29 protein-coding genes and 1 other RNA gene (1 of these 30 only partly in view) are annotated in these 41,879 nt (G+C 45.4%); 10 read left to right on the top strand and 20 right to left on the bottom strand.

The genetic code is table 11. The annotated features are described in order from the left end of the window. Positions 1 to 350: 350 nt before the first annotated feature. Positions 351 to 2,258 (top strand): 1-deoxy-D-xylulose-5-phosphate synthase, encoded by a 1,908-nt coding sequence (gene dxs / locus H6F98_RS21295; RefSeq protein ID WP_192220687.1) that lies wholly within the window; start codon positions 351 to 353, stop codon positions 2,256 to 2,258. 47 nt (positions 2,259 to 2,305) lie between these two features. On the opposite strand, the gene H6F98_RS21290 is transcribed toward dxs, so the two are convergent. Next, positions 2,306 to 2,443, bottom strand: coding sequence for a hypothetical protein (locus H6F98_RS21290; protein WP_192220686.1), 138 nt, complete (start codon positions 2,441 to 2,443; stop codon positions 2,306 to 2,308). A gap of 208 nt (positions 2,444 to 2,651) precedes the next feature. Here H6F98_RS21290 and H6F98_RS21285 point away from each other — a divergent pair, with 208 nt between their 5' ends. Then, entirely contained in the window at positions 2,652 to 3,839 is a 1,188-nt protein-coding gene (locus H6F98_RS21285) for a glycosyltransferase family 4 protein (RefSeq protein ID WP_192220685.1), read from the top strand. A gap of 23 nt (positions 3,840 to 3,862) precedes the next feature. Here the strand turns inward: H6F98_RS21285 and H6F98_RS21280 are convergent, their stop codons facing one another. The 6 genes from H6F98_RS21280 to H6F98_RS21255 all read right to left on the bottom strand — a co-directional run bounded on the left by H6F98_RS21280 (position 3,863) and on the right by H6F98_RS21255 (position 8,769). After that, positions 3,863 to 4,609 carry an ABC transporter ATP-binding protein gene (locus tag H6F98_RS21280; protein ID WP_192220684.1) on the bottom strand — a complete coding sequence of 249 codons (747 nt, stop codon included), beginning with the start codon at positions 4,607 to 4,609 and terminating at the stop codon, positions 3,863 to 3,865. 11 nt (positions 4,610 to 4,620) lie between these two features. Next, positions 4,621 to 5,490, bottom strand: coding sequence for an ABC transporter permease (locus tag H6F98_RS21275; RefSeq protein ID WP_192220683.1), 870 nt, complete (start codon positions 5,488 to 5,490; stop codon positions 4,621 to 4,623). 11 nt (positions 5,491 to 5,501) lie between these two features. Continuing rightward, positions 5,502 to 6,560, bottom strand: coding sequence for an aliphatic sulfonate ABC transporter substrate-binding protein (locus H6F98_RS21270; RefSeq protein ID WP_192220682.1), 1,059 nt, complete (start codon positions 6,558 to 6,560; stop codon positions 5,502 to 5,504). A gap of 119 nt (positions 6,561 to 6,679) precedes the next feature. Further along, entirely contained in the window at positions 6,680 to 7,261 is a 582-nt protein-coding gene (locus tag H6F98_RS21265; protein WP_192220681.1) for a carbonic anhydrase, read from the bottom strand. Next, on the bottom strand, positions 7,262 to 8,086 hold the full coding sequence (locus tag H6F98_RS21260) for a DUF2182 domain-containing protein (protein WP_192220680.1): 825 nt from the start codon (positions 8,084 to 8,086) through the stop codon (positions 7,262 to 7,264). It lies immediately after the preceding gene. A gap of 5 nt (positions 8,087 to 8,091) precedes the next feature. Further along, positions 8,092 to 8,769 (bottom strand): DUF1326 domain-containing protein, encoded by a 678-nt coding sequence (locus H6F98_RS21255; RefSeq protein ID WP_313929909.1) that lies wholly within the window; start codon positions 8,767 to 8,769, stop codon positions 8,092 to 8,094. A 499-nt stretch (positions 8,770 to 9,268) separates the two neighbouring features. Here H6F98_RS21255 and H6F98_RS21250 point away from each other — a divergent pair, with 499 nt between their 5' ends. Continuing rightward, positions 9,269 to 10,318 carry a Fe(3+) ABC transporter substrate-binding protein gene (locus tag H6F98_RS21250; protein ID WP_192220679.1) on the top strand — a complete coding sequence of 350 codons (1,050 nt, stop codon included), beginning with the start codon at positions 9,269 to 9,271 and terminating at the stop codon, positions 10,316 to 10,318. Between the two features lie 109 nt (positions 10,319 to 10,427). Here H6F98_RS21250 and H6F98_RS21245 read toward each other — a convergent pair whose 3' ends face one another. Then, positions 10,428 to 10,940 (bottom strand): pentapeptide repeat-containing protein, encoded by a 513-nt coding sequence (locus H6F98_RS21245; RefSeq protein ID WP_192220678.1) that lies wholly within the window; start codon positions 10,938 to 10,940, stop codon positions 10,428 to 10,430. A gap of 3 nt (positions 10,941 to 10,943) precedes the next feature. Beyond that, positions 10,944 to 12,653 carry an iron ABC transporter permease gene (locus H6F98_RS21240; RefSeq protein ID WP_192220677.1) on the bottom strand — a complete coding sequence of 570 codons (1,710 nt, stop codon included), beginning with the start codon at positions 12,651 to 12,653 and terminating at the stop codon, positions 10,944 to 10,946. 903 nt (positions 12,654 to 13,556) lie between these two features. Between H6F98_RS21240 and H6F98_RS21235 the strand changes: the two genes are divergently transcribed. Continuing rightward, entirely contained in the window at positions 13,557 to 15,866 is a 2,310-nt protein-coding gene (locus H6F98_RS21235) for an inverse autotransporter beta domain-containing protein (RefSeq protein WP_192220676.1), read from the top strand. 178 nt (positions 15,867 to 16,044) lie between these two features. Next, positions 16,045 to 17,454: a CHAT domain-containing protein gene (locus tag H6F98_RS21230; protein ID WP_192220675.1), complete on the top strand. Its 1,410-nt coding sequence runs from the start codon at positions 16,045 to 16,047 to the stop codon at positions 17,452 to 17,454. Between the two features lie 8 nt (positions 17,455 to 17,462). Here H6F98_RS21230 and H6F98_RS21225 read toward each other — a convergent pair whose 3' ends face one another. Further along, complete coding sequence (locus tag H6F98_RS21225; RefSeq protein ID WP_192220674.1) at positions 17,463 to 18,224, bottom strand: SPOR domain-containing protein; 762 nt, start codon at positions 18,222 to 18,224, stop codon at positions 17,463 to 17,465. 98 nt (positions 18,225 to 18,322) lie between these two features. Between H6F98_RS21225 and mnmA the strand changes: the two genes are divergently transcribed. The 4 genes from mnmA to H6F98_RS21205 all read left to right on the top strand — a co-directional run bounded on the left by mnmA (position 18,323) and on the right by H6F98_RS21205 (position 24,800). Next, entirely contained in the window at positions 18,323 to 19,393 is a 1,071-nt protein-coding gene (mnmA, locus tag H6F98_RS21220) for a tRNA 2-thiouridine(34) synthase MnmA (RefSeq protein WP_313929908.1), read from the top strand. Between the two features lie 162 nt (positions 19,394 to 19,555). Continuing rightward, complete coding sequence (gene sat, locus H6F98_RS21215) at positions 19,556 to 20,737, top strand: sulfate adenylyltransferase (protein WP_192220672.1); 1,182 nt, start codon at positions 19,556 to 19,558, stop codon at positions 20,735 to 20,737. Positions 20,738 to 21,132: 395 nt separating this feature from the next. Next, positions 21,133 to 23,631, top strand: coding sequence for a caspase family protein (locus H6F98_RS21210; protein ID WP_192220671.1), 2,499 nt, complete (start codon positions 21,133 to 21,135; stop codon positions 23,629 to 23,631). 197 nt (positions 23,632 to 23,828) lie between these two features. Next, complete coding sequence (locus H6F98_RS21205; protein ID WP_192220670.1) at positions 23,829 to 24,800, top strand: polyphosphate kinase 2 family protein; 972 nt, start codon at positions 23,829 to 23,831, stop codon at positions 24,798 to 24,800. A 76-nt stretch (positions 24,801 to 24,876) separates the two neighbouring features. Here H6F98_RS21205 and H6F98_RS21200 read toward each other — a convergent pair whose 3' ends face one another. The 4 genes from H6F98_RS21200 to H6F98_RS21185 form a co-directional block, all read right to left on the bottom strand. Beyond that, positions 24,877 to 29,487: a TIR domain-containing protein gene (locus tag H6F98_RS21200; RefSeq protein WP_192220669.1), complete on the bottom strand. Its 4,611-nt coding sequence runs from the start codon at positions 29,485 to 29,487 to the stop codon at positions 24,877 to 24,879. A 713-nt stretch (positions 29,488 to 30,200) separates the two neighbouring features. Beyond that, positions 30,201 to 30,767, bottom strand: coding sequence for a Uma2 family endonuclease (locus H6F98_RS21195; RefSeq protein WP_192220668.1), 567 nt, complete (start codon positions 30,765 to 30,767; stop codon positions 30,201 to 30,203). Between the two features lie 30 nt (positions 30,768 to 30,797). Continuing rightward, complete coding sequence (locus H6F98_RS21190) at positions 30,798 to 31,994, bottom strand: GNAT family N-acetyltransferase (protein ID WP_192220667.1); 1,197 nt, start codon at positions 31,992 to 31,994, stop codon at positions 30,798 to 30,800. A 121-nt stretch (positions 31,995 to 32,115) separates the two neighbouring features. Next, positions 32,116 to 32,832 (bottom strand): RibD family protein, encoded by a 717-nt coding sequence (locus H6F98_RS21185; RefSeq protein ID WP_192220666.1) that lies wholly within the window; start codon positions 32,830 to 32,832, stop codon positions 32,116 to 32,118. 465 nt (positions 32,833 to 33,297) lie between these two features. Between H6F98_RS21185 and H6F98_RS21180 the strand changes: the two genes are divergently transcribed. Next, entirely contained in the window at positions 33,298 to 35,316 is a 2,019-nt protein-coding gene (locus tag H6F98_RS21180; protein ID WP_313929907.1) for an ATP-binding protein, read from the top strand. On the opposite strand, the gene H6F98_RS21175 is transcribed toward H6F98_RS21180, so the two are convergent. From H6F98_RS21175 to groL, 6 genes are all read right to left on the bottom strand, one after another. Further along, entirely contained in the window at positions 35,307 to 36,368 is a 1,062-nt protein-coding gene (locus H6F98_RS21175) for a Gfo/Idh/MocA family protein (RefSeq protein ID WP_192220664.1), read from the bottom strand. The genes H6F98_RS21180 and H6F98_RS21175 overlap by 10 nt on opposite strands. A gap of 184 nt (positions 36,369 to 36,552) precedes the next feature. After that, positions 36,553 to 37,266, bottom strand: coding sequence for a ribonuclease III (gene rnc / locus H6F98_RS21170; protein ID WP_192220663.1), 714 nt, complete (start codon positions 37,264 to 37,266; stop codon positions 36,553 to 36,555). A gap of 119 nt (positions 37,267 to 37,385) precedes the next feature. After that, an RNA gene (gene rnpB / locus H6F98_RS21165) (RNase P RNA component class A) lies at positions 37,386 to 37,831 on the bottom strand. A 153-nt stretch (positions 37,832 to 37,984) separates the two neighbouring features. After that, positions 37,985 to 38,614, bottom strand: a complete 630-nt coding sequence (locus H6F98_RS21160) for a hypothetical protein (RefSeq protein WP_192220662.1) — start codon at positions 38,612 to 38,614, stop codon at positions 37,985 to 37,987. Positions 38,615 to 38,681: 67 nt separating this feature from the next. Continuing rightward, on the bottom strand, positions 38,682 to 39,836 hold the full coding sequence (corA, locus tag H6F98_RS21155; RefSeq protein WP_192220661.1) for a magnesium/cobalt transporter CorA: 1,155 nt from the start codon (positions 39,834 to 39,836) through the stop codon (positions 38,682 to 38,684). A gap of 417 nt (positions 39,837 to 40,253) precedes the next feature. Next, positions 40,254 to 41,879 carry the 3' portion of a chaperonin GroEL gene (gene groL, locus H6F98_RS21150; protein WP_192220660.1) on the bottom strand. 45 nt of this gene lie beyond the right edge of the window, so the window shows 1,626 of its 1,671 coding nt (coding positions 46-1,671); its start codon lies off the right edge, out of view; the stop codon is at positions 40,254 to 40,256.

Here is a 41,879-nt window from a genome sequence, read left to right as displayed (position 1 = left end):
AAGTTGATTAAACGCTCTGCTTATGGTTTTAGACATTTTGAAAATTACCGAATTAGATGCTTGCTTAATTGGCATCTTAATTGTTGATTTAGCATACTAAGTACTGAAGAGCCGGAATTATTTGTGCCCCTACTGGCGAAAACCCAAGACTTCCTCTAGTTCTTCACTAAATCTGTCAAGTCACAGGCAGAGTGACTTTTATCAAATAGCTCAAGGGAAAGCCGCTCAAGTAAAGGACACTTGACAGTAGATCCATGGCGCTTGATTCTTAAGGGGTCAAATTATTAGATACTTTAGAGTGTGAAAGGGATACCTAAAAAATCCAGTAGCAACTCTAAAGATACGCCCGTATGCATATAAGTGAAATTACTCATCCGAATCAGCTGCACGGTCTGTCGATTCGTCAACTTGAGCAAATTGCCCGTCAAATTCGGGAGAAGCATCTCCAAACTGTCGCTACTAGTGGTGGTCACTTAGGGCCAGGGTTAGGTGTTGTGGAATTGACACTAGCTCTATATCAGACCCTCGACTTAGACCACGATAAGGTTGTCTGGGATGTCGGTCACCAAGCTTATCCCCACAAAATGCTCACAGGTCGGTATGACCAATTCCACACGCTGCGGCAAAAGGATGGTATTGCGGGTTACCTGAAACGCTGCGAGAGCAAATTTGACCATTTTGGCGCAGGTCATGCTTCTACCAGTATTTCAGCGGCGCTGGGGATGGCGTTGGCACGAGACCTTAAGGGTGAGAGCTTTAAAGTTGCGGCGGTTATTGGTGATGGGGCGCTTACAGGTGGCATGGCATTAGAAGCGATTAACCATGCTGGTCATTTACCCAATACCAAACTCCTAGTCGTTTTAAACGACAACGAGATGTCGATTTCGCCCAATGTTGGGGCAATTCCTCGCTATCTCAACAAAGTCCGGCTAAGTCCCCCGGTGCAATTTCTGGCTGATAATTTAGAAGAGCAGTTTAAGAATATTCCTTTTGTTGGCGAGTCACTAACTCCAGAAATGGAACGCATCAAGGAAGGAATGAAGCGCTTAGCTGTGCCTAAAGTAGGTGCAGTGTTTGAGGAGTTGGGCTTTACCTATATGGGGCCTGTCGATGGTCATAATCTGGGCGACTTACTTTCTACATTTAAAGCGGCACACAAGCACGATGGCCCAGTGCTGGTGCATGTGGCGACGATGAAAGGGAAAGGATATGCGATCGCCGAAAAAGACCAAGTCGGCTACCATGCTCAAAGTCCCTTCAATCTCGCTACTGGCAAAGCGATTCCTTCTAATAAGCCTAAGCCACCTGCATACTCCAAAGTCTTTGCCCACACCCTAGTCAAACTTGCTGAGAACAATCCTAAAATCGTTGGCATCACGGCAGCTATGGCAACGGGTACAGGGTTAGACAAACTCGCCAGCAAACTGCCCAACCAATACATTGACGTTGGCATTGCGGAACAGCACGCTGTTACTCTCGCCGCTGGTTTGGCTTGCGAAGGGATGCGTCCTGTTGCAGCAATTTACTCTACCTTCCTGCAACGTGCCTACGACCAGATTGTTCACGACGTTTGTATTCAAAATCTGCCAGTCTTCTTCTGTCTTGATCGTGCTGGAATTGTGGGTGATGATGGCCCAACTCACCAAGGAATGTACGACATCGCTTACCTGCGCTGCCTACCCAATATTGTTGTGATGGCTCCCAAAGATGAAGCAGAATTGCAGCAAATGGTGGTTACAGGCGTTAACCATGATGGTCCGATCGCAATGCGCTATCCTCGCGGTAATGGCTATGGTGTTCCCCTAATGGAAGAAGGCTGGGAAGCCATTCCTATTGGTAAGGGTGAACTATTGCGGAGTGGTGACGATGTGCTACTGGTTGCTTATGGTTCAATGGTACATACCGCAATGCAAGCGGCTGAAATACTCAGTGAGCATGGTGTTGAAGCAACGGTAGTTAACGCCCGTTTTGTCAAGCCCCTCGATACGGACTTGATTGTGCCGTTGGCGAAGCGAATTGGTCGTGTAGTGACGCTAGAAGAAGGTTGCATCATGGGCGGTTTCGGTTCGGCTCTGACTGAAGCTTTAATGGAGCATGATGTTGTGGTGCCAGTGAAGCGCATTGGTGTTCCTGATCAATTGGTTGAACACGCTAAGCCAGATGAGGCTAAGTCCGAATTAGGTTTAACCGGTTCGCAAATCGCTGAGCGAGTACGAGAGGCTTACTTTAGTGAGCAGCTATCGGTAGTTGGAGGTTAAGACAGGTTTTAAGACCAAGGGTGGCGCTTGCTACCGTCAGGCATTACCTACCAACTGCGCGCCTTACGCTGATGAGGCGGAATAGTTAGAGCAAGGCGATCGCTTTTTGAAGAGATAAGTAGGAAGGCGATCGCCCTTTCTTTGTGTTGGATTGGAAAGGGTGTTCCTGATATAGCTGTAGCCATAAAGGTTAGGACAAATTTAAGAACCCAAACAACCACGTACTTGTGATAAATATAAAAGCCTTCTGCCTTAGTAATGGACTATTAGCCATTAGCTAAAGAGACGCTTCTCATCCGCACCTACGAGGAGATGCGGTTTTCTCAGTAGTTTCAATAAAATTTGAAAATATATAAATTTGTAGATCTGTATAAATTCGGGGAATAGGAGATCATGAAGATTCTGGTACTTGCCTGGGAATTTCCACCCCGTATTGTTGGGGGAATTGCTCGCCATGTGGCAGAGTTGTATCCAGAGTTAGTGAAACTAGGGCACTCGATTCATTTAATTACTGTCGAGTTTGGGGCAGCGCCTCTCTATGAAATAGTGGATGGGGTCCATATTCATCGGGTATCCGTAGCCCCCAGCCATGACTTCTTCCACTGGATTGTGAACTTAAACGAGAGCATGGGGCTTCATGGCGGTAAGCTGATTTTAGAGGAAGGTCCGTTTGATTTGATTCACGCCCATGATTGGCTAGTAGGGGATGCTGCGATCGCACTTAAGCATAACTTCAAAGTCCCACTCGTTGCGACGATCCACGCTACAGAATTTGGTCGTTACAACGGCATCCACACCGATACCCAGCACTACATCTGCGGTAAAGAAAAGCTTCTTGCCTTCGATGCTTGGCGAGTGATTGTTTGTACCGACTACATGCGACGGGAAGTCGAACGGGCATTAGAAACTCCTTGGGACAAAATTGATGTTGTCTACAACGGTATTCGACCGGAAAAGAAACACCGCGTTCCCAACTTTGATCACGGGAACTTCCGCCGTCGCTTTGCTGAAGATAGCGAGAAAATTGTCTATTATGTCGGTCGCATGACTTATGAAAAAGGTGTCTCTGTCCTGCTGAAGGCTGCCCCAAAAGTACTGCAAGAAATGGGAGGCGCCAAGTTTGTCATTATTGGTGGCGGTAACACTGACCACCTCAAGCGTCAAGCTTGGGATTTAGGCATTAGCCATAAATGCTATTTCACTGGCTTTATGTCTGATCTAGATCTAGATAGATTTCAGACTGTTGCCGATTGTGCGGTTTTCCCTAGTCTTTATGAACCCTTTGGAATCGTTGCTCTAGAAAGCTTCGCTGCCCGTGTCCCCGTCGTTGTCTCCGATACAGGTGGCTTGCCAGAAGTGGTACGACACACCAAAACTGGTATTGTTACCTCGACAAATAACCCTGACTCCCTTGCCTGGGGCATTCTACAAGTGCTGAAAAATCCTGGTTATGCCCAATGGCTGATTGACAATGCCTATGAAGATTTAGATCGCCGCTTTAGTTGGGCTAAGCTTGCCAAGCAAACCGAGGGAATTTATGGTCGAGTCTTGCATGAGCGATCGCAAGTCACTTGGTTGTAAGTTTGAATCGCCCTCTAGCTGCATTAAACCAAGGATTGTTGAGTCGGTGACAAATCTAATTCAGCCAATAACTGCTCTTTCCAATACTGAAAACGAATATCCGTTCTCTTACGGGGACGGGGCAAATCTAGCTGAAATTCCCGATGAATGTGACCTGGATTACCTCGCATGACAATGACGCGATCGCTTAATACTAGAGCCTCTTCAATATCATGAGTAACCAGAATCAGCGTTGGTCGATCATACTCCCAAATCTGCAGCAGATGCTCCTGTAACTTCATGCGTGTAAAGGCATCTAAGGCACTGAAGGGTTCATCCAGTAATAAGAGCGAGGGTTTTGTGACTAAGGCGCGTGCGATCGCAACCCGTTGTGCCATCCCGCCCGAAAGTTCACGAGGTAGTAGCTGTGAAGATTCCGTCAATCCCACTTTTTCAAGAACATCACCCGTCAATTTTTCTTGCTCAGATTTGGGTAGATGACACAATCCAAACTTCACATTTTCTTGCACACTTAACCAAGGCATCAATCTCGCTTCTTGAAAAATGATGCCAATTGCTGGATGGGGTGCTGTTATCAGTTGATTATGAATAAACACCGTTCCTGATGTCGGAAAATCTAAGCCTGAGATTATCCGAAGTAACGTACTTTTCCCACACCCACTGGTCCCAACTAAGCTAATAATTTCACCATAATCTACAGCTAGATTAATAGAATCTAAAGCCGTAAATCCATTATCAAATTCTTTGTTTATCCCTTCTATCTGTAGCATCCTCTTCCCTTTCATAATCGTGAGGCGTAGGCATCCTGCCAGTGTAGTAAGCGTTTCCCCACTACCGCCAAGACAGTATCGGTTAATTTGCCAAAAATCGCAAAAAGCAGAATGCTAGCAATAATAACGGAAGGTCGCCCTGTTGCTTCGCCATCTACCAACAAAAACCCTAGTCCTTTACTTGCTCCCATAATTTCAGCCGCAACCACAAACATCCAACCCAGCCCCAAACCATTACGCAAACCAACAATGTAAGACGGTAGAGTTGCTGGTAAAAACACTCGTCGAATTAATTGAAAACCGTTAAGCCGATAAACTCGACCCACTTCAACTAACTTGCGATCGACACCTTGAACTCCACTCATTAAATTCAGATAGACAGGAAAGAAAACACCTACGGCAATCAGCATTATCTTGGAAGTTTCATAAATTCCCAACCACAAGATAAACAAAGGAACCCAAGCTAGTGAGGGAATATTCCGCAAAGCTTGGAGTAAGGGATCTAAAAGTTGGTGAATTAGCCGCGAATATCCTGTCAAAGCCCCCAAAATGGTCGCAAAAGCACTACCAATCAAAAATCCTAATAAAACTCGATAAAGGGTAATGCTAATATGCTCGAATAGTTCTCCACTCAATGCCAAATCTCCAATAGTTGCAATTACCGTTGAAGGCGCTGGCAGTAAATTAGGAGGGAAAAAATTTACTTGGGCTAAAAATTCCCACAGTATTACTAATACAGTTGGTAGAATTAGCCCCTTTGTCCAGTTTACTTTAGAACGTTTTTTCCGCTTCTGCTTATTGCGGTATTGCGGTAGCTCTGTGGTTGAAATAGAAGTAGTCTTAACTAAATGACCATTAGAGTGATTCAAAGGCTTGCTCATCTAAATTCTCTCTACTTCTTAGAAACCTTTTCAACAAACTGAGGGTCAATCAAGTCACCTAAAACTTGCCCAACATTCACGGAGTTCTTGATGACACCACTTTTGAGCAACACATCGCCTGCTGCATTAATTGCTGTCTCTTGTTCCTTACCAATTACTGAGTTAGAGAGGTCAGTACGTTCGAGTTGCTTAGCCGCAACCGCATCCGTCAATTTGGATTCTTTCACCAAGGTTTGCTTCAATTCATCTGGATTATCGACAGACCACTTCCGGGCTTTTTCATAAATGGCTAATACCCGCTCCACGTAGCTAGGATACTCCTTAGCAAACTCTTCCCTTACATTCAAAACTCCATACGTGTTTAGATTAGCGTCACGGAAGAAGAGGCGCGAACCTTTTTCAAGTTCTGTTTGAGCCATTAAAGGGTCTAAGCCTCCCCAAGCATCAACATCTCCTTTCTCTAAAGCGGCTTTACCATCTTTGTGTTGCAGTGGAATTAGCTCAATATCTTTGACACTTAACCCAGCTTGATCCAATGCTCTTAGTAAGAAAACATGAGGGTCAGTTCCTTGTGTTACAGCAACCCGCTTACCTTTCAAATCTTCAACTTTATTGATACTAGAATTAGCGGTAGTCACTAATGCTGTCCACTCTGGTTTGGAGTAAACATAAATAGATTTGATTGGGTTACCATTAGCTTTACCAATTAAAGCAGCAGCACCTGCTGTCGAACCAAAATCAATACTACGGCTATTGAGAAGTTGTAAAGCTTTATTACTACCTAAACTTAGAACCCATTCGACTTTTACTTGGTCTTTGGAAAATTCTTCTTCTAACCAACCTTTCTCTTTTAAGACAAGACTCACTGGGTTGTAATAGGCATAGTCAATCTTAATAGTGGCTGGCTTATTGGCTGTTTGATTAGAATCTTGTGTTTGATTTGAACTTGAACCGCTACAGCTACTTACAACCACTACCAGAGCCATTGCCAGGGCAGTAAGAATAAACCAAACTGGAATGCGAAGGCTTCCAAAAAAGCTAAAACTTCTTTTTTTAAGTTGTTTGATCATAACTTTTGTAGTTTCCTTAAAGTAGAAAGCTTATTGAAGAGAAGAAGCAACGTGATTAGCGTTACTTAAAAGCTCAGTAATCAGACTTAGAGTGGAGTGGCTTTTAAAAGTATTACCGCTTACAATGCCTTGCCAATTTCTGTAGCTTCTGGAACCTCAATTAATCGTCCAGTTTTAACGTCATAGAGGTAGCCATAAATAGGAATTGAACTAGGAACTAAGGGATGGGAGCGAATACGCTCTACATCTGCACAAACGCTTTTGGCTTGGTCACCAATCGTCAACCAATCAATAAATTCACCCTCAGTTGATCCTGAACCATCACCGGAGTCACGCCAACCGTTCTTATCGATTGATGCTGTCTTTAAGCTGCTTGCCAGCAAACCCCGCATAATCTGGTCTGTGAAGGTTTCCATCCCACAATCGGTGTGATGAATGACAAACCATTCTTTGGTACCGAGCAACTTGTAGGAAATGACTAACGAGCGAATTGCATCATCGCTAGCACGTCCACCCGCATTACGAATCACATGAGCATCCCCTTCAGCGAGTCCCGCAAACTTAGCAGGGTCAAGACGGGCATCCATACAGGTGAGAATCGTAAAGTGTCGTCCGGGTGGCATTGGTAACTGTGCTTTTTCACCAAAGCTTTCAGCGTAAGCTTGATTTGCCGCTAAGACTTCTTCGTGAACTGCGCTCATCTAAGCATGACCTCCTAACAAATCTGGCAACCAATTGGGATGAAGCAATACCAGCACTCCCCATACCAGGAAGGCAACACCAATCACTGGGACAAGTTCACGTCCACGCTTCCAAGTCCGCTCTAGTGTCATCACGGCTGTCAGGACAACCATCCAAGTGAAATGCCCCACTCCAACCGCGAACATCACCAGCATTAATGCCCAACAACAACCCAAGCAATACAAACCGTGACGAGTGCCTAAGTTCCAGGCGGCTTGTAACCCTCGCTGATAGTGGTGGGTGAGAAAACTTAAAGGGTGGCGACAGGCTTTTAAACATTGCTCTTTCAAGCCACTAAACTGAAAGCCCCCAGCTAGCAGTAGGGTAAAACCCGCAATAATCCAAGGATGCTGATGTAGCCAAAACCAGTGATACAGCAGCCAATGCAATCCCATATCTCCAACAAAGGCAACAATGGCAAATCCTGTCCAAACGGCGATATAGGCACCCAAAAATGTCAGCAACACTAAGCGAGGCTGAGGTTGTTCGCGACTCGCTCTAACAAATAAACGCACGAGTGGTAAGGTACTTGGCAACATCATTGCAGTTGTCATGACCTGCCAAGTTGCTAGAAAAAGTAGTAACTTCAGTGGGAACGGTAAGGGATGATGTTTAATCAGTGCATTGTGGTGCAGAAGATGCTCTTGTCCTGTGGCAGCCGCTAGAAGTGTAAGAACCCAAGCCACGAGGATTACTCCGCAAAGGATTGCTACGTCATTGTTGAAAACATTGCTCAATGCTGGCAACCTTGAAGCAGGTTCCACCTCTGATGGTTTTCCTAACATGGTGCCTATTCCTCAAACTGGAATAGACCTTGGATTGCATTTCGACCGTTGTATTCCCAGGTGAGATTAAATTCTGGTATGTTTACCCGATGTACTGAGGCTTTTGCAATGTAAGCGGGAGAACCGGGAATCGTACTGAAGATGCTATCAATCATTTTGGTTGGCTTGCCGTCTGGTCCCCGATAAGGTTCCATTTCGCTGACTAAGACATCGCCAATTTTGATTGTCCCTCGTCCTTCTTGAATGTTGTACTCAATCGGGGCAATTCGCACATCTAGCACATCACTCACCAATTTTGCGACATCTGCGATCGCACCCCCTAATTCCCCATTGAAAACCTTTATCAACGCCTGTTGCTGTTCTGGTGTTCCCTTGCCATCCACATAAACAACAGCACGCCAGTTCCCCGCCAAGACATTCCCTGGAATGTAGACAATCTTGACCAAGGTTAACCCCGACACATCAATTCCCAAAATCTCGCCTTTCTCAACGTGGTAGGCGACGAAGCTATCACAAGCGCCTCCATCTGGATCATCCCCAATCCAACAGGGACAGGGAGCATTACAAGAGCAAGCTTCCAGAATTTGCCCTTCTAACTTATAAGTTTTGGTTGCCGTTGCCATTTTTGCTACTCCCTCAGTGAGCAATACAAGTGTGCAGGGAAAACCCTTGGGTACCGCCACAGCAGACCCCTTAGACCAATAAAACTGGAATTTATCCACAAACCCCAGTAATTCGATCGAATTAGCGTATTTTAAATTGGTTAAAGGAGTATTGCACAACCTGCGGCTAATTCGCAAGGGGAGTTATAGCAAAAGGCAGAGGGCAGAAGGGATGCATATTGACGGGTCTTGATTTCAGTATTTGGCGAGAGTTAGGAGTCGCCAATGCAACTGCTATATTTGGATGTTTTAGCGAAAGCGAACTCGCTGCAACTCTCACTAAGGTCTTCCCAGACGTGATCGCTTTACTGGAAGTTTTATTAATTAAGCTAGAAAGATTGACAAAAAGCATCAATTAGTATCAAGGGTTAAGGTAGTGAATTTCCCTTAAGGTCGATAAGTAATTGCAGTTAACTATCAAGAATTAATCGCATTAGCAGTACAATACACCGAGGTAGATGACTGTATCAGCATCTACTCAGTAAGACAGTTAGTTAAATACGAGAAAACCTTATTGACGATGAAAATCACTAGACGCTTCTTACTAGCGACAATCACAGCGTTGATTGCCGTGGTAGTAGGGCACTTTAGTCATCCAAGTCCCGTAGTCGCTCAGCAACCTGTCATCAACCTTTATTCGGCACGTCACTACGACACGGATAATGCGTTGTACGAAAGCTTTACCCAAAAGACAGGCATTAAAGTCAATCTGGTGGAAGCGGAAGCCGATCAATTAATTGAACGGATCAAAAGCGAAGGAGCAAACAGTCCAGCGGACGTGTTCATCACGGTTGATGCGGGGCGTCTCTGGCGGGCGAAGGAAGAAGGTATCTTGCAGCCTATTTCTTCACAAGTGCTGAACTCTGCCGTTCCGGCGAACCTTCGCGACCCTGATGGCTCTTGGTATGGACTCTCGAAGCGGGCGCGTGTCATTATGTACAACAAAGACAGAGTTAACCCGTCACAGCTATCAACCTATGAGGCATTGACTGAGCCGCAGTGGAAGGGCAAAATCTTGGTGCGCTCGTCTAGCAATATTTACAACCTATCACTTGTTGGTTCGATGATTGAGTCTTTGGGTGCCCAGCCAACTGAACAGTGGGCGCGTGGTTTGGTCGCTAACTTTGCAAGACCACCGGAAGGCAATGATACGGCTCAAATTAAAGCCGTGGCGGATGGCGTTGGCGATATTGCGATCGCAAATACCTACTACCTCGCTCGTCTGATGAAATCAAACGACCCAGCAGACCAGGCAGTTGCCCAAAAAGTTGGTGTATTCTTCCCCAATCAACGCGATCGCGGCACCCACGTCAATATCAGTGGTGGTGGTGTGGTGAAGACTGCCCCTAACAAGGAAGGCGCAATTAAGTTCTTAGAACATCTAGTCAGTCCAGAAGTTCAAGAAATGTTTGCCAAAGGTAATAACGAATACCCAGTTGTAGAAGGTGTTCCTGTAGACCCTGTTATTGACGCTTTTGGTAAATTCAAATCTGATGCAACCAATGCAGCCATCTTTGGTAAAAATAATCCAGAAGCACTCCAACTAATGGATCGCGCTGGTTGGAAGTAGAGACGTTGCGGTAAAACATCTCTACTGTTTCAGGCAAATAAGGCGTACCTCTAATCGGGTGCGCCATTTTATTTATAGGCGATGAGCTTTAGCTGCGACTTGCATTGCGTTATTTTTTAACTGAGCCATCAGGCATAATTGCCCCACTAAGATTAGCGCCATCAAGCTTTGCCCCTTCGATTTTTGCCTCACTCAGGTCAGCATCCTTCAGATTGGCATTATTAAGAATAGAACCACTTAAATCAGCACCTCTTAGGTACGCCTTACTAAGATTTGCCCCAGTAAGGTTTGCCCCAGTGAGATTTGCTGATGCTAAGCCTGCGCCACTGAGGTTAGCCCCACTGAGGTCAGCGCCATCAAGCTTGGCGCTATCTAAAAAAGTACCACTGAGATTTGCGTTGTTGAGCTTTGCACTACTGAGATTGGTGTTGTTAAGCTTTGCACTGCTGAGATCAGCACTAACTAGGTCAGCACCATTAAGGTCAGCCTCATTAATTTCACAACCTGGACAACTTTTTGTTTCTTTTAATCGTGCTGTGGATTTTTCCAGTTCACTTCCTTGTCCTCCACAGCTTGCAAGAGTGAGCAACAAAAGTAATAGACAAAAGTAGTTTCGTTTCATGATTCAGCTATTGGTTTGATGAGTTCGAGATTCAGCAATTCTCAAACTTAAAAGAATGACCGGAATAATCCCGACAACAACGATCGCTAATGCTGGACCTGCCGCTTCTGTCAGTCGCTCATCGGATGCTAAATTGTAGACTCGCACAGCTAGCGTATCAAAGTTGAAGGGTCGAATAATTAAGGTTGCTGGTAATTCCTTCATCACATCCACAAAAATCAGCATTGCTGCTGTTAGCAAGCCACCCCACATCATTGGTGTATGCACTTTAACTAAGGTACTTGCAGGACTGTGACCCAGCGATCGCGCGGCATCATCCAAACTCGGCTTGATTTTCCCAAGACTTGCCTCAACGGTGCTGAAGGAGACGGCGAGGAAACGTACTAGATAAGCAAACACCAAAGCCGTAATAGTACCGCTTAGGAGTAAGCCTGTTGAGATTCCAAAATTTGCCCGCATCCAAGCGTCGATCGCATTGTCAAGTTTCCCAATTGGGATGAGGATACCAACAGCAATCACCGAACCGGGAATAGCATAACCCATTGAGGCAATCCGGGCAGCAAACCGCATCGCCATATTAGACCGCAGTCGTAACCCGTAGGCAATTACAATTGCGATCGCAACTCCTAACCCAGCAGTAATAACAGCCAGGATGAAACTATTTCGAGCAAAGCCCCAAAAACGTTCATCCAAAGTAGTCGAGGCATTCTTGAGAGTCATTTCTAGTAAGATGGCAGCGGGTAGCCCAAAGCCAAGACTCACTGGCACCAAGCAAGCAAACCCAGCGCCGATAGCCCGTATTCCCCGCAGTTGATAGCTTGGTAGTTGGCGGTAACGGCTGGTGGATTGGTAGTAGCGACGCTGACGACGTGACCAACGCTCAAGCAAAATTAGCCAGAGGATGAATAACAAGAGAAATGCTGCCAGTTGTGCAGCGGCTTCTCGTTCACCCATTCCGAACCAAGTGCGGTAGATTCCAGTGGTAAAGGTATCAACGCCAAAATACTGCACCGTCCCAAAGTCATTTAGGGTTTCCATCAGCGCCAACGCCAAACCTGCCATAATTGCCGGACGTGCCAGGGGTAAGGCAACAGTTGCAAAACTGCGCCAAGGGCCACAGCCGAGGCTTCGACTCGCTTCTAAGGTACAGACTGACTGCTCTAAAAAGGCAACACGCGCTAATAGATAGACATAGGGATACAGTACCAAGGTCAGCATCGCGATCGCACCCCCAACGGAGCGGATGTTGGGAAACCAGTAGTCTCCATAACTCCAACCGAACAAACTACGCAGTGCCGTCTGCACGGGTCCAGAGAATTCTAAAAAGTCTGTGTAGGTGTAAGCCAGAACATAGGCAGGTGCAGCGAGGGGAAGTAATAGCGCCCATTCAAATAGGCGACTTCCAGGGAATCGGCACATGGTTACCAACCAGGCTGTTCCTACACCAATGACTAAAACACCGCATCCGACACCAATCATCAACCAGAGTGAGTTGAGAATGTAACGGGCTAATACTGTCTGGGCTAAGTGCTGCCAAATCTCCCTAGAGTCAACAAAGATGTTGCTCAAGACAAATAGCACGGGCGTTGAGATGAGAAATGCGATCGCTACAACCAGAACAGTCCAACCACTGGGACGCACAAGTTGCCCCACCAACTGACGGGCGAGATTTACAGGGGCGGTAGAGGCTGGATATCGAGTGGGTTTTTCCATGACTATTCAGCCCTGTAATTGGAGATGAGGGTACTTTGACACCCACTCCATGAGCCATCTACACAATCTTTATGAGAATTTATTTCAAAAACCACTTTACTATAGAGCGAAAATTATTGCTAATTACTAACAATAGATTATTAAGTATTGCTTGTGTATTCAGGGATTTTATGAATAAATGTCCTAAAACTTCAGATTAATTCTTGACAATTACAATGGTTGATATTGCCAGATTATCCCAAAAAATGATAATTACAAAAATTTTATTTTAAGTAAATAATTCTGAATCTGTTATCAAAAAATGAGTTGACGGCTTTAAGAATTATATATTTTTGTTACTGACGCAGGATATAAATAGTCTTTAAAAGGGTTGTGCAAAGAGACAGACTTCTAGTTTTCACAGATTATTCACAATTAAGGAATAAGGTAGTTATTTCAAAAAAGCTACGAGGACTTACACAGGAATCTAGGAAATAACTTTTGAGTCCTCGTTTGAAAGAAAAACCAATACTAAAACAGGGGCATCTGATCAGATACAACTTCTCTTTGCACAAAATATATCTCAGTATCAGCAGCAAAGCATTTTTTAATTTATTTTTTGCAGAGAGCTTAATCCAGCTTATAACTTGCTGTTAAAATCAATAGTTTCTTGCATAAAAGAAGCACCAAGTGCCGATAAATACTTAGCTGATTAAGAGCTAAATATTACAAGGATTACCATCTTGGTCTGGATCATGTCAGTAATTTATTGGGTGCTTCAAAAATTATGTTGTCTAAAAATAGGATAGTTGTATGCAGCCCAAAGAGTTAAAAAAATATAGATATGAGCTAAAAATTAACCTCTGTAAAAGAGTTTCTTCTATAAAGGCTAAACAAAGACAATCAGCTAATACAGAACATCTGTTGGTTGGACTACTAATATTTTTTGCACAGGCTCAGATAGCTAATGCTCAAGCGGATTTATCTAGAGAAACTGCACCTATTTTCACTCCCCGTTTAGGAATCGGCTACACTTCTGAGGAGGCTAGCATTGAAAATTTCTTTACATTTGAAAGCTTTTTCCCATTACAGCAAACTTTAGGAGGTAACCTCACCTTCTTAGAAGGAAAGTTACTCCTATCAACGCCTAACCGTGCATTAGGTGGGAATGTAACATTAGGACACCGCTTCTTTGACCAGTCTGCAAACCGAATTTGGGGAGGCTACCTTTCATACGACTACCGCAACACGGGAAGTGCTGTTTTCAATCAACTTGGAGTGGGTATTGAATCTTTAGGTGAGGATTGGGATTTTCGGGCAAATGCTTATCTTCCCTTGAGTAACACGCGATCGCAAATCTCTCAAACATATCCTGGCACAGTTTTCTTCGAGCAGAACACTCTGCAACTAGACCGAGTAAGCCAATTTCAGTCAGCGTTAGCAGGTTTTGATATGGAAGTTGGCACACGGCTAGCATCCTTAGGAGACGGTTCTTTGCGTAACTATCTAGGCTTGTACTACTACAATGGCGAGGGAACTTCAGGATATTTAGGTATTAGAAATCGCTTGGTTGGTGAGCTTAGTAATAATCTAAGATTGGGTCTAACTGTGCAAAATGACTCCCACTTTGGTACCAACGTAGTTTTCGACATAGGGATAAACTTTGGCGGCATCCAACGTCGTAATCCTAGGGATAACCAGCACCCTTTATTAGTTCGTCTAGGTGAACCCGTTGAGCGACAAGCGAGCATTCTTGTAGACAATCAAACAGTTAGAGACTCAGAACCAGCAATCGACCCCAGTACGAATCAGCCGTTTCGATTCCAGCACGTCAACTTAGAGTTGTCAACCGTTAGTGACCTCGTTGAGAATCCCTTGGGGGGAGTAGCAATTAACACTGGTACGTTTGAGAATCCATTTAGTACAGTGGCAGGGGCACTAGCTGCATCTCAACCCAATGATCTTGTTTATGTGCAATCAAGCACAAATGCTAAAATTCCTTCTTTTGTGCTTCCAGAAAGGGTGTCAATTTTGTCAAATGGCCCCGTGCAATTGCTCGATACAAACCAGCTAGGTAGTGTGCAGTTGCCCCTTTCTGGTACAGGCATCTTGCCAAGGGTAACAGGCGCTATCACTTTAGGTGGCAATCAAACTGTTTCTGGATTCGCAATTAAGACAACTGGACGATCAGCTATCCGAGGAACTCAAATCAGCAATGTAACGATTCAAGACAACACGATTAATTCGTTATATGAAGGCATTTATTTAATCAATGCGATTAACCCAGTCATTGCTAACAATAACGTTGATGGAAGTATCTATCTTCAAAACGCTACTGGTACCGCAACTGTAGTGAATAACACGGTTAGACACACTGCTACTGCTAATCCTGTAGAATCTTATATCCATGTCCGAAACGATCAAGGAGAGCTTAATATAGCGATCGCAAGAAATACAGTTGAAGGTAATCCTAGCTTACGGAACTCCGACGGAATAAATATTAGCGTTTGTACTGAACAGATACAATGTACCAGTCCAACTCGCTTAAGTGTCCAGATTCTAAACAATACTGTCACGAATCTCGGTAATCCCGCTCTCATACCTAGAGGTAAGGCAGACGGAATTGATTTTAACCAGGGAAACTATGCTCAGGTAAATACTATTATCAGTGGCAACACGATTCAAAACATTGAGGATAGAGCGATTACGATTAGAAGTGTTGCAGAAGGAGAGGCAGTTCAGCTAACAGGCACTATTTCCTCTAATCAGATTAACAACTTCCGCCGTGACGGTATATTTCTAGATTTTGTCGGTTCTTCAACTGTAGAGATAAGTACTTCTGGAAACCATGTTTCCAACCACAATTACCCTGACAGTATAGGCATTACAGCACTAACAACTGGCACTAGCCAGCTTCAACTACTACTTGAATCAAATACCGTAGATCAAGCGGATATTAATGCAATTTACATCCACGCTACTGATAGTTCCAAAATCGATACGAGTGTTCAGCTTAACTCCTTAACGACTGACAATTTAAAAGTAGTGTCGAGTGAAAATGCCAATTTGTGCTTGCAACTAGACAGTAACATCAGCAACGCAAGTATGAATTTGACACAGAGAGATTTTTCTACCTTCCACAGGGAAAGCCATGTGTCAGAAATAAATACCCAGAGAATTAACTCTAAAGGAACCCTAACTGAGGTACCTCGAAGAACTTGTGGTTGGCCATGAAGCAAATTTAACTTGGAAAAGACAAATTACTAGCCACGCTGCACTAACGTTTGTTTTTGCTTTGCCTCAGTACAAGATCTTCACAAAGGTTGATACCTTCGGTAGTAGCTCTGGGGGAAGATAATTGTTAGATGTCACGAGCTTCATTCAGGCATTCACTTTTAAGAGTGAGGTAGCTATGAAATTAGTAGTAAGACGTATTAGCGTATTGCTAGCTGCCCTATATCTCATCGGGAGTAATAACACACAATTAGTACACGCACAAATACTTATCTCCACTCCCAATAAATCTAGCAATAGTTCTCTTGCTCAAAGTCCTGCCCTTCTTGCACAAGCGGCTCAGTCCTCCGATATACAAAGGACTCTTGACCGAGGAAAAATTGCTGAGGCGGTACTCCTCATTGAACACAACTGGGTAAAAAAATTTGAAGCTTATTTTGGGAGAAACTTTCCCAACCACCCTAGGACAGTCGAGCAAGCCGCAGATACTCTAGGCAAAATCGCCACTCAAACAGGGAAAAAGCCTGCCCTCATCTACATCGTTCCTCAACCACAACACCTAGAACTTGTATTAGTTACTCCAGAGGGCGAACCCATTCACAAGCGCATCTCGGCAGCGAACAAGGAAGCATTACTTCAGCAAGTGCAAGGGTTTACAAGCTCGATTGTAAACCCGCTTCGGAGGAACACAAACCGCTATCTTCCACCGGCCCAGCAACTTTATCAGTGGATGATTGCTCCCCTAGAGGCAGAACTCGAAGCTCAAAACATAGATACGCTACTCTTCTGCCTGGGGCCGGGATTGCGTACTATGCCAGTGGCAGCTTTGCATGATGGGCAACAGTTTCTGGTGGAGAAGTATAGCTTTGCCCGTATTCCTGCCTTTAACCTGATCGATACAAACTACGCTCATCTAGAAAATTCCCAAGTTCTAGCAATGGGTGCATCAGAATTTAGGGATGAAGCCTCCTTACCCGCTGTACCTGTAGAGTTATCGACCATCACGAACAATCTATGGCAGGGTGAATCCTTCCTCAACAAAGAATTCACGCTGGCTAATCTAAAGTCGCAACGCCAACAACAGCCGTTCAAAATTATTCATCTAGCCACTCATGCCTCTTTTGAGTCTGGAGTACCGAGTAACTCCTACGTTCAGTTTTGGGATGCCAAGCTGACACTTGAGCAGATGAAGCAGTTGCAGTGGAACAACCCATCTGTAGAGTTGTTAGTGCTGAGTGCTTGTAAAACGGCGATAGGAGATGAACAAGCTGAATTAGGCTTTGCTGGGTTAGCGGTTCAGACAAGTGTTAAATCAGCGATCGCAAGTTTGTGGAATGTCAGCGATGAAGGAACTTTAGCATTGATGACGGAATTTTATCGGGATTTGAAAACAGCACCCATTAAAGCCGAAGCCCTCCGCCAAGCTCAGCTTGCGCTTCTCAACGGGCAAGTGAGCCTAATAGATGGTCAGTTAAACACTTCTGGAGGACGTATTCCTCTGCCACCAGCACTAGCAAAAATTGAGAACCAGAACTTTTCGCACCCCTACTACTGGGCGGCTTTTACAGTAGTTGGTAGCCCTTGGTAGAGAAAAAGCTACTGTCCGAAATAGACTCGTGCATCCATTCCAACTGAGCGGAAATAACTACTCCATCGGTCAGCATCGCCCCGATTACCAAAGGGACCAACGGCAACGTGTGGTCCTCTTGGGGATTCTCGTTGTGTGACTGAACCCCGTCTAATCCCCAACTGAACAACCTGGGCAGCAATATCTGGTAATTCCCCTGCGTCTGCGGGAATGACAACGAAATAGGACTGATCTAGGCGACGTTCCCGTGTGTTGCGATCGCTAATTTGTCCTCTAGGATTAGCGGAACCACCAGCAGTAATTGCAGTGACTCGTGCCTGAAACCCTTGTGCTCTCAAGTCCCGGACAAGGGACTGAGCATTAAATTCATCAGCAAACACACCAGCTTGAATCACGCCCTCATCCTGTCGCACAAAAGCCTCTGGTTCAATTCGTTGAACTTGCGACAACAGTAAAGGACTATCCCCAAAAATATCGACTCGGTAGAGCCTTAACGCTGAGTCACGAGTGTTTCTAGGCTCAATGGGTGAGTTTGGTGCGCGAAAATCTAACTCACGTTCTGGACGTGCATCCGGAAAAGCTGGAGGGGAACTCGGCGTATTAAATGATGGAATGGGTGAAGAGCTTGGTGGCGGTAACTCGTCAAAAATTCGAGGGTCTGGCAGACGTTGCTGGGCAACTGTCGTGGATTGAAAAGCGATAAGCCAACTTCCAACCAGTAAAATCGGCAACCCTGAAACTAAAGTGTTTGTTAATGTTGAACGCCTCAATTCTGAACTCCTTTCAATACGTGACTTTTAACTTTTGACTTGCTTAACACGTCTATACTTTGTGGATGTTAGCCTAGAAGAGGCAGTATGTTTCAAGCGTGTTACGTCTAGATTTCATGAATAGAGTCGTTGTCGGCCTCTCTGGTGGCGTTGATAGTTCCGTTGCTGCCGCCACCCTGCATCATCAAGGATACGAAGTTGTTGGTCTGACCCTTTGGTTAATGAAAGGAAAGGGTCAGTGTTGCTCTGAGGGGATGGTCGATGCGGCGTTTATTTGTGAACAACTCGGCGTTCCCCATCATATTGTTGATAGTCGTGAGGTGTTTCAGCATCATATTATTGATTATTTGGTTACAGGTTATGAGGCAGGAATTACACCATTGCCCTGCTCTGCGTGCAACAAGACGGTGAAGTTTGGCCCAATGATTAAGTATGCCCGTGAGCAATTAGGGATTGACAAGATTGCTACAGGTCACTATGCCCGGATTAGTTATGATGCGGCAAGCGATCGCTATCAATTGCGTAGGGCGGTGGACTTGACAAAAGACCAGTCTTACTTCCTGTACGACTTGACGCAAGACCTACTCGCTGGCTCAATATTTCCCTTGGGAGAACTCAAGAAAACCGAAACGCGACAGCTAGCAGCCGAGTACAAGCTCAAGACAGCAGATAAGCCAGAAAGTCAAGACTTGTGCTTAGTAGAGTCGCACGGCTCAATGCGGACATTTCTGGACAAGTACATTTCCCAAACCACGGGTGATATCGTTGACGCGGACGGGAAGGTTTTGGGTCAACATCAAGGGATTCACCACTATACAATTGGGCAGCGTAAGGGCTTAGGAATTGCGGCGGCCCAAGCGTTGTATGTGATTGGGTTAGATGCAGGACGTAATCGGGTTATAGTAGGCGATCGCACTTGTGCTACTCAGTCAGAATGTACAGTAGGACGAGTCAACTGGGTATCGATTAGCGCACCGATTGCTCCCATCCGTGCCTCTGCACAAATCCGCTACCGTTCTCCGGCTGTGCCTGCCAATGTGATTCCCCTAGAAGGCGATCGCATGAAACTAGTCTTCGACGAACCACAGTTCAGCATCACTCCAGGACAAGCCGCTGTTTTATATGACGGCGATATTGTACTGGGTGGCGGAATCATTGAGCGGTTTTGAAGAGGGAATTGGGAAGAGGACATGGGAAACAAGGAGAAAAAATCTCCCTTGTCTTCCCTCTTTTAGACGATCTATGATAAATCTCTTTACACTCTTGGGATGAAAAGTTATCAAACTGAGTTAATTTCAAGGAGTTGCAGTTAACACAGAAAGAGGATTATTTTGAGTCATCATCCAGAGGGCATCGCTCCCCACGGCGGTCAATTAGTTAACCGCATTGCTACACACAATCAGCGGCATGAATTTTTAGAGAAAGCCGACTTCCTACCCAGAGTACAGCTTACTAAACGGGCAACATCTGATTTACAAATGATTGCGATCGGAGCATTAAGTCCGCTTACTGGCTTCATGGAGCAAGCTGATTATGAATCAGTCGTAAACCAGATGCGTCTAGCTAACGGTTTGCCTTGGTCAATCCCAGTAACGCTTTCGGTGGAAGAAGAAATTGCCAACCCCTTAAAAGAAGGTAGCTTGATTCGTTTGGACGACACCAACGGCCTTTTTGTGGGTGTCTTAGAACTGACTCAGAAGTATCGCTATGACAAAATTCATGAGGCGGTTAATGTTTACCGAACAGATGACGAAGCACACCCTGGTGTCAAGGTACTCTATAACTACGGAGACATTAATCTAGCAGGTTCTGTCTGGTTACTGCATCGTGACCCCCATCCCTTGTTTCCAGATTATCAAATCGACCCCGCTAAGTCCCGTGTACTGTTTCAAGAGAAGGGTTGGAAAACAATTGTTGGCTTCCAAACCCGCAATCCCATCCACCGCGCACATGAGTACATCATCAAGTGTGCGCTGGAAACTGTCGATGGTTTGTTTCTTCATCCCCTAGTTGGGGAAACGAAAAGCGATGACATCCCGGCTGAGGTACGGATGCGTTGCTACGAGATTATGCGGGAGCGATACTTCCCAGAAAGCCGAGTGATTTTGGCAATCAATCCAGCCGCGATGCGCTATGCCGGTCCTAGAGAAGCGATTTTTCACGCCCTAATTCGCAAGAATTACGGCTGTACTAACTTCATTGTCGGGCGCGACCATGCGGGTGTCGGTGACTATTACGGGACTTATGATGCTCAGCACATCTTTGATGAGTTTGAGCCAGAGGAACTGGGTATTGTGCCAATGAAGTTTGAACACGCATTCTACTGCAAGCGCACCCAGCAGATGGCAACAACGAAGACTAGTCCTAGTGTGCCAGAGGAGCGAATTCATCTGTCCGGGACAAAAGTGCGGGAGATGTTGCGTCGGGGCGAATTACCACCTGCGGAATTTTCACGACCTGAAGTGGCGGCAGAATTAGCTAGGGCTATGAATATCACGACGTATGAGATTTGAGCAAGTACTGTGCTGAAGTATGGGGGAAATAGTGGAGAAGGTAGGGCAGAAATTACTCCCTCACCTCCCTCATCTCCCTTAACTAAGTCCCATTCGGTTAAAGGGGAAAGGAGCAATTCATTCCTTTTCTCTTTCCTTAGCTGTCATCACTTTGGTACAACACAGTGCAACTTCGCACAACGGATGTGATTCAAGTTATAGTTGTGCCTTCTACCCTGGAGCCTTCTGCCTTTTGCTATATATTTTGAAGGTTGCTAAAAAGCCTGGTACTATTAGGTTTTGTAGTTTGAATTTTTGAATTTTGAATTGCTTATCAACCCCTCTAAGATAATGCAAATTACAAAATCGACATTCCTGGTAGGCTGATAGCTGATAGCTAATAGCTGATAGGTGATATGGGACTTGATCGGCGTACTTTTTTGCAACGGGCTGGATTAGCACTAGCATCACTAGGTATCAGTGAAGCGGTGCTATCACTCTTGGGTGATAAAAGCTTAGCAGTGCCTCTGTTCGATCGCTATTTTCAGGCACTGGCTCAATCAGGTGGTCGGAAGTTAGCGCTACTTGTGGGAATTAACCAATATCCTCGTGGCACAGCGTTGGGTGGTTGTGTCACAGATGTGGAGCTGCAACGGGAACTCCTGATTCATCGGTTTGGCTTTAATGCCAGCGATATCTTAACACTGACGGATAGCCAAGCAACCAGGGAGAATATTGAAACTGCCTTTATTGAGCATCTGACTGAGCAAGCCAAAGCGGGTGATGTGGTAGTCTTCCACTTCAGCGGCTATGGGAGTCGCGTCAAGATGGCTTCGCCCAGGTATGAGGTACGAGGCGAGAGGCAAGAGGAAGAATCTGGCTTACCTGTTGCTTATGAAGTAAACAGCTTAGTACCAGTCGATAGCCTCCTGGCAACCAAAGGAGTACCAACTGCTAACGATTTGCTTGAAGAAACACTGATTTTGCTGCTGCGATCGCTTGCTACCGACCACGTTACTACAGTATTGGATACCAGCCATAATGAGACTGAAAGTGTCCTTCAAGGCAATCTTCGCGTGCGCTCTTGCCCCAATCCTCCGGCAGATAGTCCCTCTCCGGCAGAACTTGCTTTTCAAGAACAACTTCTAAGCCGTCTCAATACATCCTGGGAACAACTCAAGAAGCCCAAAAGTCAAAATCAACAACCAGGGATTGTTCTCGCCGCTGCTGGTCCAAGCCAACCCGCTGCTGAGGCGCAGTGGAATGGCTTCAGTGCTGGCTTATTTACCTACGCTCTAACTCAGTATTTGTGGCAAGCTGCACCTGCAACGACGGTTCAAATTAGCCTGAGTCGTGCGGCTGGGATGGTCAATCAGCTAGTCGGTAAAGAGCAGCAGCCTCAACTTATTACTCAAGAACGTATTCATCAGCCCTTGCTGGCGTATTATCTGCCACCTGACCCTAGCATTGGCGCAGATGGTGTCGTGACGGTTGTTGAAGAGAGTGGTAGGAGCGTTCAGTTGTGGCTAGCTGGCTTACCTGCGACTGTTTTAGAGTACTACGGTGCTAATTCTTTATTTACCCTGTCTCGTCAAAACGCGATCGCATCGCTCCCTTCGGAGGCTGAAGATAACAAAGAACAGGGAAATTTCACCCCCTTAACTTCTGCTAAACCTCCACAACTCCTAGTTCGCTCAAAAGAGGGTCTCACAGCAAGAGCGCGGATTATTAGCCATAGTATTGCTGATAATTCCCAACTACAGGTTGGACAGTTGGTTCAAGAAGCTGTCCGGGTGTTACCCCGCAATCTTGGTCTTACTATCGCCCTGGATGCATCACTCGAACGAATTGAGCGGGTGGATGCAACGAGTGCTTTTGCTAACGTTCCCTCTGTCTCTTCGGTGGTAGTTGTGGGGGAACAACCTGCTGATTATTTGTTCGGAAAGGTATCGTTAACGCAAGTCACTGATTCTGACCCTACTCAGACAGATGGTGATGATTCCTCAATCAGGGCAGAGGGTTATGGTCTATTTTCCCTTGCCCATAATCCGATTCAGAATACAACTGGGGAAGCTGGAGAGGCAGTGAAGTCAGCGGTCAATCGGCTCATCCCAAAACTGAAAACATTGCTAGCGGCAAAATTGCTGCGTCTAACGGCTAATGAAGGGTCGTCCCGTTTGGGCATCCGAGCCTCAATAGAAATGATCGCCCCAGAGCAAGTTGTGGTGATGCAACAACAAACACTACGGGCGGTTTCATCACCCAAACAATGTCCTCCTTTGTGTGATTCTCCAAAAGCAGGAGGGGGAAAGGGTTTAAGGGCATTAGTGGATAAAAAGACGGCACCTGACTTAGCAACTCCTTGGGCAGAGGGAAGTGTTCCAACGTTGCCGATTGGCAGTCGCATTCAGTATCGGCTCGAAAACTATAGCGAGTACCCAGTGTATTTCATGCTAATTGGTTTGGATACTAGCAGCAGTGCGATCGCTCTTTATAAAATTCAATCCTTTCAGGAAGCACAATTCTCGGAAAATAAGCCACCCTTAAAAAATGCAGTAATCGCACCCGGAGAAACTCTCGTGTTACCCCAATCTTCGGCTGATACAGATTGGGTTGTCCCTGGCCCTGCCGGACTTGCAGAAATTCAATTGATTTGCAGTCGCGCTCCCTTCACTAAAGCGGTGGTGGCACTAGAAGCCGCAAAGCGTCCTAAAGGAGAAGGAGATCGAATTGGTGATTTATATAACCCCTTGGAAGTAGTGCAGGCAGTGCTGCAAGACTTACATAAAGCCAGTGCCATGCAGATGGCAACAACGTCGTCCTATGCGCCAGACTCTATCAGCTCAGTTTCCGACACCTATGCGCTGGATGTAAATGCTTGGGCAACGCTGAGCTTTATCTATCAAGTGGCATAAATTTCCAAAGCAAGATGTATTTGGAGTCTCGGCTCAATGAGCTTGCTTTACCATGAAAACAGAAATAGGTTCCCGGATGAAGGACGTTGAGGAAGCACGCTAACTTTTTCTAATTGTTCGTGGAAGTAGTAGTTTTGCCGCTGTTGAGGATAGCTACAGGCTTGCTCGGCTAATCATCCAAAGTATCAGGAGGTATCATGAGCAAACAAAGCAAATCATCAAACAATTGGGCAACACCAGTCGATGGAATAGCTGAAGCCGAAGCACCGAAAACGAAACAATCCGCCGAAAAAGCTGAAACTGAAGCGGCAAAAGTGACGGCACCAGAGAAAGTTGTCGTAAACAATCCGCCCCCTCAACCCAATTATCCTAGCTATCGAGTGCTACCAGGTAAGCCCATCAGCTTATCGGATTTCGATCCCAATGGCTCTGAACACTACAAGAAAAAGAAAGACGTTGAAGCGGAACTTGAAAAACACCGTAATCGTATTAGTAAGCTACAAGAGCGCTTGTATGCAGAGAACCAGCGCAGCTTACTAATTGTGCTGCAAGCCATGGATACCGGAGGGAAGGATGGCACAATTAAAAACGTTTTTAGCGGCGTAAACCCTCAAGGATGTCAGGTTTGGTCGTTTAAAAAACCTAGCGCCGAGGAGACAAGTCACGACTTTCTGTGGCGCTACCACTATCGCGCTCCACAGCGTGGCATGATTACCATCTTTAATCGCTCCCACTACGAAGATGTCCTGATTGTGCGTGTCCATAACTTAGTCTCAGAGGACGTTTGGCGGAAGCGCTATCACACCATTAATGAGTTTGAGCAAATGCTCACCTTCAACAACATTACGGTAGTCAAGTTTTATCTCCACATTTCCAAAGATGAACAAAAGCGGCGGTTGGAAAGTCGCTTAGAGAACCCAGACAAGCGCTGGAAATTCTCCAGTAGTGATATCCAGGAACGGCGCTTGTGGGCTGACTACCAGTTGGCGTTTGAGGAAGCGATTAATAATTGCTCAACTGACTATGCTCCTTGGTATGTTGTACCAGCTAACAATAAGTGGTATCGCAACTTGGTAATTGCCCGTACACTTGCTGACACTCTTGAGGCAATGAATCCACAATATCCACCTGCGGAAGAGGATTTGGAGAAGATCGTAATTTCTGATTAGAACCAGGCGAGTAGCTAATTGTTAATTGCTTCTGACATACCTACGCGATCGCATATTTAGTACGTTTTACCCAAAATCACTTCTGGCTAATGCCGTCGCAGAGAGTGCGATCGCTCTGTTCAAGCTTAGTACTGGTTTTTAGATAGTCCCTCATTCGTTGGCAACTAAGGGCTACAAGATTATTTAAGTCAGATAGACCCTCTAGGCGGCGAATCGTAATTTCCTGTTCACTGGCGGAGGTAAATACCTTACTATCCGAGCTGAAGTTCAACCATGATACCTCAGAAGTGTAGCTACTGAGGGTTGTAATCAGAGTGCTATCTCGATGCCAAAGTTTGACCGTCTTGTCAGCGCTGGTTGAGGCAAAAATTTGGCTATCCGGGCTGAAACTCGTCTGCTCAATATCAGCGCTATGGGTGAGCGTACCCAGTAGATTACCAGCAAGGTTCCAGAGCCTTGTTGTTTCCTGACTGATGAGAGCAAAAGTCTGACCGTCTGGGCTGAATATCACATAAGCCTCTCGGAAAGAAGTTGCGTTTACAAAACCCTCATTTTTTGTAATCAGGCTAGCAACCAAAGTGCCATTAGCTTTCCAGAGCTTTACTGAACTCTCATCTGTTGTCACAAGCGTTTGACCATCAGGACTGAGAGCCACTTTTACAGATCCCTCGCTTTTTGGAATTAAGGTGGTAATAAATGTGCCATCCATCTTCCAAAGCTTTACCGAATCATCTTTGACGCTTGTAACGAGAGTCTGCCCCTTTTCGCTGAAACTCACGCTTGCCGTACTGTCAATTTTTTCAACTAAGGTAGTGATAAGAGTGCCGTCAGCTTTCCAGAGCTTTATCGGACCATAAGAATCTCCATTCCTAATGTTTGTCACCAAAGTCTTCCTATCGGAGCTAAAACTCACGTCCACATAAACATATCCCTGGCTTTCACTTTTTCCTACCAGCGTGGCGATTAAAGTGCCGTCAGTTTTCCACAGTTGTACGGGACCGTAAGAAGCTTCATCACTGACTACTGTCACAAGCGCCTGACTATCGGGACTTGGATATACCTGCGTAGAACCCTTACTGTTGTTGATAAGAGTGGCAATTAAAGTCCCATCGGTTCGCCAGAGTTGAGTTGGACCGTTTTCTGTCGTTGTTACGAGAGACTGACCATTTTCGCTATAAACGGCTTGGTTAAATCCCTTACTTTTTTCTTCGAGCAAGGTAGCAATTGGTGTGCCGTCAGCCTTCCAGAGCTTTGTAGAACTATCATTGCTTGTGACCAGAGTCTGATCGTCTGGGCTGAAGTACACTCGTCCATCTCCCTCATTTTGGTTGATGAGGGTGGCGATCAAAGTGCCATCAGCACGCCACAGTTGTGTCGGACCGTTTTTATTGGCTGTGGCAAAATATTGGTTTTTAGAACTAAAATCTATGTCAGTTAAGGAATCTACTGTCAAAGTTGTCAGTAAGGGATTCTCTGGATTCCAGAGCTTGACAGTTCTATCGAAACTGGCTGTAGCAATTGTCTGACCATCAGGACTAAACCTCACGCGCACCACCAACTCATTGTGTCCTGTAAGGGTCGCGATCAAAGTACCATTGAGCCGCCAGAGTTTGGCTGTCTTGTCACTACTAGCCGTAGCAATTGTCTGACCGTTGGGACTGAACTCTATGTCGAAAACCGTTTCATCATGACCTTTGAGGGTGGTAATCAACGTGCCATCAAGTCGCCAAAGTTTAGCCGTTTTGTCAATACTAGCGGTAGCAATTGTTTGACTATCTGGGCTGAACTTTACATCTATAATCCACTCATCATGACCGTTGAGGGTGGTAATCAACGTGCCATCAAGCCGCCAAAGTTTAGCCGTTTTGTCAACACTAGCGGTAGCAATTGTTTGACTATCTGGGCTGAACTCTATGCCGGAAAGCTCTTTGTCATGACCTTTGAGCGTGGTAATCAAGGTGCCATCAAGCCGCCAAAGTTTAGCAGTCTTATCGCCACTAGCAGTAGCAATTGTCTGACCATCTGGGCTGAACTCTATGCCAGAAAGCTCTTTATCATGACCTTTGAGCGTGGTTATCAATGTTCCATCAAGCCGCCAGAGTTTAGCAGTCTTATCGCCACTAGCGGTAGCAATTGTCTGACCATCTGAGCTGAACTCTATGCCGGAAAGCTCTTCATCATGACCTTTGAGGGTAGTAATCAATGTTCCATCAAGCCGCCAGAGTTTGGCAGTGTTGTCAAAACTAGCCGTAGCAATTGTCTGACCATCTGGGCTGAATCTCACCGTGTAAACTCCTTCATCATGACCTTTGAGAGTGGTAATCAAAGTGCCATTAAGTCGCCAGAGTTTGGCAGTGTTGTCATTACTAGCAGTAGCGATTGTCTGACCATCGGGGCTGAAGTGAAGATCCCAAATCCAATTTTGATGACCCTCAAGACGGTTACGTTCTTTAATCTGGTAAAGGGATTGCTGTAGCGCCGTCACCACCTTGCCGCGAAGCTCAGTATTATTCACACCCCAGTTAACAGCTTTTAGTTTTTTCGCAGCTCTCAAACCAATCAGTAGAGCTTCAAAGTTTTCGCTCAGAGCAAATCGGGCTTCTGAAGATGCTACTAGTGACTCAATTTCACCTTTTTCAGCTCTTCGCTGACTGCTCCGTGCTTGCTTATACTGAATAACAGCAACCACGCCAACTGCAAAAGCAACCACCGCTACAGCACTTACCAAACCAAGCAGCGACCTTAAGATAATGACCTGACGTTTTTCCCGTTTTTGGGCTGCTTCAATTGCCTCCCCACTCGCTGTAATATAGTCCTTCTGTAAAGGAGTTGCGGCGGGTGGTTTCTTTTGTTGCTCAGCTTCCTGTAACCAGTTTTGGGCAATGGCAAATTCACTCCCCCTTAACAGCAAGTCAGCACTTTTATCTTTCTCGTTCCATGCGATCGCCCTCTGCGACCATTTTGTATGATGGCGTAAATGTTCCCTATCCGTATCAAGCGTTCTCACCAACTGGTTGAAATTGGCATTAAAATCCCGCTCACTGTGCTTAAAATCAATCCACTGCACCTTCCTTAACTCCGGATGCAGCTCATCTGAATTCACCTGCCGATGCAGCACCGTCACAAACCGCTTATTCAACTGCGCTGCATACTCCACCTCTTCAGCACAATAGGGCGAATTCACAGAACGAGGCGAGAGAATAAACAAAAAATTATCGCAAGCTTGAATTCCCTGCTTTATCTCCTGGGCAAAATCCGCCCCCGATGCAATACTTTCTTGGTCAAACCACGTCGTTTTCCCCTGAAGTTGCAGTTCATCATTGAGCCTCCGAGCAAAATCCGAATCTGCACGAGAATAGGAAATAAACACATCTAGTGATATTGCAGGCGGTTGCCGCAGACTTTCCTGAATAAATTTTTCCTGTAGCGGTGTCGGCAAATGCTGCTTTCTCTGCTTCGCCACCTTTAACCATGTCTCGGCACTCCGCAGGTTATACCCCCGTAGCAGAATAGTGGGATTGTAGTGCTGTCCTTCCCACTTGAGCGCTTTAACAAGCAGAACCTTATGCTCGTTGTAGTAAGGCGCATCCTGATGCAAAATCTTCAACAGTTGGCTTTCATCGAGAAGGTAGTCTTCTTCCCGAACATTATCTGCGAGGTCAATATAGTGCAAATTCCGAAGTTCACGCGGCACTAACATTAGATTAGTTTCTCGCACCCGCACAGGAATTATTCGCTTGTTCAACGACAGAGTATACTCCAGTTCTCGTTGACAAAAATCTGAAATGACTGAGTCAGGCGAAAGCAGATAGACTACATTATCCGCTTGTTCGATCCCCCGTTTAATCGCCTCCTCAAACGCTTCCCCCGTTTGAATATCCGTCTTATTCGTCCAAACTGTAATGCTTTCTCGCCTCAAGCTATTGCGAATCGGCTCCATCGTCGCCCTATCTGCATCCGCATAGGAGATAAACACCTGAGTCATCAAGTTGTTGGCATTCTTGACGCTTTCAGTGATGTACTCGCAATGCAAATCGGTAGGAGTACAAGGCGGTTGCTCATCCTTAAACCGTATCCTCAACCAAGTTTCTGCCTGTTGTTTCTCTTCTCCTATTAGCAAACAGTTTGTTTGTTTTTGATGCCGTTCCCACTCCAATGCTCTGGCTAAAAAATGGGTATGATCTTCGACATAATCAGCATTCTTGCGGAGTAAATCAATCAAGCCTATAAAAGATGTCTCAAAATCATCTATACCCTCTCGGAAATACACCCAGTTAATCTTGCCAATCGCCGGGTGCATATTCTGAAAACTCGTATGTAACCCTTTCCCTTTGTACGCTTCCCACTCCTCAGTCGTGCCATTGAGGAATCTCTGCTGCCAAGTTTCCTGACTAATTTGCTCGACGTGCAACAGTGGAATAATACGTTTATTGCGCTTAAGTGCTAGCTCAATTTCTTTGCCACAATAGGGCGAATTGATGGAATGTGGTGCAATGATAAACAGGAAATTATGCGCTTTCTCGATACCGTCATCAATTTGATTCTGAAAATCAACTCCGAGGGGAATATCATTTTGATCAAACCAAACCTTAAACCCTTGTTCTAATAATCTCGTATGAAGTTTAGTAGCAAAAGCTTTACTATCGGCTCGTCCGTATGAGATGAAGGCATCGCAAAAACTATTCATTTTGAAGCACCCGTACTTTTTTAACTGACGCAGCGTCAAAACACTGGTTAACGAAATGCGAACTTTATCCAAACAGTAGGTGGTAAAGTTAGCTCGTATTACAGCCTAGTTAGGTCTTTTTCCTTAATGGGACTTAAACAAAAATTGAGAGCTAATGAAAGTACCCCTTTTTTGTCACCCTAGGCGATCGCAAACGCTGAAAGCCTGATAGGCAGAAGTTATCCAGTCCCATAACACAGAGATTGTTTTAACAAGACATAGAAATATTGAAAACTAAATTTGCATCTGAGCTTTTACTATTACACTCAGATGCCATGCAAGAAAAGAAAAAATTTGTGAAAAATTTATGAGCTTATACCGCTGTCTCCAAACTGAAATTTTGTAGCAGTCTCAGCAAGAACAGCCCAGAGTAAAACTCCGGGCTAACAGCTCAAGTCCAATCAGTTGGGCTGAATTTTATATAGAGTCTACTTTAGTGGCTTGATATTTGAAGCAGGGACTTGAGTTTATAGCAGATAATGGGACTGATGCAAAATCTAAACCAAAGAAATTGTAAAGCTGGAGAAACAGCAACAAATCCAAACTCTCAAAAGTCAGATTGAAGACTTAAAATCTAAAAACCCCGTGCTATTCTCAACCGATGAGAATATTATATTCAGCTTATTGGTAATTTACCTAAATTGAAAATCTTAATTACTTTGATCACTACTTGTTCAAGACTTTTCAGGCAGTCTCGCTTCTCCAAAAACTTGCTGGGGAGTAAGTTCCAGTCCTTCCAAAAGCGAGTCAGTTAAAGCAGTAGCTTTTGTATAGGTTCGTGGTGGCGCATCTGGGTAGAAAACCGTGATGCTTCTCGCCTGAGGATCGACAACCCAAACCCTTAATACTCCAGCTTCCAGATAATCTGTCGCTTTCTCGGCTAATTGTCCAAATGTTTGTCCCGGTGAGATGATTTCAATTACCAACTCAGGTGGTACGGAACAAGCCTTATCCTCCATCACATCGGCTGGGAGGCGCTGATAGGAAACATAGGTCAAATCTGGCACTGGTACCCAATCTTCACCGTTACGTTTTAAAGTTATTGCCCATTCTGGATAAACTTCACCTTGCCCCCGACACCATTCGTAGATGAGCATTAACAGAGTTCTCTGCAAAGCTGAATGAAACCGTTTAGGCGACATCTTAGGTACTGCCTCACCATCGACTAATTCATACGTCACATCTGACTCTGGTATTGCCAAAAACTCTTTGAGCGTTAATCGATTTTGAATCTGTGGCATTGCTAAAAAACCTCAAATCAGTTAGCTGCATTAGTCCTGAATACAGATGTTAATTTCCCGCTTACTAAAAGGTAAATCCTGATTAATCGCGTCTATTTCCTCTTGTTCCATAGCATTTACTTCACCAATGTAGTTCCGCAAAATTTGGGTGAGTCGCCCGTTGTAGAACCGATGCAGACTATGGTTCGGTGTTGCTGGAAAGCCGCGACGCCTCTTGTGCCGCCCACCTGCACCAGGGTCAAACATCTGAATGCCATTAGCGATCGCCCATTCAATCGGCGTATAGTAGCAGGCATCAAAATGTAAGCAATCAAACTCCTCAAAACAACCCCAATAGCGCCCATAGAGTTGGTCACCCTTGGTTAAACAGAAAGATAATCCGACTGGGTGGCGGTCATCATCCTCCCGATAAGCCGCGACTAATAAAACGCGATCGCGATAGTTGGGATACAACTGCTCAAAAAACTTGCGGGTGAGATACTTACTTCCCCAATAAAACTTATCGCAGGTGCTGCTGTAGAAGCTGTAGATCGTCGGAAACAAGGATTTAGGAATCTCCTCACCCTTAAGCGTTTCGAGGCGCAGTCCCGCCGTTGTCACCGCTTTACGTTCCCGCTTGATATTGCGGCGTTGATTGGCATTAAAGACACTCAAATAGTCATCGAAGCCACCAAAGCCGTTATTCTGCCAAATATAGCTGTGGTGCAACCAGCTTGTGAAACCGTGACGTTCTAGTACAGGTCGCCACTCAGGGTCAACGAAGAGAAAGTGACAACCCAAAATGCGGTTCTTGTCACAGAAATGATCAATTGCCGCAACCATCAACTCCGTCAACTCATCCTCATCTTCTCCTGGTGCGATCAAAAATCGATAGCCTGTCGCTGGCGTAAACGGTGTCATCCCTAGCATTTTCGGGTAGTAGCGCAAGCCTAAACGCTGAGCTAAATCTGCCCACTGGTGATCAAAAACAAACTCACCGTAACTGTGACCTTTGATATATAAAGGTGCTGCGGCAATTAGCTGTCGATCTCGCCAAACGGTTAGGTGATTGGGTAACCACCCTGTCTTTGCCGTAGCACTACCCGATGTTTCGAGATTATTCAACCACTCCCATTCCAAGAACGGTGTCTTCAATGGTTGAGCAAAGGCATCCCAGTCTGTTTGGGGAATATCAGCGAATCGGTTAACCCAGGTAACGGAATACTCAGGCTGGGATTGTTGAACCATTTGGGAAATCCAGGGTAAAAACTTGTGAAAATAGCGCGTCATCAGCAGCAGCGCTTGCCTCTAATTCCAAAGATAAAAACTGCTTTTAGGTTAACTAATCTTTACCAAAAAAAGCTAGGCACTATGAACCGTGTTGCATCCGATAGTGTAAAAATACCTCTTGCTCAATCGTTTGAACGTTTAACAGCTCTAGGTGCCGAAACTGTGGTGCAGAAAATCCCTCCCCGTCTACAGGCGTTGGTGCCGCTATGCCGCCAACAATCAACGGGCAAACGGTCAGCCAAAATTCATCAATCAAATCCGCCGCCATCAAAGACGCTACTAATTCGCCGCCCCCTAGAACAGCTAAGCGTTCTAAACCAAGCTGTGTTAGTTTTTGGAAAGCATCGATCCAATCAAACCCTTGTTCAGATGTATTAGCGACAATAATTCGCTCAAAAGCTCCAACGACCACTGACTCTTGTTCCTGCCAGCGTTTAGCACCAGTTTCTGTTGTCAGTAGCCAGCGAGGTACTTCCTGGCGAAAGAAGCGTAATTGTGGGTCAAGTTCAGCCAAACGGGAGCAAACAATCTGCACTGGCTGCGGCGGTACTCCACGCTGTTTTCGGAGTTGCAGCCATTCAGGATTTGAGACACCCAGGGTCGTGCCATAGGCGCGGAGCGTCCCCGCACCGAATAAAACACCATCAGCCAGGGACACTTGTTTTTCCAGATGTACCCGATCCGCCTGGGACGAAAATCGAGTAGGCGATCGCGTTACATCTGCAATTTTGCCATCGGCACTCATGGCGAGAATTATCGTCGTATGAGGTCGATTAAGAGCAGATTGGTCAGGCATAGCTATTCAGTTAGGAGAGAAAAACCATAATGGAAGTCCGGAGATTCAGTTGGTTTATTGTATAGCTTCAAAATGAAGATTAGCTTCTGGAACCCAGAAGAATGTTGAACCGTTTTAGGATGGAGACGAGTTCTATAAAAGCAACCCTCTATAGAAATGAATACTCCTCAAGCCTGTTTTAATGGCAAGTGGCTCACTGTTTACCAAAATTTAAGATGACACTGAAGCGATTCTGTACTAATATTCGCTTCTCACGCTGCCATCAACTCAGCAGGAAACAAGTCAATCTTCATCCCCCTTCTGGGATAAGTCCCTCATCTACTGTATTTATATTGTTGCTGGGTTTTCTACTTCATTCCTCCACTCTGATGTCCTATGGCTAAGCTAGGTCAGTCCTCCTTTCGCCGCATCCTGTTGACACGCCTTTTGCTGCTGAGCGTGCCCATCTTACTTATGGGGGTATATGTGACCTACCGAAAAGCACGCTCGACGCTTCTGAAAACTGCTGGTCAAAACCTCACAGAAAGCGCTGCGAGAAAAGGCGAAAGTATTCAAGAAATAATTGCCGCTCTCCAATCAAACCTAATAAGCGCGAGTGAAAGCGTCGTCTTCAAGTCACAGTCACCAGCAGGCTATCAAAAATTTGTCGAGGAACTTGCTCAGCAACTGCCGAACCAAATCCAGTGTGTGCAGTTGAGTAATCTTCAAACTAAAGCCGTTGTTGCTAGTACCTGTGGGAATCAATTCATAGAACCCTCTTCAGAAACGTTGTGGTTCCAGGAGCGAGGGTCAACACCAATCACTCGCTCTCAGGTTGATGTGAAGGTACTATTACCTCAAGACCAGCCACCTTCTGAAACAGGAAACATCAATCAACTCAACGCAGAGAATCAACTGAAACTCGTATTCAGTGCCCCAGTCTATAATGCTGCCGATCAACTCCAATATGCCTTAAGTATCCATTCTGCTCTGCTACAACCAAAAGAAACACCACCAGGTTCATTGACTGGCTATCCAGTGGTGATTAGCCAGTCGGGTATGATTCTTGCTCATCCCTCCCTAGAGCGAGTGGGGCGCAACATCGAGCAGGAGGTAGAGGCAGAACCACTTCAGCGAGTCCTCACAAGAGCGATCGCAGGTCAGCAAGCTTTTGAGCATCTGTTTTACTTTGAACAAAATAACGTAGAATTGCTTGCTGGCTATACTTCCATTACAAGTCCAGTTACAGGGGAAGCGAACCAAAAGTGGACAATCTTAGCAGTTACTCACATAGATAGTGCCCTTGCAGGCCTCAAAGATATTCAGCAAGTTCTCTTCATCCTCACCTGCTGTCTAATTGCCGCCAGCCTGTTGGCAACTTACTATATCGCTCACGATTTAGCGATGCCATTAGAGAAACTCACAGACTATGCCTTAAATGATTCAGAGCTACATTCTACAGGCAAGATTCCTCGTAATTTTAATATTCGCGAATTTAATCAATTATCCGAAGCTCTTGAGGGGATGATTTCGCGCTTGAGACATTGGGCAGAAGAACTGGAAACAGCCTGGAAAGAAGCACAAACTGCAAATCAGCTTAAGAATGAATTTCTTGCTAATACCTCCCATGAACTGAGAACCCCACTCAATGGGATTATTGGCTGTCTGCGACTGGTACGTGATGGCTTTTGTGATGATAAAGAAGAAGAACTAGATTTTTTACAACGTGCTGATGATGCGGCAATCCACTTGTTAGGCATTATTAATGATGTTTTGGACATTGCAAAAATTGAAGCAGGTAAACTCTCGGTAGAAATGGAGCCGATTGACTTACGAAAGTTGCTCAATGAAGTGATTAATTTACAAGCCGTTCCCATTCAAGAGAAAAATCTCCAGTTCAACACGACAGACTTGCATGAGATTATTCCTGTGCGTGCCGACCCAGCGAAACTCAAGCAAGTGTTACTGAATGTGGTTAGCAATGCTGTTAAGTTTACAGATGTTGGCAGCATTACGATTAGTACACGGATTGAGCCGATCGCTGAACAACCGATGATGTCGTCAACAGGCAATCTGTCGCCAAGTTCTCGCTCCTTGTACAATCTGAGTGCGAAGAAAGCAAAAGCGACAAACACTGATCAGGGTAATGACTACGCTAATTCCCAACTTTCCTCCTCTCAAGTTTTTGTCACTGTGAAGGATACGGGAATTGGTATCGACCCAACTCAACAACAGAAACTCTTTCGTCCCTTTGTGATGGTTGATGGCTCAACAACTCGTAAATGTGGTGGCACAGGGCTTGGTCTAGCCATTTCACGAAATTTAATCGAACTGATGGGAGGTCGCATTACTCTGTCAAGTGAGGGAGATGGTCAAGGGACTACAGTTGAGATTAGCTTGCCGACCATTGAACCTTCGCTGTTGCTCACAGGCGAATCACAGGCATTAAATGGTGTTACACCGATGAGTTCAGCAGATTCCAATGGAGCTGTTACTCAATCGTGATGCTCTAGTAACTGGGGAACAACGACTGGCTGTCCTCCCTGGTGCAGGGATTGTGACAGACAGCTCAAAATTTGGACGAGTTGGGCACCAATCCAGCCAGAGGAAGCAGGTGAGGGTTGATTGGAGCGGATCGTTTTAAGAAAGCGATCGCATACTACTCTCAGCGGTTCAGTGGCTTCGATGTCGAGTACTTCACAGTACTGATTGCGAGGAGTAAAGCGATCGCCGTTGTCTTCCAAATGCCCATGATGGAGAATTAGGGGCGTAAAGCCGTGCATTTCATCAAAAATCAATGTTCCTTGTGTCCCCACAACCCCAAGACGCCGTTGTTTATCTGGGTTGAGCCAACATAGGTGAATCAAGGCTTGGAAGCCAGTCGGATAGGTTAATGTGACCTGTACGAAGTCAGCTAGACCTTTGAGAGGTGATAGGGGATTTTCTTCTCCATTGCCTCTTTGTAGCCAAGTGCGACCCGTTGCTTGTACCTTCATGGGTAAGTGCCCTAACCAGGTGTTAAAAATTGTCAGGTCGTGAATGGCTAAGTCCCAGAGAGCATCTACATCCTGACGTACTGGCCCTAAATGGGTGCGAGTCGCATAGCCATAGTGTAGTTCTCCTAAGCGTCCTGACTGAACAACCTCTTTGCCACGCTCAACGGCTGGATGAAAGAGATAGGTATGGTCAACTATGAGTTGTCGCTGCTGTTGTTCAGCAAGGTGGCACAGTTCCAAGCACTCAGCGACATCGAGAGTTAAAGGTTTTTCTGCCAGGACGTGATAACCTCGCCGCAGAGCATCTGCAATCAGACTGTAATGGGTACTGGCTGGAGTTGCGATCGCAACTGCCTCAAGCTCAATGCTTCTATGAATAGCGTCCCAATCCGTTGCTAAAACCACACCAGTATCCAGATTGAATTGTTCTTGGCAGACTGCTAAGCATTCTGGGTTTTGATCGACCACTCCCACTAGCAAGGCATCGGGGTGTTCTAAGAAGTTCCGCAGCAGGTTGATGCCCCAACGACCTACTCCCAATACGGCAATCCTCGTTTTCATCAAGATTTTAAGTTAATTGATCGCCGATTACAGTTCATTACACCTCTCGTAAAAGTCAATTAATGCCAGGTTGCTGTAGTACTTATCACCCTTTTATTTGGCATTTATGCAAGAGAATTCATGAATTTTCGTACACAACTCTCAGGATGAAAGTCTCTTTACCCCAATCACCAGTTTCCAGTCTCTAGTCCCCACTCATCACTTTTGAAAATGCCTGTTTCGCTGCTGCTTGTTCTGCTGCTTTTTTTGATCTCCCTGTTCCTTCACCTAAGTATCGGTCTTGAAGCCAGACTTCTGCTGTAAATCGCTCGGTATCGCCATGCACGGAGCTGGTTTCTTTAAGACGATACTGTGGAAGTAGTTTATAGTGGGCTTGAGTCCATTCCTGGAGAGCGTCTTTATAATTCTGGCGGGCTGGGTCTTTGCGAATTTCAGTGGCTAAGTGCTGTAAGTGAGAGTCTAGCCAGGGACGCACAAGTTCCAGAGTGTGGGTACTCAAATAAAGTGCCCCTAACACGGCTTCAAAGGCATCAGCTAGCCTTGATGTTTCACCTGCCATGTCACTGGCAGCACTACTAGAAACTAGTAGGTAACGATCTAGTCCGTAGCCTTGAGCAATTTGGGCAAGAATGCGATCGCTCACTAGAACTGAGCGAATCGCCGCAAATTCACCGACTAAAGCTTCAGGATAGGTTTCAAATAACAACTCTGAGGCGGCTATCCGCACGACTGCATCACCAACAAACTCTAACTGCTCATAGTTGGCTTCAGCAGAAATACTAGGGTGAGTCAGGGCAAGGTCAAGAAGTCCCCACTGCACCGGAGATTGCTCAGGTAATCCCAATTTTTGAATCAACTGCCGTAGTTGCTTCTGACGGCGAGCGTCTGTGAGAGTCATTCGATTTTGGATTTTAGACTTGTTCTTTGAAAGGAAATCTTTTTTCTACCCATCATCCCATCTCCCCATGTCTCCCCATGTCTCCCCATCACCTCATTTTCCATATAGTAAGGAGAAGGGGGAGAGAGCAAGTCATAAGCCGGGTTCTGTTCTCACTTAGCCGCGTTCTCGCGACTCAGCAGGGCGGTTATCTATCTGGGACGTTTGTTACCAAACGCCTCAAGCGGCTCTATGAAGCGGAACTGGTAAAAGACTAACCGTAGTTCCTTTGACCTTGCTCCCAACCGGGGTTTACCGAGCCAGCACCTCTCGATGCTGCTGGTGCGCTCTTACCGCACCTTTGCACCCTTACCAAATTTGTTATTCATCCGTTGTTAATAGTTCCTTGCAAACAACAAAGAACCAATAACCAATAACCAACAACAAACAGGCGGTATGTTTCTGTGGCACTATCCTCACGGTCACCCGCACTGGGCGTTACCCAGCAAGTTTTGTCTTTCGGGAGCCCGGACTTTCCTCAGACTCCCTGTTATCAGGGAATCCGCAACCACCAACGCCTACTCTCTCCCTTTTCCAGTCTAGTCGTGTTGAGGCTTCAACTGATAGCTGCTTAAGACATCTTTTCTTCCCTTCTGCCATCTGCTCCTGCCCTGGAGCCTTTCTTTGTAAGTGTGGTGTTGGGTGTTCTTCTTGGAGGCAAAGGAAGAGATTGAACAGATTATTTCTTAGATTTTTTAGGTTTCAAGGCAAGGGTGAGGGCTTTTTTCAAGCGTAATTTTTTAACAATGAACGGAAGGCGTAGGTTATAGCCTTGTTCTACGTTAACAATAGGGTCAGATATCCTAAAAATTAATCTGAAGAAGAACTTACCATTGTTTTGAGCCGCTTTTTTGAGCTTGTCTGTTTTAAATAAAGGAGCAATTAAATCTTCATTACTCACTTCTTCTTTAATAGTTTGGCTAGGGAGAACAAGACTCGGCTCTTGAGCGGTTTTTTGCTCTGTAGTAGAAGGAACTACTCGAATGACTCGCTGAGCAACTCCATCAAAATCGGTAATAGAACACTGTTTCCAGTCTACAGTAATCGTAGACTCTTGAGAAGTATTTTTAATAGTAATAGGTAGAGTTTTAAAATCTTCAAGTTTATAACTTGGTTTGAGCTTAAAACTTATTCCCATTAACTCCCCTATGCTTTGATCTTCCAGCGTATTACTCTCTAGCCTGTTACTTAGATCTTCTGAATCTACTTCAACTGTTATTTGGCTATCTAGAGATTTATAGGCTTGATAAAAAACATAAGTAACAATAATAAAGTAAACCGTTAGTATCAACAGATTGCGGCTATCCATTATAATGACTTCCTCCAAGGGTTAAGAATGAACTATTGACAAAGTTCAGTCCTATGGTATTTATGTTTTAGTTCTTCTTGATTGTTGAAAAATTCTCAAACCAGCCCCGTCGCCAGAAAAAGTAGACTAAGCCACCAGCGGTTACAAGCATAGCAGCCAAACAGGCTGGATAGCCCCAATACCACTCTAGTTCTGGCATATTCCAAGGCGATTTTTCTGTATTGAAATTCATCCCATATATCCCAGCAATAAAAGTTAATGGGATAAAAATGGAGGAGACAATTGTTAGAAACTTCATTATTTCGTTCATCTTATTCCCTACAGAGGATAGATAGACATCCATTAGACCAGAAGCTAGTTCACGATAAGTTTCCACCATATCTATAACCTGAACCGTGTGGTCATAGCAGTCTCGTAAATAAATTCGCACATCAGGGCTAATTAGGTCACTACCATCACGAATCAAGATATTAATAGCTTCTCGCTGCGGCCAGATTGAACGACGAAGGGCTAGCAATTCCCGCCGAATTTGATAGATTTTTTGTATAGTTTGACGGGTTGGGTTGGTGACAACTTCATCTTCTAATTCTTCAATTCTTTCCCCATAGTTCTCTAGTACTGGGAAGAAGCCATCAATAATTGCATCTAGTAGGGTGTAAGCTAAATAATCAGCTTTTTGCTTGCGGATGATGCCTTTGTTTTTGCGAATGCGATCGCGTACTGGACCAAAACAATCTCGTTGCGGTTCCTCTTGTACCGTAAGCAGGTAATGTTTTCCCAAGATAAAACTAACTTGCTCAATCCAAAAACCAGTTTCTTCTTCTTTAAGCAGCACCATCTGTAAAATGATTACCAAATGGTCTTCGTAATCCTCTATTTTTGGCCGCTGAGGTACATTTACCACATCTTCCAAAAGCAGTGGATGTAACTCAAAAACATCACCTAAGCGCAGCAAGACATCTTTACTACCTAAACCTAGAACATCTACCCAGGAAACCGACTCCGTATCTAGAAAAGGGATACAAGCTTCTGGGGTTGCCAGTGGTACGCGAGTGGCATTAGCTTCGTTGTAATCAATTAAGACAATTTCTGTTGGTGTAGCATCTGCTTTAATGTTTATGAATCCTGGCGCACTTCCCTGTTTATCATAGTAATAATCAAACAAATCTTCTTCTTCAGGCTGTGCAGCCAACTCTGCTTCCGGAAAACGTCTTTGTGTCATGTGAACTACCTCCTCTTCATTATCTGCACGACATGATTAATAGAAAAAGTTCTTAATTGAACTTATTTGTCTCTTAATACCATTGCCGTGAATCAAGCCCACATATCCGCTGAATTTGCAATTATCATATCTATCAAAGACATAAACATGATGAATTCTAAGAGGATTGATAGTTAATAGAATCCTCGCGCTATTTTGTAATCTAATCTCTTCCAAAGTTTCCTCAAGGATATGATTGGGTAAATTTGGCAACTGGTATAACAAGGCTACAGACTAAAGAATTTTTTCAGCTAATCAGCCTCTAAACCTGCGATCGCCTAATCCAGTATTACTGCAAGAATCAGCCAGCGCAATAAAAAAGCAGCCTGTCCTTGAGAAACAAGCTGCTTTCAAAATTTATACCGGGAAGGTAAGGGATTACATCATGCCCATGCCGCCCATGCCGCCCATACCGCCCATACCGCCCATGCCGCCCATGCCACCCATGCCGCCCATGTCAGGAGCAGCAGCTTTCTTCTCAGGCTTCTCAACAACCAGGGCTTCAGTGGTCAAGACCATACCAGCGATCGAACCAGCGTTTTGTAGTGCTGAGCGCACAACCTTAGCAGGGTCGATGATACCAGCAGCAATCAGGTCTTCAAATTCATCGGTAGCAGCGTTGTAGCCAATGTTGACATCGCTTTCCCGCACCTTCTCAACGATGACGGAACCCTCAACACCAGCATTGTCTGCCATCTGACGTAGGGGTGCTTCTAAGGACTTAGCAACGATGTCAGCGCCGATTTGTTCTTCGGCATCTAGACTACCTTTGATATCAGCAATTTTGGGAATCAAGCGAATCAGCGTTGTCCCACCGCCAGGAACGATACCTTCGTCCACAGCCGCTTTTGTCGCGTTGAGAGCGTCTTCAATCCGTAACTTGCGGTCTTTGAGTTCGGTTTCAGTCGCTGCACCAACTTTGATAACGGCAACACCACCAGCAAGTTTAGCAATCCGCTCTTGCAGTTTTTCTTTGTCGTAGTCGGAGTCAGTTTCTTCTAACTGTCTGCGGATTTGAGCAACCCGCTTTTGGACATCGTCTGTTGTTTCGCCAGCAACGATAGTTGTGCTGTCTTTGTCGATGGTGACTTTCCGAGCTGTTCCTAGCATCTCTAGGGACACAACATCAAGGCTCAAGCCGACTTCTTCAGAAATCATCTGACCGCCAGTGAGAACGGCGATATCTTGTAGCATCGCTTTACGGCGATCGCCAAATCCAGGAGCTTTGATTGCCGCTGCATTCAAGACGCCTCGTGCTTTGTTCACAACCAACGTTGCTAACGCTTCCCCATCCAAGTCTTCCGCAATAATCAGCAGGGGTTGACCAGCACGCGCTACCTTCTCCAGCACCGGAATTAAATCCTGGATGCTGCTAATTTTTTTATCGGTAATCAGGATGCGGGGGTTTTCATATTCCACCACCAAGCGCTCGTTGTCCGTAACGAAGTAGGGGGAAATGTAGCCGCGATCTATCTGCATCCCTTCCACGACTTCCAGTTCTGTAGTCAAGGATTTCGATTCTTCAACGGTGATGACGCCGTCCTTAGTGACTTTGTCCATCGCTTGGGCAATCATTTCACCGACTTCATCATCGTTACCCGCAGAAACCGTCGCCACTTGTGCGATCGCACTTCCAGCAACTGGCTGCGCCATTGTCTCGATTTCTTTGACCAAATGAGCAATGGTTTTGTCGATACCCCGACGTACAGCAACGGGATTCGCACCAGCCGCAACGTTTTTCAGTCCTTCACGAATCAGCGCCTGAGCAAGCACGGTCGCTGTAGTCGTGCCATCACCTGCGATATCTTTCGTCTTGGACGCGACTTCTTGAATCAGTCGAGCGCCAGTATTTTCTAATGGGTCTTCGAGTTCAATTTCTTTAGCGACGGTGATGCCATCGTTAACAATCTGGGGTGCCCCATACTGCTTTTCTAAAAGCACATTACGACCTTTTGGCCCTAGGGTAATACGGACGGCATCGGCAAGCGCATTAACGCCTCGCTC

This window comes from Microcoleus sp. FACHB-SPT15 (assembly GCF_014849525.1).
GTDB classification, from domain to species: Bacteria; Cyanobacteriota; Cyanobacteriia; order Cyanobacteriales; family Coleofasciculaceae; genus Symplocastrum; species Symplocastrum torsivum.
Note: the sequence above shows the minus strand (reverse complement) of the source record. Positions and strands in the feature narration are given on the sequence as shown.

What these genes read in the sequence shown, in the direction of transcription:
- H6F98_RS21260 (WP_192220680.1), bottom strand. Translation starts at nt 8,086, where the DNA reads ATGTTAGGAAAACCATCAGAGGTGGAACCTGCTTCAAGGTTGCCAGCA.
- H6F98_RS21240 (WP_192220677.1), bottom strand. Translation starts at nt 12,653, where the DNA reads ATGGAAAAACCCACTCGATATCCAGCCTCTACCGCCCCTGTAAATCTC.
- H6F98_RS21175 (WP_192220664.1), bottom strand. Translation starts at nt 36,368, where the DNA reads ATGAAAACGAGGATTGCCGTATTGGGAGTAGGTCGTTGGGGCATCAAC.
- H6F98_RS21270 (WP_192220682.1), bottom strand. Translation starts at nt 6,560, where the DNA reads ATGATCAAACAACTTAAAAAAAGAAGTTTTAGCTTTTTTGGAAGCCTT.
- H6F98_RS21250 (WP_192220679.1), top strand. Translation starts at nt 9,269, where the DNA reads ATGAAAATCACTAGACGCTTCTTACTAGCGACAATCACAGCGTTGATT.
- H6F98_RS21195 (WP_192220668.1), bottom strand. Translation starts at nt 30,767, where the DNA reads ATGCCACAGATTCAAAATCGATTAACGCTCAAAGAGTTTTTGGCAATA.
- H6F98_RS21245 (WP_192220678.1), bottom strand. Translation starts at nt 10,940, where the DNA reads ATGAAACGAAACTACTTTTGTCTATTACTTTTGTTGCTCACTCTTGCA.
- H6F98_RS21205 (WP_192220670.1), top strand. Translation starts at nt 23,829, where the DNA reads ATGAGCAAACAAAGCAAATCATCAAACAATTGGGCAACACCAGTCGAT.
- H6F98_RS21160 (WP_192220662.1), bottom strand. Translation starts at nt 38,614, where the DNA reads ATGGATAGCCGCAATCTGTTGATACTAACGGTTTACTTTATTATTGTT.
- corA (WP_192220661.1), bottom strand. Translation starts at nt 39,836, where the DNA reads ATGACACAAAGACGTTTTCCGGAAGCAGAGTTGGCTGCACAGCCTGAA.
- H6F98_RS21265 (WP_192220681.1), bottom strand. Translation starts at nt 7,261, where the DNA reads ATGAGCGCAGTTCACGAAGAAGTCTTAGCGGCAAATCAAGCTTACGCT.
- H6F98_RS21280 (WP_192220684.1), bottom strand. Translation starts at nt 4,609, where the DNA reads ATGCTACAGATAGAAGGGATAAACAAAGAATTTGATAATGGATTTACG.
- H6F98_RS21290 (WP_192220686.1), bottom strand. Translation starts at nt 2,443, where the DNA reads ATGGCTACAGCTATATCAGGAACACCCTTTCCAATCCAACACAAAGAA.
- rnc (WP_192220663.1), bottom strand. Translation starts at nt 37,266, where the DNA reads ATGACTCTCACAGACGCTCGCCGTCAGAAGCAACTACGGCAGTTGATT.
- H6F98_RS21200 (WP_192220669.1), bottom strand. Translation starts at nt 29,487, where the DNA reads ATGAATAGTTTTTGCGATGCCTTCATCTCATACGGACGAGCCGATAGT.
- H6F98_RS21275 (WP_192220683.1), bottom strand. Translation starts at nt 5,490, where the DNA reads ATGAGCAAGCCTTTGAATCACTCTAATGGTCATTTAGTTAAGACTACT.
- H6F98_RS21190 (WP_192220667.1), bottom strand. Translation starts at nt 31,994, where the DNA reads ATGGTTCAACAATCCCAGCCTGAGTATTCCGTTACCTGGGTTAACCGA.
- H6F98_RS21185 (WP_192220666.1), bottom strand. Translation starts at nt 32,832, where the DNA reads ATGCCTGACCAATCTGCTCTTAATCGACCTCATACGACGATAATTCTC.
- H6F98_RS21210 (WP_192220671.1), top strand. Translation starts at nt 21,133, where the DNA reads ATGGGACTTGATCGGCGTACTTTTTTGCAACGGGCTGGATTAGCACTA.
- H6F98_RS21285 (WP_192220685.1), top strand. Translation starts at nt 2,652, where the DNA reads ATGAAGATTCTGGTACTTGCCTGGGAATTTCCACCCCGTATTGTTGGG.
- dxs (WP_192220687.1), top strand. Translation starts at nt 351, where the DNA reads ATGCATATAAGTGAAATTACTCATCCGAATCAGCTGCACGGTCTGTCG.
- H6F98_RS21230 (WP_192220675.1), top strand. Translation starts at nt 16,045, where the DNA reads ATGAAATTAGTAGTAAGACGTATTAGCGTATTGCTAGCTGCCCTATAT.